The organism is Asanoa sp. NPDC049573 (assembly GCF_040676615.1).
In the GTDB taxonomy this organism is placed as follows: domain Bacteria; phylum Actinomycetota; class Actinomycetes; order Mycobacteriales; family Micromonosporaceae; genus Asanoa.
The window spans coordinates 56156-111189 of the sequence record NZ_JBFAPI010000019.1; the positions used below are offsets into that span (position 1 = coordinate 56156).

A 55034-nucleotide genomic window follows, 5' to 3' on the forward strand; every position below is an offset into this window, starting at 1 on the left:
TCCGGCGACGACGCGGTTGCCGCGCCTTCGCTGGCCCGTTCCGGCGACGACGCGGTTGCCGCGCCTTCGCTGGCCCGTTCCGGCGACGACGCGGTTGCCGCGCCTTCGCTGGCCCGTTCCGGCGACGACGCGGTTGCGGCGGCGCGTTCGATGGACGGTTCCGGCCGCGACGCGGTGGTGGCGGCGGCGCGTGCGCTGGCCGGTAGGTCGGCCGGGATCGTCGTGGTCAAGCGCGGCGCTCTCGGAGCGCTGGCGTGGAGCGCCGACGGCCCGATGGTCGCACCCGGTGTCTCGGCGACGCCGGTCGACACGGTCGGGGCGGGCGACAGCTTCAACGCCGGCTTTCTGGCCGGGCGCCTGGGCGGCGCCGACCTCGAATCCAGCCTGCGGCTCGCGGCGGCCTGCGGCGCCTTGTCGACCCGGGCCGCAGGCGGCACGGATGCACAGCCAACCCTCTCGGAAGCGAGAAGCGCATGGAACTGACGGATTACACCCCGGTCCCGGCCATCCGCCGGCCCCTGACCCACGTGCCCCGCGCGTCGGCGCCGGCCGTCGACGTGCACAACCACCTCGGCCGGTGGCTCGGCGACGGCGACTGGATGGTCGACCACGTCCCCGCGCTCATCGACCTGATGGACGAGGTCAACGTGCGCACCATCGTCAACCTCGACGGCCGTTGGGATGCCGAACTGGACGCCAACATCGCGCGGCTGGACCGGGCGTACCCCGACCGCTTCCTGACCTTCTGCCACCTCGACTGGTCGCTGTTGCGGGGTCCGGACCCGACCGCCGCGCTGATCGCGAGTCTGCGCCGCGCACGCGATGCCGGCGCCCGCGGTGTGAAGGTCTGGAAGGACCTCGGCCTGACGGTGACCGACGCGAACGGCGCTCTCGTCCTACCCGACGACCCGCGCCTGGCCGACGTCTTCGCGGCGGCCGGCGAGTTGGGCCTGCCGGTACTCATCCACACCGCGGACCCGATCGCGTTCTTCGGCCCGCTCGACGCCACGAACGAACGGTTCGAGGAACTGTCCGAGAATCCCGACTGGTGGTTCGGTGCCCCGGGCTATCCCACCTTCGACCGCCTGATGGCGGCGCTGGAGACCGTGGTGGCGGGCGCACCCGGCACCACGTTCGTCGGGGCGCACGTCGGCTGCGCCGCCGAAGACCTGGCCTGGGTCGACGGCATGCTCACCCGCTACCCCAACTTCCACGTCGACCTCGGCGGCCGGTTGGCCGAGTTGGGCCGGCAGCCCCGGGCCACCCGGCGCCTGGTCCTCGCCCACCCGGACCGCGTCCTGTTCGGCACGGACGCCTTCCCACCGACCCGCGAGGCCTACGAGGTGTATTGGCGCTTCCTGGAAACCGAGGACGAGTGTTTCGAGTACGCCCCGGGTTCGCGCGTGCCGCCCCAGGGGCGCTGGGACATCTCCGCGGTCGGCCTGCCGGAGGACGTGCTGACCCAGGTTTACGCGGGCAACGCCGCCCGATTGCTCGGCCTGCCCGGCTAGATGGATCGGTCCGGGCCGGACCCACCCCGGGACGGCGTTAGGCGGTCAGTTGCCGTAGTGCGGTGGCACGGGCGGTCGCGGTGCGGGTCGCGAGGTCACGGGTTTGGGGGTCGGTGCCTGACGTAAGTTCCTGCTCAGCCAGCCGGTGGCTCTGCTCGAGATAGCCCTCGAGCTGCTCGATGACCGCCCGGTCGAAGGACGGACCGGAGAGGCCGGCCACCCGGGTCACCTCCTCGGGGGGCACCAGGCCGGGCATCGGCATGCCCTCGTGGGGGTTCTCCGCCGGCAGCCCGGCCTGGTCGTGCAGGCTGTGCAAAGTGGACAGCTCGGCCGTGGCGGTGGCTTCGACGTCGGCGCTCAGCTTGGTCAGGGCCGCGTCGTCGCCGCGGGTCGACACGAGGGCCAGCAACGGCAGGACCTGATCGTTCATCGCGATGCTGATCTCGATCCAGGCCAGGTCGGTACCGCCGAAGTTGGTGGTGGCAGCGGGAACCACTTCCGGCGCGGGCGACGCCTCGGGCGTGCACCCGGCGATGGTCGGCAGGAGTGCCATGGCGATGAGGAACGCCACGCGCCGCGAAGCCGTCCCCATGTCTGGACCCTTCGACTGGCGGTGAAGACGTGGGAGTCAGTGCTCGTAGCCGTCGTTGTCGCACTGGCGGCGCCGCAGGACACAGTTCTTGGTGCGCTTGTTCATCGCGTCGGCGTCCCACATCAGGAAAGCGTCGCCGTGCATCGAGGACGCGGTGCGGCCGGTCGGGTCGGACGACAGGTAGTAGCCCTGCGTGGTTCCCTTCACGCCGTACTGGATATCGAACGTCAGGGACGGAATGCGCACCGGGTGGTCGGCCGGGCAGCCCTTGTCGGTCCCGTATGCCACGTGCTTTTTGTGGTCCGGGCTGTCCAGGTGCTCGCCGTCCCAGCAGTCCGGGTATTGCAGCATGTAGTGCAGCGTCGCGTAGCTGTCGGGGTCGCAGATCGGCCAGTTGCCGTTGCTGCTGCGGGCCACGCCGTCGAGGTTTCCGGGGCCGTAGAAGGCGCAGTAGAAATGGCCCCGCGCGCCGCGCGGTGTCGGCACCTTCTTCTTCGCGTCTCCGGCGATCATGCGTAGCCCGGTGGGGATCGGCATCATCCCGGTCGAGTTGGTGCGGATCGAGCGGTAGTAGACCCGGAAGCCGGTGGGCTCGACCGGCTTCTTGGTGGCGGCGTCGTAGAGCGTCGGCACCCAGTAGGACGAGTGGTCCAGCACCGGCTTGCAGGTCGTGGCGGTGAACCTGGTCAGGTCGCCGGCCGTGGTGTCGGCGTCGACCGCCTTGTTGCCGAAGAACGAGTGCATGTGCGACGCACCGGCCAGCCCCGGCAGCACGATCGGGTCGTCCGCGAGGCGGTGGCTGTAGGTGCAGTCGGCCCGGAACTCGGCGATGGTGGCCACGCCGGCCGGCACAGGGTCGACCTTGCGGGCCTGGTAGGCCGCCACCTGCGCGTGCCAGGCGGCCTTGTCGACCGGGATCCAGCCCCCTTTCGGGGTGGCCGGGGGCTTCGCCGAGGTCGAGGCGGCGGGCCGGCCACCGGTCGGGGTCGGCGTGGGCGAGGTGCCGGCGGCCCTGCCAGCCGCCGCCGTCAAGGGTGCGGTCAGCGCGTTGGCGGCGTTCTGCGTCGACGCGGGCTCGGCGCCGGTCAGGTGTATCGCCATCGTTGCGACCGCCACCGCCGCGACGGCCAGACTGCCCCAACGGACGGCACCACCCCGCTTTGTCCGCGTTTCGGGCACGGGCATCTCGGTGTACGACACGGACCGCAGCCTAGGCACGTCGTCACGCTTGGTCCTATGGTCTTAAGAATCTCCTAAACGCGCTTTGGCCGTACGGCGGGAATAACAGTTTTTGCTCGCGACTTTCGGCGGACGACGGGTGGTTGAATGGCCGATCCGGGGGAAGGTGGCGCGGTATGGCGAAATTCCTTTTCACCGCCGCGTACACCGCCGATGGCCTTCGTGGGCTCCTCAAAGACGGCGGGAGCGGCCGGGTCGACGCCGCACGGAAGGCGGCGGAAAGCGTCGGCGGGCGGCTGGAGGCGATGTATTACAGCTTCGGCGACCGAGACGCCTACATCATCTGCGAGTTGCCCGACAACAGGGCGGCGGCCGCGCTGTCGCTCGTCGTCGGAGCCAGCGGCGCCGTCGACACCAAGACCGTGGTCCTGCTGACGGCCGAGGAGGTCGACGGGGCGGCTCAGGCCGCGGTCGACTTCCGCGCACCCGGCGCGTGACCGCTGCCTGCGCTATCCCACATCGAAGAGGGTCAACGGCGCTTCGACGGGTACGGGTTCGGGCAGGCTATCCAGCTCCGGCACCCGGCGTCGCACTTCGTCGTGGAACCGGCGCGCCAACGCGGGCGCGTCGGCGTTGTCGGGCGTATGGATGAACACGGTCGGTGAGCGCCCCTCCCGCAGCCAGCCGGCGGTGATCTCGACCCACCGCTGCCAACCCTCGACGGTGGCGGCGGTGTCGTCGCGGCCGAGGTAGCGGACGATCGGCTGGTCGGTGAGCGCCCTCGTACGCAGTGGCATGCGGGGTTTCTTGGTCCAGGCCTCCCGCTCGGCCGCGCTGGTCGGTGGCTTCGCGAAGAACGCGGTGGTGTCGAACGGGATCCACTCGGCGCCGTTGAGGGCGTGTTCGAGTCGCCGCGGGTCGTGGAAGAAGGCCGGGTGGCGGACCTCCACGGCGTACCGGTAGTCGGAGGGAGGTCTGCGCAGGAACCTGGCGAGGGTGCCGACGTCGTCGGGCGTGAAGGAGCCCGGGAGCTGGACCCAGAGGGCGTGGGCGCGCGGCCCGAGCGGCTCGATCGCGTGGAGGAACGCACTGAGCGGTTCGTCGGTGTCGACCAGGCGGCGCTCGTGGGTGATCACCTTGGGCATCTTGAGGACAAATCGAAATCCCGGGCTGGTCTGGCGCGCCCAGCCCGCGACGGTCTCCCGTGCCGGCGTCGCGTAGAACGTGGTGTTCCCCTCGACGGCGTCACACCATCCGGCGTAATGCCGGAGCCGCTCGTCGGTCTGGGCGGGCTGGAACCGCCCGTGCCACGCCTTGAGCGTCCACATCGCGCAACCCACCTGAAGGCGCATCCCCACACGGTAGGCGAGTCCCCGAAACTTGGCCTTGACGGTTGCCACCGTTACAGCAATAGTAGCCATTGTAACCACTGGTTAGTGGAGGATCTGATGGTCACGCGGCGGCCGAGTTACCTGGACATCGTCGACGACATTCGCGGCCGGATCATCAGCGGCGACCTGGCCCCCGGCGCGACGCTGCCAACCTGCCGGGAGATGTGCCAGACCTACCAGGTCAGCCGCCAGACGATCGGCAGCGCCATGATCGTGCTCCGCACACAGGGCCTGGTCGTCGGCCAACAGGGTCGGGCCGTCTACGTGACGGCGGTCCCGGATCGTCGCCTGCCGACCCAGGCCGCGGGCAACGATCAAACCTGACGCGGTCCCGGGCGCGCCCGTTGTCGCGGGTTTCGAAAACTCGTGCCGGCGGGCCGGTGGCGGCCTAGTCTGCGGTCGGGAGCCGTCATCGGCGGTCGAGGGCAACGGCCGTTTCTCGTCACTGCGGGTTGATCGCCCGCGTCAGGATGAGGAGCGAGAGCTCGTGAGGCTTCCCAAAGCACTACATGCAGTGTGGGCGGTGATCGCCGCCGTGGTTGTCGCGGCCACCGTGCTGGTCGCGTCGCCGGCGCAGGCCGCCTCGTTGACCGAGGTCACCAACTTCGGCACCAATCCCGGCAACCTCCGGATGTATCTCTACGTCCCCAACAACGTCGCCGCCCGGCCGGGGTTGCTGGTCGCCGTGCACTACTGCAGCGGCAGCGGGCCCGCCTTCTACAGTGGAACCGAATTCGCCCGGCTGGCCGACCAATACGGTTTCATCGTCGTCTATCCATCGGTGACCGCGAGCGACGGCTGTTTCGACGTCGCCTCCAATGCCACCCTCACCCACAACGGTGGCAGCGACTCGCTGAGCATCGTCTCGATGACGCGCTACGTGCAGCAGAACTTCAACGCCGACCCGAACCGCACGTTCGTCACCGGTGTGTCCTCGGGCGCGATGATGACCAACGTGCTGCTCGGTGCCTACCCGGACGTCTTCCGGGCCGGCTCCGCCTTCGCCGGGGTGCCGTTCGGCTGCTTCGCCGGGCCGGGCAAGTGGAACAGCCAGTGCGCGCAGGGCCAGCTCACCCGCACCGCCCAGCAGTGGGGCGATCTGGTGCGCAACGCCTACCCCGGGTACACCGGCCCGCGACCTAGGGTGCAGCTCTGGCACGGAACCAACGACGAGACGCTGTCGTACGTCAACTTCGGTGAAGCGATCAAACAATGGACCAATGTGCATGGTCTGAGCCAATCCCCGACGTCGACCGACACTCCGCAATCGGGGTGGACCCGCACCCGCTACGCCAACGGTTCCGGTCAGGTCCTGGTCGAAGCGACCAGCATGGCCAACACCTCGCACAACCTGCCGGTGCAGGCGTCCGCCGCGATCGCGTTCTTCGGCCTCAACGGCGGCGGCCCGACGAACCCGCCCCCGACCACGCCGCCGCCCACCACGCCGCCGACGAGCCCGCCGCCCGGGCCGGGTGGGTGCACCGCCGTGTTCCAGGTGACAAGCTCATGGCAGGCGGGGTACGTGGCCGCGGTGCGGGTCACCGCCGGTAGCAACGGCGTCAACGGCTGGCGGGTCGGCCTGCCGATGCCGGCTGGCACCACGATCGTCAACTCCTGGAACGCTCAGCTGAGCGGTTCGGGCGGCGCGACGCAGGCGACCAACCTCAGCTACAACGGGCGCCTCACCACCGGCGGGGCGACCGAGTTCGGGTTCCAGGCCAATGGCGCTGCGCCGAGCCCCGTACCAAATCTGACCTGCACCGCTCTTTAGCCGGATCCGGCACCGAGGAAGCGCAGGCCGGTGGCACGCGAGCAGTGCCCGGTCTGCGCGTTCCTCGGGTTGGCGAGCACCGTCGCGACGGTCGCCGTCGCCCGGGTGGGCGATCCGGGGTCGGTGACGACCGTCAGGCGGTGAGGCCGGCCTTGAGGGCGGCGGCGATGCGGACGACGCGCTCGGCCTGGTGCCGGGCCGCGTTGCGGGTCTCGTCGCCGACCGGGTCGGTGCCGCCGGCGGTGTGGTGCGAGGTGCCGTACGGGTTGCCGTCGACGAACTTGACCGCGTCGGTGTAGCCGGGTGCCACCACGATGCCGCCGAAGTGGTAGATCGTGTTGTAGAGCGCGATCAGCGTCGACTCGTGGCCGCCGTGCCGGGTCGCGGTGGAGGTGAAGCCGCTGTAGACCTTGTCGGACAGCTTGTTCTGCGACCAGAGCGGCGACAGGCTGTCGAGGAACTGCTTGAGCTGGGCCGCGACGTTGCCGAACCGGGTGGGCGAACCGAAGATCACGGCGTCGGCCCAGTCCATGTCGTCGGGCGTCGGCGCCGGGATGCCGGCCGTGGCGGCGTGGTGGGCGGCCCAGACCGGGTTGGAGTCGATCGCCGACTGGGGTGCGAGTTCGGTCGCCTTGCGGATCCGTACTTCGGCGCCGGCCTTCTCGGCCGCGGCGGCGATCTCGTTGGCGATCTCGGTGCCGGTGCCGGTCGACGAGTAGTAGATGATCGCGAGCTTGACAGGGTCAGACATGGCTCTTCTTCCGCGCTGGGGGGCTTCGTGCGAAATGAAGCCTAGCCAGCCGAGGATGACACGTCACCCTTACGAAGTGGGTGATGCATCACCCTCACGATCGGCGATGTTCTCCAGCACGGCGGCCGAGATGGCCGCGAGGGCGTCGACCTGGCGCGGGCTCAGGGCATCGAAGAACAGCCGGCGTACGAACTCCGCGTGTGCGGGAGCGGCCCGCACGATGGCCGCCCGGCCGGCGTCGGTGAGCGCCACCACGGCGCCGCGGGGCTCCTCGGGACAGGCGCGCCGCTCGACCAACCCCCGCTCGACCATCCGGGAAATCTGGTGTGTGACCCGGGTTTTCTCCCAGCGGAGGAGTTCGCGCAGTTCGAAGACGCGCAGGCAGTTCTCCGGTGCGTCGGACAAGGTGGCGAGCACGCCGTAGTCGGCGACCGAGAGGCCGAAGTTGGTCAGCAGGTGCCGGTTCATCTGCCGGCGCACGTCTTCCTGCACGGTGAGGAAGCCGCGCCAGGCGGCCTGCTCCCGGTCGCTCAACCAACGCGGCTCGGTCATGCCGCCAGTCTAGCTGTTACGGGTGATGGATCACCCTCTTTGGCCTACGAGATCGTGGAAGCGGAGCGCCGGCACGGGCGCTCCGCTTCGCGGAGGTGTGTCAGGCCTGCCCGACGTGCTGCCGCTGGCGGCCCAGGCCCTCGATCTCGAGCTCGACCACGTCGCCGGCGGTCAGGTAGGGGAACCGGCCGGAAAGGGCGACGCCCTGGGGCGTGCCGGTGTTGAGCAGGTCGCCCGGCTCCAGCACGGTGAGCTGGCTGAGCTGGTGGATCAGGGTGGCCACGTCGAAGATCATGTCGGCGGTGGACGAGTCCTGGCGCGGCTCGCCGTTGACCCACGACCGCAACCGCAACGCCTGGGGGTCGGCCAGTTCGTCGGCGGTGACCAGCCACGGGCCGAGCGGGTTGAACGTCTCGCAGCTCTTGCCCTTCGACCACTGGCCGCCGCTCTGCTTGATCTGCAGGTCGCGCTCGGAGACGTCGTTGGCGATCGTGTAGCCCGCGACGTAGGAGAGCGCCTCTTCCGGCGAGTCGAGATAGCGGGCCCGGCGGCCGATCACCACGGCGAGCTCCACCTCCCAGTCGGTCTCCTTGGAGCCGCGCGGGATCAGCACCTGGTCGTCGGGCCCGACCACCGTGTTGGGCGCCTTGTAGAACATGACCGGCTGCTCCGGCGGCTGGGCGCCCGACTCGGCGGCGTGGGCCGCGTAGTTCATCCCGATGCAGAGCACGACGCTGGGCCGGGCGATCGGCGCACCGATCCGCTGCCCGGTCGCGTCGAACGCCGGCAGCGAACCCGCCGCGTGCGCCGCGCGCACCCGCTCGATGCCGTCGCTCGCGAAGAACGCCGGGTCGATGTCGGCGGTGATCCCGCCGAGGTCGAAATACTGACCAGACCCGTCGAGTAGAACGGGACGTTCGGCGCCGGCCGGCCCGATCCGCATCAGTCGCATGCCGCTTCTCCTTAGTTCAGGCGGCGACCAGGCCGCCGTCGATGACCAGCTCGGTGCCGGTGACGAACTCGGCCTCGTCGGACGCCAGGTAGAGCGCCGCCGCGGCCACCTCCCCCGGGGTGGCCAGCCGGCCCATCGGCTGCCGGGCGACGAGCTGGGCGCGGGTCGCCTCGGGATCGTCGGTCGCCGCGAGGAGCCGGCCGACCCAGGGCGAGTCGACGGTACCCGGGCACACCGAGTTGGCCCGCACCCCGGTCCCCGCGTACTGCACAGCGACCTGCTTGGTGAACGCGATCACCGCGCCCTTGCTGGCACAGTAGGCCGCCCGGTCCTTGAGCCCGACCAGCCCGGCGGCCGACGCGGTGTTGACGATGACGCCGCGCCGTTGCCGCAACATGTGCGGCAACGCGTATTTGCAGCCGAGGAACACGCCCCGGGTGTTGACCGCGAAGACCGCGTCCCATTCCTCCACGGTGCAGGCGATCGGATCGGTGACCGAGGAAAGCCCGGCGTTGTTGCACAGCACGTCGATCCGCCCGGTCTCGGCGACGGCCTGCTCGACGGCCGCGCTGACGTCGTCGGCTCGGGTCACGTCGACCTTGAGCGCGGTGCTCCCGGTCGGGCATCCTTCCGGGACGAGGTCGGCCGCGTACACGAAGGCGCCCTCGGCGAGGAAGCGCGTGGCCATCTCAAACCCGATCCCGGACCCCGCACCCGTCACCAGGACTGTGCGTCCCTCGAACCTGTTCACCGCATCTCCTTCCAGGGCCCGGCGAACGTGGTGTCCTCCAGCGCCTCGAGTTCCAGCAACCTGTTCCATTTCGCCGTGCGCTCCGACCGGTGGGTCGAACCCACCTTGATCTGCCCGGCCCGCCAGCCGACCGCGAGATCGGCCACCCACGCGTCTTCGGTCTCGCCCGACCGGGCCGACACGATCGTCCGGTAGCCGGCGTCGCGCGCCGCCCCGACCACTGCCGCCGCCCCGCTGACCAGCCCGTTCTGGTTGGGCTTGACCAGCACGGCGTTGGCCACGCCGGTCGCGACACCGCGCGCCAACCGGGCGGGATCGGTCACAAAAAGATCATCACCAACCAGTTGGACGCGTGACAGGCGGGCTGTCGCCGTCGCCCAGCCGGCCCAGTCGTCTTCGGCCAGCGGGTCCTCGACGGAGAGCACGGGATAGTCGGCGCACCAGGCGGCGACCTCGTCGGTCAGCTCGGCCGCCGACAGCTGCCGGCCCTCGCGGCGCAGGTGGTAAACACCGCCGTCGAAGAACTCGGTCGCGGCGAGGTCGAGCGCCAGGCCGACCCGCCCGCTCAGCCCGGCGGCGTCGATGCCGTCGACCACCAGCTCGAGCGCGGCCCGGTTGGTCGGCAACCGCAACCCGAGCCCGCCCTCGTCAGCGACCAGCGCAGCCGCGGCGTGCCCGCGCCGGCCGGCCAGTTCGGCGCTGGCCGTGCGGACGGCGGCGGCCCACTCGATCGCCTCCCTGAAGCTGGTCGCGGCATGCGGGATCACCAACACGTCTTGGATGTCGATGGCGCTGCCCGCGTGCGCCCCGCCCGAGACGACGTTGACCATCGGCATCGGCAGCAGCAGCGGCCCGTCGCCGGCAAGCTGCCGGGCGAGCGACACGCCGGCCGCGGCCGCACCGGCCCGGGCCGCGGCAACCGACAGGGCCAGGACGGCGTTGGCGCCGACGGTGGCGAACGGCGGGGCGTCAACCGAGAGCAAAGCATCGTCCACACCGGACACGTCGACGCCGATCACCGCCGCCGCCAGAACGCCCTCCACACGGGACACCGCGGTGCGCACCCCGCGGCCGCCATAGCGGGTGCCGCCGTCACGCAACTCGACCGCTTCGTGCGACCCGGCCGACGCACCCGACGGCACGGTCGCGATCGCCGCCGCTCCCCCGTCGAGCACCACCCGACAGGCGACGGTCGGCCGCCCACGCGAGTCGAGCGCCTCCCAGGCCCGCACCTCCCGAACCCGCGTCACCCGCCTGCTCCCGCCGACTCAACCACCGCCCGAAAACCGCCCCTCATCCGGCCGCCTCCCCGACGCCGACCGCCGCTACCCGCCCGAACCACGAACCCGCACGTCCCTTGGACGCCGCTCATCCAGCCATCTCCCCCACCCGACCGGCGCAACCCGCCGACAGATCGCCGCGTTCGCGGCCGCGTAGGCCTGGGGCGCGGGTCATTCGAAGGCATTCCACAGCTCCTCGATCGCCGGGCTGACCGGTGCTGCCAGCGCGTCCGCCGCCAAGGAGCGGACCCGGTCGCGTTCGGCCGGGGTCAGGTAGGTGGCCGGCGACTTGCCGTCGACGCGGGCCAGCAACAGGCACGCGGTGTGCCAGCCCAGACGGGGCGAGGTGACCGGGCCGTACCCGGTCAGGAAGGCCGACGCGGCCGCGCGTAGGGAAGCCGCGGCCGCCGGCCGGTGCGCCGCCTTGAGCAGGAGGTGGCACTGGAGGAAAGCCAGGTCGAAGACCGCGGCGCCGACGTGGGCCACCTCGAAGTCCAGGACCCACACAGGACCGTCGGGACCGACCAGGACGTTCTTCGGTGAGAAGTCGCCGTGTACGAGGCACTCGCGCGCGGTGGTCAGGTCGGTGACGCAGGCGTCGATCGCGGTGGCCAGCGCTGGATGCCGGTCGCGCACGACCCGGTGGAACGGGGCCACCCGTAGTTGCTCCAACGCCTCGTAGTCGGCGAAACGCTCCGCGATCTCCGGGACGCCCGAGGTCTGCCGGTGCCAGGCCGACACGATGCGCCCGAGCGAGAGGGCCACGCCCGCGAAGCGGGCGCCGGACGGGGGCTCGTCGAGCAGCACGCTCTTCCAGGGCTGCCAGCCGGCGGGCGCGGCGGTCATCGTGAGGACCAGGTCGACCGGGTCCACGTCGACCGGTGCCGGGGTGTGCGCCGGGGTGATGCCGTGCAGCAGGGCCAGCGCGGCCGCCTCCGTCAGCAGGCGTTCCGGTTTGGCCAGCCACTCCGTCGCCACCGAGAGGCGGTCCAGCGCCTGTTTGACGACCAGGCGGCGGTCTCCCGCGTAGACGAGCACGACTGTGCCGGAGACACCGCCGGTCAACAGGGTGGCGGTCCCGCCGCCGGTGAGGACCCCCCTCCGCCGCAGGTGGTCTACCGCGTTCGCGACGGTGAGCATCAGTCGGTGAAGTAGTCGGGGTGGTCGTGTCGCAACGCCGGGGCCTGGGCCGCCGCCCGGCGGGCGTGCGCGCGGACCAGGTCGGTGCCGCCGGCCACGTCGCCGCGGTCCAGGGCGTCGACGATCGCACGGTGCTCGGCCAGCAGGTCGCGCAGCGTGCGTGGGTCGGGAAGGCTCAGGCGGCGGACGCGGTCGAGTTGGACCTTCATCCGGACCACCGCCTGCCAGGCGCCGGGGTGGCCGCTCAGCACGAAGATCTGCTCGTGCAGCGCCTCGTCAGCCGCGAAGAACTCGTCCAGGTCTTGGGCTCGCACCGCCGCCCGCTGGCGGTCCAGTTGGCCTCGCAGGGCCGAGACGTCGTCGCTGCCGCAGGCGCCGGCGAACGCCGCCGTCTCCAGGTTCTCGCGGACGAAGCGGGCCTCCTCCACGTCGCGCATCCGGATCAGGGCGACCCGGGTGCCGACCTGGGGCACCACCTGGACCAGGCCGGCGTCGGCCAGGCGGGCGATGGCCTCGCGCAGCGGCGTGCGGCTCACCCCCAGCTGCTCGGCCAGGTCGGTCTCCGACAGCGTGGCTCCCGGGGGCAGGCGCAGGTCTCTGATCGCCGCGGCCAGCGCCGCGTAGACCTCGTCGGAAGCCCGGCCGCGGGTGCGCGGTACCGGCATCAGCATTCGCCGACCTTGGCACACTAGTGCACTTGTATGCAAGCTCAAGATCGGTAGAGCGCCCGGCGCAGGGCTTCCGTGCGTTCCGCGACCGAGCGGCGGCTGATCGCGGCCGACGGGAAGAACTCCCAGCCGTGGAAGGCGCCGGGGAAGACATGCAGCTCGGTCGGCACGCCCGCGCGCATCAGTCGCGCGGCGTAGTCGACGCACTCGTCGCGGAACACCTCCAGTTCGCCCACGCAGACATAGGTGGGCGGCAGGCCGGACAGGTCGGTCGCCCGGGCAGGGGCCGCGTAGGGCGACACGTCCGGACCCCCGGCCAGGTCGCCGAGCACGGCCCGCCAGGCGTAGCGGTTCGACGAAGCGGTCCAGCCCATCGCCGGGTCGTCGAACGCGCCGCTGGACTCGGTGACACCTCGGTCGTCGAGCATCGGAGCGACCAGCATCTGGTACGCGAGCGCCGGACCGTCCTCGTCGCGGGCGCGCAAGGCGGTCGCCGCGGCCAGCCCGCCACCCGCGCTGCCGCCGCCGATCGCGATCCGCGCGGGGTCGACGCCGAGCGCGACGGCGTTGCCGGCGAACCAGCGCAACGCGGCAACGCAGTCGTCGACCTGTGCCGGATAGGGGTGCTCCGGCGCGAGTCGGTAGTCCACCGAAACGGTCACGCAGGGCAAGGAAGCGGTGTAGCCGACCGGGGCCGAGTCGCTCCGTGCGCTGCCGACCAGCAACCCTCCCCCGTGGATCCACAACAAACCAGGCAGCGGTCCGGAAAACCCGACCGGCCGGAACACCCGCACCGGCACCGACCCGGCCATGACATCCGAATGCGTCACCCGGGGGTCGCGCATCGCCTCGGGTTCGACCAGCCACGGCTCGCGAGCAGCCGGCAGCTCGGCGTACGACCGGGCGCTCAGCTCCTCGAACGGCGCATCCAGAGCCGAAAGAAACGCAGCAAGCTCAGGGTCCAGATTGGGATGAAATGTCATGCACCTTCCACCTTCAGCGCGGCGCTCACCACCACCCGGACGTCGCGGAGGTGGTCGGTCATCAACCGGCGGGCCTTCTCCGGGCGCCGGCCGGTCACCGCCGCCAGTATCGCGCCGTGCACCTGATGGTCGTGATCGCGGTCGCCGTAGAGGTCGAGGATGTGCCGTTGCTCCTGGTCGTGCAGGTCGATGAGCGACTCCAGCACCTGGGCCAGCGCCCGGTTGCCGGCCAGCCGGCCGATCGTGCGGTGGAACCCCATGTTGGCCTGGTGCAACCGCTGGTCTTCGGCCAGCGCCTCGGTGGTCCGCGAGAACGCGACGGTCAACTCGGCAAGCTGCGCGTCGGTGGCAAGACGGGCGGCGGAAGCGGCCAGGTGCGGCTCGATCAGTTCCCGCGCCTCCAGCAGGTCGACGATCGCACCAGGGTCGAGAGCCAACCGGTTCGGGTTGACCATGATCAGCCGCGACACGTCGGCCTTCACGTAGACCCCGGAACCGTGCCGAAGTTCGACCGCGCCGGTCGCCTCCAACCGGCGCAGCGCCTCGCGCACCGTCGGCACCGCGACCAGGAAACGCGACGCCAGCTCGCGTGACGATGGCAGCCGGTCACCGGGCCGCAACCCCTCGTCACGGATCTGGGTCAGGATCCGCCCGGTCAGCTCGTCGAGCAGCCGCGGACGGGGCACGGGCGAAGCACTCAAGGACACCGGAAACCTCCACGGCCAAGGGTCCACATTGTCACCCACCGCGAGGGCAGGAGAACAGCGCTATCTCGTGAGCAGACCTCTAGACAGCTAGAGAACAAGTCATCTAGTCTCTTGCACACTTAACGCAACGGAAACAAGAAGGAGCACGCGGCGTGACGGTCGAGGGAACGCGGGCAGACGTCGGTCTACGGCCGAGCCTGTCCGACGCGCTCATCGCCCGGATCGTCGAGCTGATCCGCGCCGAAGGCCTCGGGCCGGGCGACCGGCTGCCCGCGGTGCGGGTGCTGGCGGAGCGGTTCGCCGTTGCCACCCCCACCATCCGGGAGGCCCTGCGCCAGTTGCAGGCCACCGGGGCGATCGACATCCGGCACGGCTCGGGCATGTATGTGCGCGCCGCGCTGGACCGGGTGGTCATCGCCAACCCCAACCCGCCGGCGCTCGGTGGCATCCAGGCCGCGCAACTGCTCGACGCGCGGCTGCTGATCGAGCCCTACCTCGCCGGCCTCGCCGCCCGGAACCGCGACGCGGGGTCGACCGCTCGGTTGCACGAGTTGCTCGACCTGGCCGAACAGCACCTCAACGGCGACGACGGCCAGTTGCACCACGCGAACACCATGTTCCACCTTCAGGTCGCCCTGGCCAGCGGCCACGGCATCCTGCACGAAGTGCTCGACTCGTTGCTCTCGGTGCATGCCGCGGAGCAGCGGGCGATCCTGCACATCTTCGACGACCGGGCCCGCGATCACGAGGAGCACCGGAGCGTCCTAGCCGCCATCGACGCGGGCGACGAACCCCTTGCCCAGCGCCTGATGCGGCGACACCTCGAGGACGTGGCCGACGTCGTACACCGCCGGCTGCCCTCCTTCCGCCAGCCGGCGGACCCCCAACACATCGACGAAAGGTTGGAACGTTGAAACGCTTCCGCCTGGCGATCGCGGCACTGGCCGTGGTCACGTTGGGCCTCACCGCGTGCGGTGGAGGCGACGACGACAAATCCGCCTCCAGCGCGACGGAGGTCAAGCTCTACAACGACAAGGGCGCGTGGAAGACCTACTTCGAAGGCGTCGGCAAGCTCTCGAAGGAGCAGATCGGGCTCGGCGTCACGCCGGTCGGCTACACCGACGAGCCCACCTACGAGGCGTTCATCAAGGCCTCGTTCCGCACCAACAACAAGCCGGACCTGTTCACCTGGAGTACGGGCGGCCGGCTCAAGGAGATCGTCGACTCGGGCCAGGTGGCCGACACCAGCCAGCTCTGGAGTGACGCGATCGCCAGCGGCGACGTGTCCAAGGAACTCGAGCCGTACTACACGATCGACGGCAAGCAGTACTGCGTGCCGGCGAACGTCTCGTACTGGGTGATGTTCTACAACAAGAAGGTCTTCACGGACGCCGGCGTGCAGCCGCCGACCAGCTGGGCCGACCTGATGTCGACGGCCGACAAGCTCAAGGCCAAGGGCGTCACGCCGTTCTACCAGACCTCCGTGCTGTTCAGCTTCGTCTGGTTCCAGCAACTGCTGATCGGCTCCGACCCGCAGCTCTACAACGACCTGGCGACGGGGAAGGCGAAGTTCACCGACCCCAAGGTGGTCGCGGTGATGCAGCAGTGGAAGGACATGGAGGACAAGGGCTACTTCAGCGACCCGGGCAGCAAGGACCAGCCCGAGGTGATGCTCAAGTCGGGCAAGGTCGCGATGGGGCTCTTCGGCACCTGGTTCAACACCAACATGACCACCCAGGGCATGAAGCCGGACAGCGACTACGGCACGTTCGTCGTGCCCAACGTGACGCCGAGCCTGCCGAACACCACGGTGGCGTTCGAGAGCGGCCCGCTGTGCTCGCTGACCAAGGCGCCGAACCCGGACGCCAGCAACAAGTTCCTGAAGTGGTGGATGGGCGCCGACGCGCAGGACCAGTGGGCCAACAGCCGCGGCGACGTCTCGGCCAACCCGAAGGTCCAGATCAAGGACCCCGGCCTCAACCAGCTCAACAAGGAGGCCGGTGAGGGCAAGTACACGCTGGCCAACCGCTACTTCGAAGCGGTGCCGCCGGCGGTGCTGACCGCCTCGCTGGACGGCTTCGGCGCCTTCATGGTCGACCCGGGCAGCTACCAGAAGCAGCTCGAGACCATCCAGAAGGCGTCCGACGACTACTGGAAGTCGAACTGATGACGGCGACGACGAGCACCGGCCCCCAACGGAGCCGGAGGATAGGCACCGGCTGGAGTGCGCTCGGGTTCATCTCGCCCGCGGTGCTCGTCGTCGCCGGACTGCTCTACGCGCCGTTCCTCTACACGGTGTTCTACAGCTTCACCGACTACGACGGGCTCACCTCGCCCAAGTGGGTGGCGCTGGACAACTTCAAGAAGTTCCTGGACGACCCGGCGCTGACCACCTCGATCCGCAACACGCTGTTCTGGGTGGTCGGCACCACCATCGTGCCGGTCGCGATCGGCCTGCTGATCGCCCTGCTCAGCTACGGGATCAAGGGCGGCACGGCGCTGCGGTTGCCGTTCATGCTGCCGTACGCCCTCTCCGGTGCCGGCCTGGGTGTGATCTGGGGCTTCATCCTGCAGAGCGACGGCGCGGCCAACGACCTGCTGCACTTCCTGCACCTGCCGGGTGCCGACATCTCGTTCCTGCAGCAGTCGCCCTACAACACGATCGCGATGATCGTCGCGATGACCTGGCAGCAGAGCGGGGTCAACGCGCTGCTGTTCCTGGTCGGCCTGCAGTCGATCCCGACGCAACCGCTGGAGGCGGCCCGGCTCGACGGCGCCGGCGGCTGGAAGATGTTCCGGCACATCACCTGGCCGCTGCTGGCCCCGCTGACCACCGTCGTGGTCGGACTGTCGCTGGTGGCGAGCCTGAAGACCTTCGACATCGTCTGGGTCACCACGCAGGGCGGTCCCGGCCGCTCGTCGGAGACGCTCGCCGTGACCATGTACCGCGACGCCTTCGTCTCCAGCGACTACGGCTACGGATCGGCCGTGGCACTGGTGCTCACCCTGGTCACCGGCGCGGTCACGATCGCCTACCTGCGCTTCCAGATCCGCGGACAGGAGAAGCTGCGATGAAGGAGAGCAAGCTGGGCTGGGTGGCCCGGCGCGGCACGCTGGCCCTGCTCGGGCTGATCTGGCTGATCCCGGTCTACCTGTTGCTGGTCAACGCCTTCAAGTCGACCGACAGCTACGACGCCGACAAGATCTGGGTGCCCGACAAGAGTTTCGGCCTGTTCGCCAACCTGCGCGACGCCTGGGACACCGTGGGGCTCGGCCAGAGCATCGCGAGCACCGCGCTCTACAGCGTCACGGGGCCGGCCCTGGCCGTCGTGATCGGCGCGATGGCCGGGTACGCGATCGTCGTGCTCCGCCTGCGCGCCGGCTTCTGGTGGTTCCTGCTGCTCTTCGGCGGCACCGTGTTCCCGACCCAGATGCTGCTGATCCCGCTGTTCCTCGGCTACAGCTGGGCCGACCTCTACGACCGCCGGGTCGGGCTGGTGCTCATCTACACCGCGGTCAGCATCCCGCTCGCCGCGTTCGTGATGCGCAACTTCTTCACCGGCGTGGCCTACGAGATGTTCGAGGCGGCCCGGGTGGAGGGCGCGTCGACCTGGCACATCTTCCGGAAGATCTATTTCCCGCTGGCCCTGCCGGCGCTCGGCGCGGTCTTCATCCTGGAGTTCGCGTTCATCTGGAACGACCTGCTCTTCGGCCTGACGCTCTCGCAGAGCGATCCGGTGCGGCCGGTGATGACCGCGCTGTCGGCGCTGTCCAGCGCGTACGCCGGAAGCTCGGTGCCCGTGCTGCTCGCCGCCGGGCTGGTCATGTCGTTGCCCACCGTCGCGGTCTTCCTGGCCGCCCAACGGATGTTCGCCCGGGGCCTGGCCCTGGGCCAGTTCTGAGAACCTTAGGAAGGACAGCATGACCAGCCGTTTGCTGCGCGCCCGACTCGGCTCGCCTGGCTATGAGGACATGCGCGCGACCCTGCGGGCCGCGGGCACCGCGACCGTCGCGGAACGCGATGGCGTGACCGTGACGGCGGCCGCCCTGCCGCTGTTCCGCGACGACAACGAAGGCGGCCTGCGCCAGGCGGTGCGGGTCACCGTGCAGGGCGGCGACGGAGGCACCGCGACGCTCGCCGACGGCGACCGGATCTTCGACGCCGGCACGGTCGAGGACGGCCGGATCGACCTCTGGCTGCCCGAGGTGACCGAGCCGCGCGAGGTGACCGTCGAGGCCGCCGGCCTGTCCGGCCGGTTCACCGTCGAGCCGCAGCGCAAGTTCACGGTGCACGTCATGCACCACTCGCACCTCGACATCGGCTACACCGACCGGCAGGGCGTGGTGCTCCGGCACCACCTCGACTACCTTGACTCGGCGGTCGAGCTGTCGACCAGCACCGACGAGTGGCCCGACGACGCCAAGTTCCGCTGGACGGTCGAATCGGCACTGCCGGTCAAGCGCTGGCTGGAATCGCGCGACGACGCCGCCGTGGCCCGCTTCATCGAGCTGGTCAAGCAGGGCCGCATCGAGGTCACCGCGATGCCGTTCCAGCTGCACACCGAAGCCTGCTCGGTGGAGGAGCTGCACCGGATGCTGCGCTTCACCGACGAGCTGCGGGACCGGCACGGGATCCCGGTCACCTCGGCGATGCACACCGACGTACCCGGCGCGGTGGTCGGTTTCGTCGACGCGCTCGCCGCGAGCGGTGTGCGCTACCTGTCGGCGGCGCACAACTGGGCCGGGCGCTCGGTGCCGTTCCTGACCGGCGGCCAGGAGCTGGGCCGGCCGTTCTGGTGGAAGTCGCCGGCCGGCAACCGGGTGCTGGTCTGGTTCACCGACAGCTCGCACGGCATGGCCTACATGGAGGGCAACGTCGTCGGCCTCGCGGAGAGCTTCGCCGCCTCGGTCGACCTGCTGCCCGGCTACCTGCATCAGGTGGCCAACAAGCCCGTCCCCTACGGTTCGGAGGCGTTCGGCTGGAGCGTGCTCGACGTCGAGGGGCTGACCAAGAAGCCCTACCCGCACGACCTGCTGCACCTGCGGGTGCAGGGCGGCAACGCCGACAACGCGGGCCCGTCGATCCTGCCGCCGTCGATCGTGCGGGCCTGGAACTCCTCGTACGCGTACCCGAAGCTGCGGATGGCCACCAACAGCGAGTTCTTCGAGGAGGCGCAGCAGCGCTTCGGCGACAAGATCGAGGAACACGAGGGCGACTGGACCGACTGGTGGGCCGACGGCCTGGGCTCCGGCGCGCGGCCGCTGGGCTACGCGCGCAAGGCCCAGCACGCGGTGCGGCACGCCGAGACGCTGCACCAGCTGGCCGGCGCGGCCGGTGAGGCGGCGCCCGCGGTCGAGGCGATCTACGAGAAGCTCGGCCTGTTCGACGAGCACACCTGGGGCGCCGCCAACCCGTGGCACGACCACGAGGACGGCTTCGACTCGGGCGGCATGCAGTGGGCCCGCAAGTGCGAGATGGCCTACTCGGCCGCCGACGACGCCGAGGACCTGCGGCGGGCCGGCGCGCACCGGCTCGGCGCCCGGTTCGCCGCGCCGAACGGCACGCTGGCCGCCTACCTGGTGACCAACCTGGGCCACACCGACCGCACCGACCTGGCCACCGTCTTCGTGCCGGCCAGCACGGTGCCGTTCGAAGACTCGCTGTCCATCGTGGACTCGCGCAGCGGTGCCGTGGTGCCGCACCACGAGGAGGAGCAGAACCCGATCGACTGGCCGACCCGGCCGGGCGGGCGCTGGGTCAGCTTCGTGGCCACCGACGTGCCGGCCACCGGCCACGTGCGGTTCGACGTCGTCGCCGCGACCGAGAAAGCGCCGAACGCGATCGACCTCGGCCAGACCTGGCAGGTGCAGAACGAGTTCTACCGGGTCGACGTCGACCCCAGGCAGGGCACGATCGCCTCGGTCTTCGACAAGCGGGCCGGGCGTGAACTGGTCAACCAGGACGCCTATGCCGGCCTGAACCAGTATGTCTACGACAAGTACTCGACCGCACCGCACATCAACCACCTGACCGGCCACATCGAAGCGACCGACGAGCACCTCACGCTGCTCGGCGGCCGGTCGATCGGCCGGCGGCCGTCGATCGTGCGGGCACAGCGCACCGCCGTCGGCGAGACGCTGGAGATCGAGCTCGACGCCGAGGGAACCGGCTGGCTGCGCACCACGATCACGGTGACCTACGGTGTGCCGCGGGTCGACATCACCAACCGCATGGAGAAGAACGGCACGCCGGCCAAGGAGAGCGTCTTCTTCGCGTTCCCGTTCGCGCTGCCGGCACCGGTGGCGTGGGAGCTGACCGGCGGCGTCGGCGGCCCCGAGGTGCCGACCGTGCCGGGCGCCGCGCAGCACATGACACCGATCCGGCACTGGGTCGCGTTCGACGACGGCGAGCTGACCGCCGCGTGGGCGACGCTGCAGGCGCCACTGACGATGTTCGGTGACCTGTTCCTGCCGTACGCGCCCTTCCCGCCGACCGTGAAGCCGGAGCCGGCCGAGCCCGGCACCGTCTACTCCTGGGCGCTCAACAACATCTGGGACACGAACTTCCCCGCACAACAGCAGGGCGAGACCACGTTCCAGTACGCCATCGCGTCGCGCTCGGGTGCGGACCCGCGCGAGCTCGGCGCGGCTGCCGCGGCGGGGCTGGCCGACCCGTTCGTGGCCGCACCGGTCACCGGCGGGGCCGAGGCACCCCCGGCCCCGCCGGTGCACCGCTGGGCCACCGTCGACCACCCGCTGGTGAGGGTCGCCGGCTTCGGCCCGTCACGGCGCGGCCACGACCTGGTCGTCTACCTCGCGTCGACAGCCGCCGAGGAGGTGACCGTCACCCTCGGGGTCGAGAACCTGACCGCGGCCGCGGTCGGCACCAGCCTGGAGCGAGACCAGGTGGCGCTGGACGTGACCGACGCGAGCACCAGAGTGCCCGTCCCGGCGGGCGGTTTCGTGGCCGTCTCGATCGACCGGTCGGAGGCCTGACCGGTATGAAGATCGTCGACATCCGGGCCACCACCGTGACCGTGCCGCTCGAGGCGCCCCTGCGGCACGCGAGCGGCGCGCACTGGGGCCGGTTCGTGCGCACGATCGTCGAGGTCGAGGCCGACAACGGCCTGGTCGGCCTCGGCGAGCTGGGTGGCGGCGGCGAGAGCGCGGAGGCCGCCGTGCGCGGCCTCCGCGACTACCTCGTCGGCCACGACCCGGTCAACCTGGAAGCGCTGCGGTTCGCCATCGCCAACCCGACGGCGAGCCTCTACAACAACCGGATCCAGCTGCTGGCCGCGATCGAGTTCGCCTGCCTCGACCTGGTCGGGCAGCACCTCGACGTGCCGGTGCACGACCTGCTCGGCGGGCGGATCCGCGACCGCGTGCCGTTCGCGTCCTACCTGTTCTACCGCACCTCCAACGCGGCCGGCAGCGGCGAGGTGCGCACCGCCGAGCAGCTCGTCGAGCACGCCCTGGCGCTCAAGGCGGAGCACGGGTTCACCGTGCACAAGCTCAAGGGTGGTGTCTTCCCGCCGGAGTTCGAGCTGGCGGGCTACCGGGCGCTGGCCGAGGCGATGCCGGGCGACCGGTTGCGCTACGACCCCAACGGCGCGTTGTCGGTGGCCCAGGCCCGCCGGTTCGGTGCGGCGATCAAAGATCTTCCCAACGACTACTACGAAGACCCGACCTGGGGGCTCAACGGCGTACGCCAGTTGCGCGACCTGGGCATTCCGCTGGCCACCAACACGGTGGTGGTCAACTTCGAGCAGCTGGCCACCAACGTGCGGGACCCTGCCGTCGACGTCGTGCTGCTGGACACCACGTTCTGGGGCGGGATCCGGGCCTGCGTCAAGGCGGCTGCGGTATGCGAGACGTTCCAGCTCGGCGTCGCCGTGCACTCCTCCGGGGAGCTGGGCATCCAGCTCGCCACGATGCTGCACCTCGGCGCCGTGCTGCCCAACCTCTCCTACGCCGCCGACGCGCACTATCACCACCTCACCGACGACATCATCGCCGGCGGCAAGATGTCCTATCAGGACGGTGCGATCGCGGTGCCGTCCGGGTCGGGGCTCGGTGTCCGGCTCGACCGCGACAAGGTGGCGGAATACGCCGAGCTCTACAAGGAGCTGGGCGGCTATCCGTACGACCGCGACCCGGCGCGCCCCGGCTGGTATCCGTTGGTGCCCAACGAGCGTTGGGCCGATCCCGCGATCGCCACGTGAACGCCCGTTGGCGGCCGGCCCGCAACTGGGGCGCCCGGGTGCACGAGGTCACCGCCCACGGCCACCCGGCCGTGGTGCTGGAGAACGAACTGCTCCGGGTGACCGTGCTGCTGACCGGCGGGCACGTGGTGGAGTTCAACCACAAGCCGCGCGACCGCGACCACGTCTGGCTGGCGCCGGACGCGGTCCGGCCGCCGGCCTCCGGCGGCGCGGCCGCCGACGACGTGGCCGCGTTCCTCGACAGCTATCCCGGCGGCTGGCAGGAGGTGCTGCCCAACGGCGGCGCACCGGCCCGCCACCGGGGCGCGGCCCTGGCCCAGCACGCCGAGCTGACCGGATTGCCGTGGGACTGCGAGGTGCTGGTCGACGAGCCCGCCGAGGTCGTGGTGCGGCTGAGCGTGGCCGCCCGGCGCACCCCGCTGCACCTGAGCAAGGTGCTCCGGCTGCGGGCCGGCGACGCGACGCTCTGGGTCGACGAGGAGCTGACCAACGCCGCACCCGTGCCGGTCGAGGCGATGTGGGGACAGCACCTGGCCTACGGCGCGCCGTTTCTGCGACCCGGGCACCAGATCACGCTGCCCGACGGCATCCAGGTGCACCCGCACCCGGAGCCGATCAACCCGCCGGTGCGGTCGGTGCGCGCGGGCGGCCCGTACCCGTGGCCGGTGGTTCCCGGGCCGGACGGCGACGAGACAGACCTCAGCGTGATCCCCGAGCAGGGCGGGCCCAGCGAGATCGTCTACCTCAGCGGCTTCGGCGACACCGGCTGGTACGAACTGCGCGACCCGGCCGACGGCACCGGCATCCGGGTCAGCTGGGACGCGACCGTGCTGCCCTACCTGTGGCTCTGGCACGAACTCGGCGCGACCACCGGCTACCCGTGGTGGGGCCGGGCCTACGTGGTCGGGCTGGAACCGTTCTCCAGCCACCCGACCGAGGGACTCGCGCGCGCCGTCGAGAACGGCACCGCGCTGACCCTCGCTCCACACGCGACACTGCGCCTGCACTGGTCGACGGGAGTGATCTGCGATGGGTGATTTCGACGGCAAGGTGGCCCTGGTCACCGGCGGCACGCTGGGCATCGGCGAGGCGGTCGTGGAGCGGTTGGTGTCCGGCGGCGCGTCGGTCGCCTTCTGCGGTCGCGAGGCGGACGCGGTCGCGGGGCTCGAGGCGCGCTTCGGGGACCGGGTGTCGGGATCCGTCGCCGACGTGGCCGACCCGGCGGCGATGGAGGGGTTCGTCGCCGGGTCGGTCGACCGGTTCGGCGGCCTCGACATCGTGGTGACCAGTGCCGGGATCCAGCGCTACGGCACGGTCGAGGAGACCTCCGACGCGCTCTGGGCGCAGGTCCTAGACGTCAACCTCAAGGGCGTGTTCCTCACCTGCCGGGCGGCCATGCCGCACCTGCGGGCCCGCGGCGGCGGCGCGATCGTCGCCGTCTCGTCGGTGCAGGCCTACGTGTCACAGCACGGCGTCGCCGCGTACGCCGTCAGCAAGGCCGGCATCAACGCGCTGGTGCGGTCGATGGCCCTGGACCACGCCGCCGACCACATCCGGGTCAACGCGGTCTGTCCCGGCTCGGTCGACACGCCCATGCTGCGCTGGGCCGCCGACCTCTACAAGGGCGACTCGACGGTCGAGGAGACGGTGGCCACCTGGGGCCGCACGCATCCGCTCGGCCGGGTCGCCCGCGCTTCCGAGGTGGCCGAAGTGGTCGCCTTCCTCGCCAGCGACCGCGCCTCGTTCGTCACAGGCGCGGAATACCGGGTCGACGGCGGCCTGCTCGCCGTCAACCCGGCCGCACTCCCCCAGTAGTCGCAACTGATGGAGGAAAAAATGAACCGTCGGACCCTGCTCGGAGGCGCCGCCGGTGCCGCCGGGCTGGCTGCCCTCGGCGTGACGGCCACCCCGGCCGCCGCCGCAGGCAAAGCCGCACAGCCGCCCGTGGTGCTCTCGGCCACCCCCAACACCAAGCTCAACAACCTCTTCACGGCGTACGCCAACACCGGTGTCGGTTGGACCGGCGCGGACAGCACGTACTCGGCGAAGCTCTCCGGTGGCCGGGAGATCTGGATCTTCTCGGACACCTTCCTCGGGCCGGTCAACCCCGACGGCGGCCGGCCGCTGACCGCGCCGTTCATCAACAACTCGGTCATCGTTCAGCGCGGCGACGAGCTGTCGACCGTCACCGGCACCGTCGACGGCGAGCCGGCCGCGATCTTCCGGCCCCAGACCGAGGGCAACTGGTACTGGATGGGCCCGAACCTGGTCACCGGCAACGTCTGGCAGCAGGTCGTCAACGAGTACGAGAAGACCGGCCCGGGCGGCTTCGACCTGGCCTATGTGAACACCGCCGTGGCCCGGGTCGACACCGACCGGCTGGACCGCCCGGTGAGCTACCACCCGCTCCCCTCGCTGCCGCCGACCATCAGTTGGGCGGCCTGGCTGCAACGGGTCGGCGCATTCACCTATGTGTACGGTGTCGAGGACCTCGGCGCCGAGAAGCACATGCACGTGGCCCGGGTGCACGGCACCGACCTGCGCGGCGCCTGGCAGTTCTGGACCGGCGACGGTTGGTCGGCCGACCCGACCGCGTCGCGGCGGGTGCTCACCGGCGTGGCCAACGAATACAGCGTGACGCCCTGGCGCGGCCGCTACCTGCTGGTCACGCACGACACCACGGAGCTCTTCAGCGCGAAGATCGTCGCCTACGTGTCGGACCAGCCGACCGGCCCGTTCACCGGCAAGACGGTCATCTACACCACCCCGGAGACGGGGCCGAACGGCAGCTACGGCAACCCGAACATCATCACCTACAACTCGCACATCCACCCCGAGCACAGCACCGACCGGAAGCTGCTGCTCACCTACAACGTCAACACGCTCGCCAACGACGACCACTACAAGGACGCGAGCATCTACCGACCGCGCTTCGTCGACGTGGAGCTGTCGTGAGGCTGCACCCGGACGCGCCGGAGCCCTACACGCTCTTCGACGGCCTGCTCAGCAGGCCCCGGCTCGACCACGCCGAGTGCGTCGTGGTCGCGCCGGACGGCGCGCTGTGGTGCGGCGGTGAGGGCGGGCAGATCTACCGGATCGACGGTGACCGGATCGAGGAGGTGGCCTCGACGGGGGGCTTCCTCCTCGGCCTGGCGCTGGGCCCCGACGCGCTCTACGCGTGCGACCTGGCGCTGCCCGGCCTGTGGCGGCTCGATCTGGCGACCGGCACGCTGGCCCGCTTCGGCGCCGACATCCCGGGTCACCCGCTGGTCAACCCGAACTACCCGGTGCTGATGCCGGACGGCGGCCTGCTGGTCTCGGACAGCGGCCGGGCCGGCGAGCCCCGGGTGGGCCTGCTGCGCTACGACCCGGACGGGCGGGGTGAGGTGTGGCTCGACGAGCCGCTCGACTTCGCCAACGGCCTGGCGTGGAGCCCGGACCACCGGACGCTCTACGTCGCCGAGTCGTGGGGCTACCGGGTCGCGGCGATCGACGTCGACGCGGACGGGCGGCCGGTCGGGTCGGCCCGCACCTACGCGCAGACGCCAGGGTTCATTGTGGACGGTCTGGCCGTCGACGATGACGGCGTGCTCTACGTCGGGGCGTACGAGCCGAGCGCGGTGCTCCGGATCCCGGCACCCGGCCAGGTCGAGGTCTTCGCCCACGACGAGACCGCGCACCTGCTCTGCCACCCGACCAACCTGGCGTTCCGCGGCCGGGAACTGGTCGTGGCCAACTTGGGACGCTGGCACCTGACCGGCTTCAAGCTCGGTTAGGCGTTCGCGGCCTCTTCGCTGCTGAGGATCTCGGCGGCCGCGTCGGCCACGGCCGGCGCGTCGGGCCCGGTGACCGTCACCGCCACCTCGGTGCCGGTCACCGCGCCCATCGCCATCACGGCGAGCACGCTGCGGGCGTTGGCCTTCTTCTCGCCCGCGACCAGCTCGATGGTGTTCTCCTTGTGTTGCCCGGCGAGCTTGGCCAACTGGCCGGCTGGCCGGGCGTGCAGCGGCTTGGGCAGCAGCACCGACCGCTCCGCGACGGCGTCGGCGTCGCCGTCCTCAGAACTTGGCGGCATCGCGGGCCTCCTCGGCGGCCTGCGCGACGGCGTCCAGGTCGGCGCCGCCCCCGGCCGCGACCGCGGCGGCCACCGCACCCTCCACGAACGGCGCGTCGACCAACCGGGCGGTGGCCTCCCCGGCGAGGTCGGCCAGCACCGCCCGGGCGCTCAGCACCGCGCTGCCCAGGTCGGGGATCAGCAGCACGCCGGAGCCCGCGTCGGCGTCTCCGATCGCCGCCTCGATCCGGTCGGTGCTGGTGCCCAGCCCGCCGCCCTCGACGCCGCCGGCCGGCACCACCGTCGCGCCGCCGGCGATCTGCTGCGCCAACTCGGCCGCGCCCTCGGCGAGTGCGGCGCTGTGCGAGACGAGCACGATGCCTACGAGTCCCAAGCCTTCGGTCACGGTACGGCCACCTCGATCCGCTCGTTCACCAGCGCGGCGACCTCCCCGGCATCGGCCAGCCGCAGCGCGTCTTCAAACAGGGTGCGGCACTGGCCGGTGTCGAGCCGGCGCAGCCGCCAGCGGGTCTCGTCGACCCGCGCCACCGCGACGCTGACCGAGCGCACGCCGGCGCCGACCAGCAGCGGCAGCGTGGTCGGGTGCGAGCCGGCGTCGCCGCACACGGTCAGCGACAGGCCGGCCCGGTCGGCGGCGGCGACCACCCGGCCGATCATTTCCAGCACCCGCGGGTGTGCGGCCAACTCGGTGCGCGCCCGCGGGTCGACCCGGCTCAGGTCGAGCACCTCCGCCGTCAGGTCGTTGCTGCCGATCGAGAAGAAGTCGACCGCCTGGCCGAGCGCGTCGAGGATGTCGACCGCGGCGATCGTCTCGACCATCGCGCCGACAGGCGGGACGGGCAGGTCGAGGTCGGCGGCGGCGGCCTGGGCGGCGGCCCGCACCGGCGCCATCTCGCCGACGCTGGTGACCATCGGCACCATGATCCGCAGGTCGACGTCGCGGCCGGTCGCGAGCATCGCCCGGACCTGCGCGGCCAGCGCGTCCGGGTGGTCGAGCAGCACCGGCAGACCGGCGGGGCCACCGGCCAGGAACGGCGGGATCTTGTCGTTGGCGAAGTCGAGCAGCCGGGCGGTCACCTGCTTGCCGCTCGCCTCGGCCAGCAGCGGCGCCAGCGCCCGGCGGTGCTCCGCCTCGTCCGGCCAGCGTTCGGCCGTCATGAACGGGATCTCGGTGCGGACCAGGCCGACCCCGACAGCACCCATGTCGAGGCCGAGGCGAACCTCCACATCGGACGCGACATTGCAGTAGAGACCGAACGCCTGGCCGTCGGCGGTGACGTGGGGCAGGCCGCGTTCCGCGGCGAGCAGCGCGCGGCGCTCGACCGCGCGGGCCGACGCCGCCTCGGTGCGCTCGACCTCGGCCGGCGACGGTTCGGCGACCACCGCGCCGGCGTCGGCGTCGACCAGCAGGTCGGTCGCGTCGGGCAGGTCGAGCACTTCCGGGTCGACGCCCATCACCAGCGGGAGGCCGACCGACCGGGCGACGATCGCCGCGTGCGAGTTGGCACCGCCGCGCACCGCGACTGCGCCGACCAGGCCCGCACCGAGATGCTCGATCAGGTCGGCCGGGCCGAGTTCGCCGGCGACCAGCACGAAGCGGTCGCCGGCCGGTGCTCCGCGGCCACCGCCGGGATAGGCCAGTCTTTCCAGCACGCGGCGACCGACCTGGCGCACGTCGGCGGCGCGCTGGCGGAGCGCGTCATCGGGGAGGGAGTCGAGGATGGTGGCATAGGCCTCGATCGCGTCGCGCACGGCGGGCAGCGGTCGGTCGGTGCCCGCCGCCTGCTTCGCGGAGTCGAGCAGGTCAGGGTCGGCGGCGATCAGCGCGCCGACACCCACGATGTCGGCGGCGGCGGTGCGGCCCTGTGCGCGTACCCGGTCGGCGACCTGGTCGAGATCGGCGGCGACGGCCGCGAACGCCGCTTCCACCTCGGCCTCGCCGATGTCCACGACGCCGGCCGGCAGCGGCCGGTCGGCACGCCAGGAGCCGGCGACGGCGGCTCCCGGTGCGACGCCCTGCCCGGACCACCGGGTCACGAGGCCTCGCCGGCGGCCACGGAGGCCAACGCGCGCAGGATCAGGGCGGTGGACGTGGCGCCCGGGTCTTCGTGACCGATACTCCGCTCGCCGAGGTAGCTCGCGCGGCCCTTGCGGGCCAACATCGGACCGGTCTCGTGCCGGCCGCGGTCCGCCGCCTCCGCGGCGGCGGCGGTGGCCGCGGCCAGGTCCCCGCCCTTCTCGACCGCCACCTGGTAAGCGGTGACGGCCGGGCCGAGGGCGTCGAGAATCGTCTTGTCGCCCTCGTGCGCGGCACCGAGCTGCTGGATCCCGTTGAAGGCGGCCTCCAGGGCGGCGCCGAGCCGGGCGGCGTCGACGTCCGTGACGTCGCCCAGCGACTTGCCGGCCTGGCGGAAGGCGGTGCCGTAGAGCGGCCCGGACGCGCCCCCGGTCTTGCTGATCAGCCCCCGTCCGACGGTGGTCAGCACCGAGCCCGGTGTGTCCGCCTCCGCGTTGTCGAGCATCTCGACCGCCGCCTGAAACCCTCGGCGCAGGTTGATGCCGTGATCGCCGTCGCCGATCGCCGCGTCGAGCTCGGTCAGCTCCCCGGCGTGCTCGGCGATCAGACGGTTGACCTCGCCCACCCAGGCGCGAAAGGCGCTCGTGTCCATCAACGACCCCAACGCAGCGCCGGCGTCTGCACCGGGAAGTCCCACAGCTCGGTGAGGTCCGGCGTCATCCGGGTCACGGTGATCGAGCAGCCGGCCATCTCCAGGCTGGTGATGTAGTTGCCGACCAGGTTGCGGGTGATGGTGGCCCCGTGGCCCTCCAGCCATTCGGCGACGGCGGCGTAGACCACGTATAGCTCGATCAACGGTGTGCCGCCCAGGCCGTTGACCATGACCATGACGTCGCCGGAGAGCGGCATGTCGGCGTGGATCGCGTCCAGCGCGTAGCCGGCGACCTCCCGCGCCGTGGTGACCGGGCCGCGCTGCCGGCCCGGCTCGCCGTGGATGCCGACGCCCAGCTCGATCTCGGTGTCGCCGAGCTCGAAGCCGGGCTTGCCGGTGGCCGGGATGACGTTGGCGGTCAGCGCCACGCCGAACGACCGGGAGCGCTCGTTGACCTCGCGCCCGACCGCCGCGCACGCGCCCAGGTCGGCGCCGCGCTCGGCCGCCGCACCGACGATCTTCTCGACGAAGACCGTGCCGCCGGTGCCCCGCCGGCCCGCGGTGTAGGTGCTGTTCTCGACGGCGACGTCGTCGTTGACCAGGACCGTCTCGACCGGTGTGCCGTCGTCTCCGGCCAGTTCGGCGGCCATCTGGAAGTTGAGCACGTCGCCGGTGTAGTTCTTCACGATGTGCAGCACCCCGTTGCCGCCGTCGACCGCGTTGGTGGCGGCCAGCAACTGGTCGGGCACCGGCGAGGTGAAGACCTCGCCCGGGCAGGCCGCGTCGAGCATGCCGTAGCCGACGAAGCCGCCGTGCAGTGGTTCGTGGCCGGACCCGCCGCCCGAGACGAGCCCGACCTTGCCCGCCGTCGGCCCACGAGAGATGTAGCGGTCCTCGAGGTTGACGGTCAGGTCGGGGTAGGCGGCCCCGAATCCGATGAGCGCGTCGGTGAGCACCGCGTCGGGCGCGTTGATCAGCTTCTTCACGACTCTGACTCCTTTTCCGGCTATCCCGCGAGTGCCCGATGAGCGAGGCGGAAGAACGAGGATCAGGCCCCGCGATCAAGTCGCGCCGGGCACGTGGCCGCGCGGCGCGCGCGAATGCCACCCCTGCCAATAAGAAGCCTAGCCGTCGTTCAGGTGTGCGGGATCCGGCTTCGCGGAATCGCCGGACCGGTGGAGTCCCGGGTTACCAGGGTTGGTGCGATGAGTTGCTTGCGGGGCTCCGTGCCGGGTCCGTCGGCGATCTGCTCCAGCAGCAGGTCGACCGCGGTGCTGCCGACCTCTTGCGCGGGCAGCCGCACCGTCGTCAGCGACGGCAGCAGGAACTCGGAGAACGGGTAGTCGCCGAAGCCGATCACCATCATGTCGCCGGGGACCTTGAGGCCCTGCTCGTGTAGGGCGCGGTAGAGGCCGAGCGCGAAGTAGTCGTTGCCGACCACGACCGCGTCGGGCAAGGTGGCCCGGCGCAGCAGCCGGCGCGCGACCCGGTAGGCCTGCTCGGGCTGCCACGGCAGCGCCGCCTCTTCGTAGCGGCGGGTGGGCACCGAGATCACGCTGCCCCGGGGCACCGGCAGATCGGCTTCGGCCATCGCCCGGCGGAAGCCAGCGACGCGGTCGGCGATCGTGGTGATGGGCAGGTCCTCCTCGAGGACCACGATCGAGCGCGCGCCGCGGGCGATCGCATGCGCGGTGGCCTGGTAGGCGCCGACCTCGTTGTCGGTGCCGACGAAGTGGTAGCCGAGGTCGGGCAGGTCGCGGTTGATCAGCACGGTCGGCACGCCGACCCCGCCCAGCCGGCGCCACGGGTCGACCTTGCCCTGCACCGGCACGACGATCGCGCCGCTGACCGAGGAGCGCAGCAACGACTCGGCCGCGCGCGCCTCGATCTCCTCGGACTCGTCGGTGACCGCGAGCAGCATCGAGTAGCCGTGTGCCCGGGCGCGCACCTCGATGCCGGAGATGAGCTGTGCGTAGAAGGGGTTGGACGGGTTGGTGATGACCAGCCCGAAGGTCATCGCCGAGCCGAGGACGAGCGAGCGGGCCAGCGTGTTGGGCACGTAGCCGACCCGCTCGGCCTCGGCACGCACCAGCGCGCGGGTGCGCGCGCCGATGCCGTCCTTTCCGGACAGTGCGCGGGAGACGGTGTTGACCGACAGGTCGAGCGTCGCCGCGATGTCGCGCAACGTGTGCCTGCGGCCCTCAACCATCCCCGTGCCCTCAGCTCTTGGCGGTCAGATAGATACGCATTGTGGCCGACGGATGGTCGCCAGCCAACGTGCCACGCAACCGCAGCCACTGGCCGAAACCGCTGACCGGCCAGGTGACCAGGCCGGCGGCGGTGACCAGGTGCTCCTCGCCGTCGAGGTCGCACCAGGTCAGGCCGTCCGGCGAGATCTGGGTGGCCAGCCGCACGGCCAGGTCGTCGCCGGCGGTGGCCAGCGTGTGCACGAACCAGCGTGCCTCGCCGGCCCAGGCCGCCTCGTAGGGCTCGGTGACGAAGTCACCGGTGAACGTCGTGTCCCGCTCGAGGACCGCTGTCAGTGCCTGCCGCATGTCACCACTCCGTGGAGATGAGAACGGAATCCAGGAAGAGGAAGTTGCGGACGGTCGAGTGGGTCCGCACGGAGAAGTAGAAGTTGAGCAGGTTCTCCAGGGAGTCGTAGCGCTCCGCATAGGGCGGCACCGGGACATCGGACATGTCCATCAGCCGGTCGTTGACCTGCAACTCGACGCTGCGCCGGGCCTTCGTGTCGATCAGCCAGCGCAGGTAGTGCCAGTTGACCTTGGTGGGCACCTCGTTGTAGCAGAGCTCCTGCGGCTCGCCGAACGGCTTCCAGTCGTCGGGGTTGGGCGCGGTGAAGTCGGCGCCGTAGCCCAGCTTGACCTTGCCCTCCAGGTGCTCGCGGGGCGTCGGCTCGGGCACCACGGGGTAGACCCACTGGCGGGCGAGCTGGTTGTCGAGCGAGGTGTTCAGGTAGCGCGCGACGGTGTGGTAGCGCAGGCCGCCGTCGCCACACAGGTCGGTGGCCACCGTGAAGCAGCCGAACTGCGCCTCCGACGGGTGCAGGTTGCCGTCCCAGGTGACATCGCCGAACCGGTCGCTGCCGGACGGGTCGACGGTCGCCTCGGCCTTGAAGGTGAAGTAGGCCTCGAGTTGCAGGAGCCCCCGGCCGCTCATGGTGAGCCGGCGGATCGCCGTCGCGGTGTGGCCTTCGTAGGGTCGGGTGGCCAGCTTGAGCGCGTAGGTGCCGCTCATCGCGCCGTGCGTGCCGATGTCGAAGAACGTGCACGACGACAGTTGCGGTGGCCGGAAGTCGCGCATGTGGTCGTCGACCGTGGAAAGGTCGCCGCGACCGTTGTAGTTGCCCAACAACTCGGTCCAGCCGTGCGTTCCGGAATTGAAGTCGTCGTGGGCGAGAATCCGCCGCAACGGCGAGAACTTCGACAACCGGGGGTCGGCCGACCTGATCGCGTCACGAAGTTCGGCGGCCGTGTCGGGCCGCTCCGATGTGGTCATCCAGCGCTCCTGGAAAAGGTTGGTGTCGCGGACGGACATTAACGTTAATGCGAGAAGGGCGTCAAGGGTCGGCGCCAGCCACGGCAGCGAGATCGAGAGACGTTCGCCCAGGTCATGCCCACGTTCCATACCGGAGAGTTCCTCACGATGCTTGACGGGGGTGGACCGGACACCTAGCATCGGCCAGCAGCTCCATTAACGTTAACGTAGCAATAGGACCGACCATGACGGCGTATCTGATCCGGCGCATCGTCTTCGCGCTGTTCGTCCTCTGGGGCGCGGTGACGATTGTGTTCCTGGTGCTGCGACTCGTTCCTGGAGACCCGGCGCAGCTCATTCTGGGCTCCGACGCGACCGCGGAAGAGATCGCGGCATTGCGCACGCAGATGGGGCTCGACCGGTCACTGCCCGTGCAATACGGGCACTATCTGAGCGACGTCGCGAGATTCGATTTCGGCGATTCCTACCGCTACCACCGGGACGCGATGGGCCTGGTTCTGGACCGGCTGCCCGCGACGCTGCAACTCGCGGTCACCGCGATGGTGATCGCGCTGGTCCTGGGCATCGGCCTCGGCGTCCTGGCTGCGCTGCGGGTCAACCGGTTCACCGACCGGGTGGTCTCGGTGTTCGCCCTGCTCTCCCAGTCGATGCCGTCGTTCTGGATCGGCATCGTGTTCATCCTGGTCTTCGCACGGCAGCTCAACTGGCTGGCCAGCGGCGGCCGTGGCGGGCTCGACCGGCTGATCCTGCCGGGCCTGACGCTCGCCCTGCCGGTCATCGCGATCCTGATCCGGCTCACCCGCAGCGGGCTGCTCGACGTCGTGCACGAGAACTACATCCAGACCGCCCGGGCCAAAGGGCTGGGCGAACGGGTGGTGATCTTTCCGCACGCCATCCGCAACGCGCTGATCCCGATCGTCACGGTGGCCGGCATCGAGTTCGGCAAGCTGCTCGGCACCGCGGTCGTCGTCGAGACGGTCTTCTCCTGGCCGGGCTCCGGGCGCCTGCTGATCGACTCCATCTCGGCCCGCGACTACAACGTCGTCCAGGCCGCCATCCTGCTGATCGCCGCCGGGTTCGTCGTCATCAACCTGATCGTCGACGTCCTCTACGGCTACCTCGACCCGCGCATCCGACTGGGACGGTGAGCATGGACCGCACCGCTGTCGCGGCGCCGGCGACGGACCTGCCGCCGCCCGTCGACATGGCACCGAGAACAAGCAAGCCGCTCGGCCGGGCCCGGATCATCGGCTCGCTGGTCGTGATCGGGCTCTACGTGCTCGCCGCGATCTTCGGACCGATCCTGCTGAAGTACGACTCCGTCGCCACCGACCTCGGCGCCCGGCTCAAGCCGCCCGGCACCACGCTCCCCGACGGCAGCTTCGCCCTCTTCGGCACCGACCAGGTCGGCCAGGACGTGCTCGCGCAGATGATGCAGGGCGCCCGGGTCTCGATCACCGTCGGCGTCGCGACCCTGCTGCTCGCCGGGATCATCGGGGTCGCGGCCGGGCTGGCCGCGGGCTATCTCGGCGGCTGGCTCGACGCGGTGCTGATGCGCCTCGCCGACGTGCAGCTCACCTTCCCGTCGATCCTGCTGGCCGTCTTCATCGCGTCGGTCCTCGGGCCGAGCGTCGTCAACATCGTGATCGTGCTGTCGATCTCCAACTGGGTGACGTTCGCGCGGGTCACCCGCAGCCAGGTGCTGAGCATCAAGGAGCGCGACTTCGTCGACGCGGCGCGGACCCTCGGCGCCCGTTCGTGGCACCTGGTCACCCGCACGATCCTGCCCTCGGCCGTCGCCCCGATCCTGGTCGTGGCGACAGTCGAGCTGGGGCACGTGATCCTGGCGGAGGCGTCGCTGAGCTTCCTCGGTCTCGGCACCCCGGCCGGCACCCCGAGTTGGGGCGTCACCATCGCCAACGGCCGCGACTACCTGTCCAACGCGTGGTGGATCTCCACCATCCCCGGCATTTTCCTGGCCATCCTGGTGATCAGCTTCGGCGTGCTCGGCGACGCCCTGCGCGACCGGTTCGACCCCCGGCTGAGGAGCATGTGATGGCGTTGTTGTCGGTGCGCGACCTCACCGTGCGCTTCCGCACCCGGGCCGGCACCATCACCCCGGTCGACGGGGTCAGCTTCGACCTGGCCGAGGGCGAGACGCTCGCGGTGCTCGGCGAGACCGGCAGCGGCAAGAGCGTCACCGCGCAGGCGCTGATGGGCCTGGTGCCGCGTCCGGCCGGCCGGATCACCGGCGGCGAGATCCGCTACGGAGGCACCGACCTGCTCGCCCGGCCCGCCGCCGAACGCCGCCGGCTCAACGGCACCGACCTGGCGATGGTCTTCCAGGACCCGCTGAGCTCGCTCAACCCGGTGTTCCGGGTCGGCACCCAGATCGGCGAGCCGTTCCGGCGCCGGCGCGGCGCGTCCCGGGCGGAGGCCCGGCGCAAGGCGATCGAGCTGATGGAACGGGTCGGCATCCCGGCCGCCGCGCGCCGGGTCGACGACTTCCCGCACCAGTTCTCCGGCGGCATGCGGCAGCGCGTGATGATCGCGATGGCGCTCGCGCTGCAACCCAAGGTGCTGATCGCCGACGAGCCCACGACCGCGCTCGACGTGACCGTGCAGGCGCAGATCATGGCACTGTTGGCAGAGCTCAAGGCCGAGCACCGGATGTCGATGATCATGATTACGCATGACCTCGGCGTGGTCGCCGGCGTCGCCGACCGAGTCATGATCATGTATGCCGGCCGGGTCGCCGAGACCGGACCGCTGCGCGAGGTGTACGAAGCAGCGGGGCACCCGTACACCCGTGGTCTGATGGCCTCGATCCCCGAGGTGTCGGACCGGCGCGACCGGTTGACCCCCATTCCCGGAGCGCCGCCCGACCTGACCCGGCTGCCCGGCGGTTGCCCGTTCCGGCCCCGCTGTGCCTTCGCCACCGAGGTCTGCGCCGCCGAGCGACCACCGTTGCTGCCCGTGCCGACCCGGCCCGCGACCCACCTGGCCGCCTGCCACCACGCCGAGGAGGTGGTCACCGATGGCGTCGCCCGCTGAACCGCTGCTGTCGGTGCGCGACCTGCACACCAGCTTCCCGATCCGGTCCGCGCTGCTGCAGCGCAAGGTCGGCGCCGTGCAGGCCGTCGCCGGGGTCTCCTTCGACCTGGCCGCCGGCCGCACGCTGGGCCTGGTCGGCGAGTCGGGCTCGGGCAAGACCACGCTGGCCCGCACGGTCATCGGCCTGGAGAAGCCAGAGTCCGGCACGGTCCGATTCGAGGGGCGCGACCTGCTGGCACTGTCCGGAGCCGAGTTGCGGCAGAGCCGACGGCAGATCCAGATGGTCTTCCAGGACCCGTACGCGTCGCTGAACCCGCGGCTCACGGTGGAGCAGATCATCAGCGAGGCGTGGCGGGTGCACCCCGGCGTCGTGCCCCGCGACCGGTGGCCGGGCGAGGTGAAGGACCTGCTGGCCCGGGTCGGGCTCAACCCGGACCACGCCGACCGCTACCCGCACCAGTTCTCCGGCGGGCAGCGCCAGCGGGTCGGCATCGCCCGGGCCCTGGCGCTGCGGCCCCGCCTGGTGATCTGCGACGAGGCGGTGTCGGCGCTCGACGTGTCGGTGCGGGCCCAGGTGCTCAACCTGCTCGCCGACCTGCGGGCCGACCTCGGGCTGTCCTACCTGTTCATCGCGCACGACCTGTCGGTGGTCCGCCACCTGTGTGACGACGTCGCGGTGATGTATCTCGGCAAGGTGGTCGAGCGCGGCAGCCGGGAGCAGGTCTTCACGGCTCCGGTGCACCCATACACGCAGGCGCTGCTCTCCGCGGTGCCGGTGACACGGCCGTGGGCGGCGCCGCCACGGCAGGAGATCATCCTGTCCGGCGACATCCCGTCGCCGGTGTCGCCGCCGAGCGGCTGCCGGTTCCGCACCCGGTGCTGGAAGGCGCAGCCGCGGTGCGCGAGCGAGGAGCCGGCGCTGGTCGACCGGCTCGACGAACATCCCGCGGCCTGTCATTTTCCCGAACTACCCAGCGAGGTGGCGGCGTGAGCGTGCGGTTGGTCCTGGTCCGGCACGGCGAGTCGCTCTGGAACACCGAGAAGCGCTACCAGGGTCAGGCGGACTCGGGGCTGACCGAGCGCGGCCTTGCTCAGGCCGAGGTGGCCGCCGCGATCGTCGAGGCCGGGTTCGGCACCGCCGACCTGGTGCTCACCAGCGACCTGCCGCGGGCCCGCGACACCGCCGCCGCTTACGAGAGCAGGTTCGGCGGCGTCCCGGTGCGGGTCGACGCCCGGCTGCGCGAGATCGACGTGGGCGACTGGACCGGGCGGACGTTCGCCGAGGTCGCCGCCGCGCATCCCGAGCGACTCGCCGAGTTCGAGCGGGGTGTGGACGTGCGCCGTGGCGGCGGCGAGACGTTCGCCGAACTGCGCGAGCGGGTCTGGGCGGCCCTGACCGAAGCCGCGGCCGAGGTCGGCGCCGGCACGGTGGTGGCGTTCGCACACGGCGGCTCGATCCGGGTGGCCGCGGCCGCCGCGCTGCGGGTGCCGCCGCCCGGCCACCGCCAGTTCTCGCCGCCGGTCAACTGCTCGCTCACCGTCATCGACTACGGCGGCCCGGACGCCACCCACGCGCTGGTCGCCTACAACCAGCCGACCGCGGCCGGGGCCACCGGCGGGGCCGACTAACCGGCACCGCGGGTGCCGGCCAAGCCGACTAACCGGCACCGCAGGTGCCGGCCAAGCCGACTGACCGCTCAGGAAGGGAAGCCATGCTCACCGGTTCGTTCACCTTCGTCGCCATGACCTACAACCTGTGGGGCGACGCCCACCTGGAGCGGCGCGAGCCGGCGATCCGCGACCTGCTGGAGACCCGCCCGCCGGACCTGCTGGCGACGCAGGAACTGCGCCCCGGGTCCCGCGCCGTCGTCGACGCGGCACTGCCCGGCCACGAGCGGGTGCACGACGACTTTCCCGGCTGGGCGGTGCAGAGCAACCTGTGGTGGCGCAGCGAGGTGTTCGGCCACCTCGAGCACGGCGCACGCGACGTCGGCATCCTCGACGAGCACGCCCGGCTCTTCTGGGTGCGGCTGCGGGCCGCCGGCACCGACCTGGTCTTCGCGACCGCGCACCTGACCTGGCCGGGCCACCGCGAGGAGCGGGCCGACCGGGCCAACCGGCGCACCGGCCAGGCCGAGGCGGTGGTCGCGGCGCTCGACGAGATCGCCGGCACCGCACCCTGCCTGTTCACAGTGGACATCAACGATATCGGCGAACCGTTGTGGGTGCTCGGCAACGGCGGCTTCCTCGACTCCTTCACCGCGCTGGGCCGGACGTCGCCGGTCACCCACCCGGTCGCGCCGTTACCCTTCGCCACCGGCCGGGGCACCCGGCTCTCCCCGCTGGGCTCTCCGGCCAAGGCCATCGACTGGATCTTCGCACGCGGGCCGATCACCACCCGGTCGAGCGAGGTCGTCGAGTTCTTCTCAGACGGCATCGCGCCCTCGGACCACAAGCCCGTCGCGGCCACCTACACCCTGCCACCCGGTTGACCGACCAAGGAGAGGCAATGACCGCAAACTCTCGTGCCGCGCGCGTCCTCGTCGCGGCCACGCTGGTGCTCGGCCTCGCGGCCTGCAGCAGCGGCGACGATTCCGGTGACACCGCAGACCAGGTGCTGCGGTACGCGCCGCAGCTGTTCCCGGTCTCGCTCGACGTACAGCAGTACCCCGCCGAGGAGCCCGTGCAGACCACGGTGCAACAGGCGCTGGAGACCCTCACCGTCATCGACAACGGCCAGCCGGCACCCAAGCTGGCCACCTCGTGGGACACCCCGGACCCGAAGACCTGGGTCTTCCACCTGCGCGAGGGAGTGAAGTTCAGCGACGGCACGCCGTTCACCGCCGCCGACGTGAAGGGGTCGATCGAACGGTTGATCTCACTCAAGGGCTCGCTGGCTCCGCTGCTCTCGACGGTCACCGCGATCGAGGCCACCGACGACAAGACGCTGACCGTACGCACCTCGGCGCCCCTGGGCACGCTGCCGAGCAGCCTGTCGCTGATCTTCATCGGCCAGGGTGCCAAGGTCGGAGACGACGCCTACTGGCAGAAGCCGGTCGGCACCGGACCATTCAAGATCGACTCGTTCAGCCCCGACGACAAGGTGGTGCTGACCCGCAACGAGGGCTACTGGGGCGAGAAGGCCAAGGTGGGTCGGCTGGAGATCCTCGACATGCCCGAGGTCGCCGCCCGGGTGACCGCGCTGTCCAACAACGAGGTCGACGTCCTCGCGTCGATCCCGCCGGACCAGGTCGCCGAGGTGTCCGATGTGGATGGCGTGAAATACGGCACCGGTGACAGCTACAACTACTACTTCGTCTGGTTCAACCAGAACCGCAAGCCGTTCGACGATGTCCGGGTCCGCCAGGCCCTGCTGCACGCGCTCGACCTGCAGGGCACCATCAGCGGCCTGTTCGGCGACCTCGGCACGGTCGGCCGGTCGCCGGTCACCCAGGCGGTCTTCGGCGCGACCCAGCTCGAGCCGCCGTCGCACGACACCGAGTTGGCCAAGCAGTTGCTGGCCCAGGCCGGCTATCCCAACGGCATCGAGATCTCGATGCAGTGGCCGCTGGAGGGTGGACCCAACATCAAGGCGATGGCACAGGCGTTCATCTCGGACTGGGCCAAGGCCGGCATCAAGGTGCAGCCGCAGGAGAAGGAGCGGGCCACCTGGCTCAAGGACTTCGGCGCGCTCAACTGGGACATGAACCTGCAGACCAACACCACCGGCACGGGCGACGCCGACTTCACCCTGAACCGGCTCTACACCTGCGCCGCCAAGCGGCTGGGCTACTGCAACAAGGACCTGGACGCGATCCTGGCCCAGGCCCGCGCGTCGCTCGACCCCAACGAGCGCAAGACGCTCTACGCCCAGGCTGACAAGATGCTCTGGGACGACGCGGTCGCCGTCTTCCCGGTCGACCTGAAGAACAACTACGCCGTCCGCGACAACGTCCAGGGGTTCGAGATGCCGGTCAACGGTCGCCCGGACTTCGCCAAGGTGTCGATCGGATAAGTGATGACCGACCTGTGGGCAGGCGTCGACGTCGGCACGCAGAGCCTGCGCGTGCTGCTCGCCGCGGCCGACGGCACGGTGGTGGCGCGCGCAGGCGTGCCACTGACCGGCCGCCGGCACGGCGAGCGGCACGAGCAGGACCCGGCGGCCTGGTGGGCGGCGCTCGGCGACGCGTTCCGGGCGGCGCTGCGCGAGGTCGACCCGGCCCGGGTCGGCGGCCTCGCCATCTGCGCGACCTCGGGCACCTTCCTGCTCGCCGACCGCGATGGACGACCACACACCCCGGCCCTGATGTACGACGACGCCCGCGCCACCGACGAGCCCGGCGCGCAGCGCACCTGGGCCCTGCCCAAGCTGCGCTGGCTGCTCGAGCACGGCCCGGCCGGCGTGCGGGCCGGGCTGGAGGGCGGCGGCCTGGCCCTGCGGCACTGCGGCGACCACCTGGCCGAGCGGTTGACCGGCGGCCGGGTCGCCACCGACTGGACCAGCGCCCTCAAGACCGGCTACGACCAGGGCTGGCACGCGCCCGGCATCCCGCCGACCGCGCTGCCGGCCGTGGTGCGGCCCGGCACGACGATCGGCACCGTCGGCCCGGCCGGCGCGGCACACACGGGGCTGCCGGTCGGCGTCCCGGTCCGCGCCGGGCTGACCGACGGCTGCGCCGCGCAGGTCGCGGCCGGCGCGCTGGCGCCGGGAAGCTGGAACTCGGTGCTCGGCACCACCCTGGTGCTCAAGGGTGTCACCGCCGACCGGCTGACCGACCCGTCCGGCGCGGTCTACTCGCACCGGCACCCGGACGGCGGCTGGCTGCCCGGTGGTGCGTCCAATGTGGGCGCCGCAGCGGTCGACGACCGGTTCCCCGGCGCCGACCGCGAAGCGCTCGACCGGGCCGCGGCGGCCCACGAGCCGGCCGGCGCGGTCGTCTACCCGCTGCGCGGGCGGGGCGAGCGCTTCCCGTTCGTGCGACCCGACGCGACCGCGTTCACGCTGGGCCAGCCGGCCGGCGACGCCGACCGTTATGCCGCGGTGTTGCAGGGTGTCGCCTTCGTCGAGCGGCTCAGCTACGCCCACCTGCGCCGGCTCGGCGCCGACACGAGCGGGCCACTCTCGTTGACAGGCGGGGCGACCCGCAGCCGCTACTGGTCGCAGCTACGGGCCGATGTGCTCGGCCGCGCGGTGACGCTGCCGGCGACGGCCGAGCCGGCCCTCGGCATGGCGGTGGTCGCGGCGGCCGGCGACGGCGACCTGACCGCGGCCGCCGCGCGCATGGTCCGGATCGCCGGCACGCTGGAGCCGCGGGCCGGCGATCGATTCGCCGAGCCGTTCGCCCGCCTCGTCGACGCCCTCGCCGAGCGCGGCTACGTCGACCCCGCACTCGCCGCCGCAGCCAAGGAGCCGTCTTGACGCACACGACCGTGGTGCTGGCCCGGCACGGGCGCACCGCCTGGCACCACCCGAACCGCTACACGGGCCGCAGCGACGTGCCGCTCGACGAGGTCGGTGTGGCCCAGGCGGCCCGCCTCGGCGCCTGGGCGGCCGGCGCCGGCTTCGCGGCGCTGGCCTGCTCGCCACTCCAGCGGGCCCGGCAGACCGCCGCGGCGGTGACCGGGCTGGTGCCAAGGGTCGACCCGCGGCTGCGCGAACTCGACTTCGGCGTGGCCGAGGGGCACACGCTCGACGAGATGCGGGCCGCCGACCCGGCGGCAGTGGCCCGGTTCGAGGCCGACCCGGTGGCCGGGCACTTCCCGGGCGGCGAACCGCCCGGCGCGGCGGTCGACCGGGCGCTGGCCGCGTTGACCGAACTGGCCGCGGCGTACGCCGGGCAACAGGTCCTGGTCGTCGCGCACAGCACGCTGATCCGGCTGGTCACCTGCGCCGTGCTCGGCGTGCCGCTGTCCGACTACCGCCGCCGGTTCCCCGCCCTCGAACCGACCTCGACCACCACGCTGCGCTTCCCCGAGCCGGTCGGCGTCCTCTCCTACAACGCGCCGCGATGAACGAGATCGTCATCGGCGTCGACGCCGGCACCACCGTCACCAAGGCCGTCGCGTTCGATCCGGCCGGGGTGGCGCTGGCCCGCGCGGCCCGGCCGACCGTGCTGCACCGGGCCGGCGACGGGCGCTACGAGCAGGACGCCGGCGCGGTCTACGGGTCGGTCGTCGAGGTGTTGCGCGAGTTGCGGCAACGGCTGCCCAACCCGGTCGCCGCCGTCGGGATCACCGCGCAGGGCGACGGCCTGTGGCTGCTCGACCGCGACGGCGAGCCGGTCCGTCCGGCGATCTCCTGGCTGGACGCCCGGGCCACGCCGATCCTCGATCGCTGGACGGCGGACGGTCTGGCCGAGCGGGCCTACCGGCGGACCGGCAACTACCCGTTCCCGGGCAGCGCCGGGCCGTTGCTGGCCTGGCTCGACGCGCACGAGCCGGCCGCCCTCGACCGGGCCGCGACCGCCGGTTACTGCAAGGACATGGTCGTGCAGCGGCTCACCGGGCTGCGGGCGACCGACCCGTCGGACGCGTCGGCGCCGTTCCTCGATCCGCACACCCGCGGCTATGCCGATGACCTGATCGCCGCCTGCGGGCTCGAACACCGCCGGAAGCTGCTGGCCCCGGTCCTCGACGCACCGCACGCCCCGCTGTCGGCGGCCGCCGCCGCGCACACCGGTCTGCCGGCCGGCCTGCCGGTGGTCGGCGCGCCTTACGACCTACCCGCCTCGGCCTGGGGTGCCGGGGTCCGCTCGCCCGGAGACGGCCTACTCACCGTCGGCACCACACTGGCCTGCCAGGTGCTCCGGGACGCGGTCGACACCGGCGGCGAGCCGGCCGGGCTGACGCTGAGCACCTGGCAACCCGGCCGGTGGTTGCGGGCGCTGCCGGCGATGGTCGGCACCGCGGCCCTCGACTGGGTGCTGAGGCTCGTCGGGGCCACCGTGGCCGACCTGCCGGCGCTGCTCGACGCGGGCCGGTCCGGCGAGCTGACCGTGCTGCCCTTCTTCGCCGAGGCCGGCGAGCGCGCACCGTTCGTCGCGCCCCGGGCCCGCGGCCGGATCGACGGGCTGCACCTCGGGCATGCGCCGGCCGACGTGGTGCGGGCGACCTGCGAGGCGATCGCCTACAGCGCCCGGCACTGCCTGACGGCGGCGGAGCTGACCGGCGCGCTGACCGCGTGCGGCGGCGGCGTCGCCGCACAGGGCTGGGCCCAGATCTTCGCCGACGTGCTCGACCGCCCGGTGCGGGTGCTCGCCGGCGAGGAGATCGGCGCCCGCGGCGCGGCGCTGGCCGCACTGTCCACAGTGGCGGCCGAGCCGGCCGGCTGGACGCTCGCCGGCAGAATCTTCGAGCCCGTCGCGCCGGACCGTTACGCCGCCGGCTACGACCGATACCTGGCGCAGATCGCGCAGGCCCGACCGAACTGGAGCTGACCACCATGCGCGTTCTCGTCGCCGGCGACCACTTCGTCACCAACGACCTGATCGTCGCCGCCCTGGGCGACGTCGCCGGGCTCGACATCCGGACCCTCACCCTGCCCTGGCCGCTCGTCCCGTTCGGCAAGGTGGCCGAGGTCGACGAGGCCTCCGGCGACGAGCACGCGCTGATCGCGGCACTGTCCGGTGTGGAGGTGGCCATCACCCAGATGGCGCCGTTCACCGCCCGGGTGCTCGCCGCCGCCGACACGCTGCGGTTGCTGGTGGTCTGCCGGGGCGGGCCGGTCAACGTCAACCTCGACGCCGCGGCGGCGGCCGGCGTGACGGTGCGCTCGACACCCGGGCGCAACGCCGTGGCCGCGGCCGAGCACACGATCGCGCTGATGCTCGCCGCCCTGCGCCAGATACCCGACCGCGATTCCGGCGTACGGGCGGGCGAGTGGCGCAGCGACCTCTACGCGCTCGACCAGGTCGGCGGCGAACTGGCGGGCAGCACCGTCGGGCTGGTCGGCTACGGGGCGATCGGGCGCCGCGTCGGCCGGATCCTGACCGCGTTCGACGCCCGGGTGCTGGTGCACGACCCCTACGCCGACCCGGCCACCCTCGACGCCGCCACCGCCGTCGACCTCCCGGAACTGCTCGACCGCTCGGCGGTACTGAGCCTGCACGCCCGGCTGACCCCGGAGACCGCCGGCATGATCGGCGCGGCCGAACTGGCGCGGCTGCCCCGCGGCGCCGTGCTGGTGAACACGGCCCGGGGCGGGTTGCTCGACTATGCCGCCGTGGTCGACGCGCTCGACCGCGGGCACCTCGGCGGCGCGGCGTTCGACGTGTTCGACGCCGAACCGCTGCCGGCCGGCTCGCGCCTGCGCGACGCACCCCGTGTCGTGCTGACCCCGCACCTGGCCGGCGCGACCCGGGAGACCGCGGCCCGCGCCGCGCGCCTGGCCGCGGCCGAGGTCGCCGCCTACGCCCGCTAGGACCCGCAGTTCCGGCTGGTGCGCTCGACCGTGTATTCGTGATCGTCGGTGGTGATTCCCGAGCGCTCCCCGCCGAAGGAGGCCTCGGTCTTCTCTCTGGCCCGGCGCTGCTCGTAGTGCAGGTGTGGTGCCCCGGAGTCGCCGGTGCTGCCGACCTTGCCGATCTGCTGGCCGGCCGCGACGTCGTCGCCCACCCCGACGAGTGGCGGTTCCAGCATGTGCAGATACTGCGTCTCCCAGCGGTCGCCGTGGTCGATCTTCACCCAGTAGCCACCGCCGCGGCCCTTGGGTCCTTGCGGGTGTGCCGGATTCCGCCCGCCCAGCGCGCCGTTGATCCCCGATTCGACGACCGTGCCGCCGGCCGCGGCCAGCACCGGCCGGCCCCACGCCTCGCCCTCGGTCGGGAACAGGTCGACGTCGAAGTCGTCGTGGCCGGGGTAGGTCGACAGCCGCCAGGTCTCACCGCAGGCCACCGGGAGTTGGAAGAGCGGGCGCGGCCCGGGCCGGCGGAGCCGGTCGACCACCAGCAGGCCCAGCACGGTCACCACGACGATGGCGACGCCAGCGGCCGTGCCGCGCCGTTGCGCGGCGGTCACCGGGCGGCCAGGAATGTCTCGACAGCGGTGGCGAACGCGTCGGGCTCGGTGGGGTGCACCAAGTGGCCGACCGGGATCGTGACCAGCTCACCGGCCGGGATGCGGGCCGCCATCCGGGCCATCGGGTCCTGCGGCAGAAAACTCCGCGGCCCGCCGGCGACGACCAGCACGGGCACCGGGATGCCGGCCAGCTCGTCCCACCACTGTGGATCAGGCGCGTTCAGCGCGGCCAGCACCGACGGGCGGACCTCGCGGTCGTAGTAGGGCGCCGTCTCCGGCAGCCCGGTCGGGACGGGGATGCCCAGCGGCACCGGCGGGGGGCACTCCTCCAGCACCAGCGCCTCCATCCGCTTCGGCGCGGCCAGGGTGGCCAGCAGGCCGACCAGGCCGCCGAGCGAGTGGCCGACCAGCACCACCCGGTCGAGGGCCAGCGCGTCGAGCAGGGCCAGCAGGTCGTCGCGGAAACCGGTCACCGAGTAGGGGCCCGTGCGCTCGCTGTCGCCCATCCCGCGCAGGTCGGGCACGTAGACGGGGCGGTGCCGGGCGAACCGCGGTGCGAGCGTGTCCCAGGTGCTGCCGTCGCCCCCACCGCCGTGCAGCAGCACCATCGGCACGGCGCCGGACGGGCCGGCCAGCCTGCGATAGGCCAGCCGGACCCGCCCGGCGTACGCGTACTCGGTCATGCTCCGGACCCTATGCCGGTCAGCCTTCGGTCGTCACCTGGTAGGCGGCCTCGTTGTCGGCGTTGTCGACGTCACCGGCGATGTCCATCCGGACGGTGCCGGAAACGGGGTCGCTGTCACCGCCGAAGAACAGTTGGATGGTCACGGTGCGGGACTGGCCCGGCGCCAGGTCCGGCAGCGTGATCTGGTCGATGCGGCTGGCGCCGTCCTGCACCACGTGCACCTCGCTGCCGCGGCGGGCGCCGATGACCGAGTGCACGCCGCCGTTGGTCGACCGGACGTTGAGCAACGGGTACCTCACCGGGTGGGCACCCTCGTTCCGCACCGTGACCACGAGGTTGCCTTTCCAGGCGCCGAACTCGTCGCGGCTCGCCCGCACCGGACCGGCCACCGAAACGGCGACGTCGGGGCCGAACCGGGTCGGTCCGGCGACCTGGCGGAAGCCGTTGCCGGTCCAGCCGTAGAAGCGGAACTGGATGGCCCCACCGGCCCCGGCGTCCTTCCAGAGCAGCTGCACGCGGCCCCGATCGAGCGCGCCGATGTCGTGGATCCGGCCGAGCGCGCTTGGTTGCGGCACCTCGGTGGCGACCTGGCCGAGCAGGCGGACGCCGTTGGTGCCGGCCCGCGTGACGACGACCACCTGGCGCAGGTCGAACTCGCCGGGCCGGCAGCGCAGCAGGACGATGGCGTCCTGGTCGCCGTCGTGGTCGGCATCGGCGATCACCACGTCGGGGCCGAACGCGATGTTGTCGCGCGGGCCACCGAACACGTGCCGGCCGTCGGTGAACCGGACCGGGCCCGAGGGGCAGTCCGATCCCGTCCACCGCGGAACGGTGAAGGTGGCGTCGCGCACCTCGTCGGCGGTGAGCGGCTTGGGCTTGCCGTGGGACAGCGTGACCGGCTCGGCCGCGAGCGGCGTGGCCTGCGGTGCCTCGGCGCCGACGGTGGGGACGATCTCGGGCAGGCTGCTGGCGACCGGCGTGGCGCTGGCGGAGCAGGCGACGGCACTGCCGGCGACGGCGACGAGGGCTAGGCCGAGGGCGGTGCGGGCGGCGGTGCGGGTCGGGAACGCGAACATGGCTGGAGTCCTTCCATCGAGGTGTGTGCCACCCAAGACGGGAAGACCTCGCTGGAGGGTTGCCGATTGTGGACGGTCAGCTAACCGACACTGCTCGACCGCCCCAACTCCAGCGCGACCACTCCCGCGATGATCAGGACGAGGCCGCCGACCTGGATCGGCGACAACGACTCGCGCAGGAACACCACGCCGATCGTGGCGATCAGGGCGACACCGATCGCGGACCACACGGCGTAGGCCACGCCGATGTTCATGCCCAGCTTGAGCGCCTGCGAGAGGGCGAAGAAGGAGAACGCGTAACCGACCACCAGGATCACCGTCGGTACGATCCGGGTGAACCCGGCCGACGCGCGCAGCGACAGCGTGGCCGCCACTTCGGAGAGGATGGCGCCACCCAGCCAGAACCACATCACCTCGGGGACAGCTCGATTCTCGTGTCGTGGAAGGTCGGTGCGCCGCCGAGATCGGCGTCGCGCACCGCCGTCACCGCGTTGACCGTGTTGCCGCCGGTGCTGCGCCGGGCCCAGTAGGCCTTGAAGGTGAAGGCGACACCGGGGCGGGCCGCATCGTCGACCGCGACCGCCGCGTCGAAGGCGCCGTTGGCGTTGTGCACGCTCACCGCCGCGCCGTCGGCGAGCCCCCGCGCGGCCGCGTCGTCGGGATGAAGATGGATCCGGGGCGGACCCATCTTCTTTTCGTGCCACGGCAGCGAGCCGAACGTCGAGTTGAGGAAGAACCGCCCGGCCGCCGCGATCAGCACCAGCCCGTCGCCGTGCCGCTGCGCCGGCGGCGTGTAGCCGACCAGGGGGTCGACGCCCTGCCTGGCCAGCGCCGGCTGGTGCAGCCGGGCCCGGCCGGTCGGCGTCGGAAAGCCGCCCTTGGCGAACGGCGCGCTGCCCACCGCGACCCCGGTGGTGCGGGCATAGGTGCGCTCGGCCAACTCTTCGAACGTGACCGGCCCACCGGCCAGCACCTGGCGGACGATGTCTTCGTCGCTGTCGCGCAGCCGTGGGTGGTCGAGCCCGAGGGCGGCCGCGATCCGCCGGAAGATCTCGGTGTTGGGCAGCGCCTCCCCCGGCGGAGTCGTGGCCGGCAGGTTGAGCGTCGTGTAGTGGTGCCCGTAGGAGCTGATCAGGTCGAGATGCTCCGGCTGCATGGTGGCCGGCAGCACCACGTCGGCGTAGTCGCAGGTGTCGGTCCAGCGCTGCTCCAGCACCACGGTGAACAGGTCGGCACGGTTCAGGCCGGTGCGCAGCCGGGTCTGGTCGGGCGAGGTCGAGGCCGGGTTGGCGTCGAAGACCACCAGCGACGTGACCGGCGGGTCGGCCTCGCCGGTCAGCACCGCGGCGAGCCGGCTCATGTTGACCTCACGGGCCGACGGCTGCGGCAGGTCGGCCGGGCGCATGACCGGGGCCGCCGGGGCGGGGAAATGCCCGGACGTCATGCACAGGGCGCCACCGCCGGGATAGCGGAAGTCGCCGGTCACCAGGGGCAGCGCGCAGATCGCCCGGACCGCCTGGCCGGCGCCGGCGTGCCGCTGCAGGCCGAGGCCGACCTTGATGGCGGTCGGCCGGGTGGTCGCTATGCGATCACCGAGATCACGCAGCACGGCCGGGTCGAGCCCGCACTCGGCGGCGGCCCGCTCGACCGGCCAGTCGGCCAGCCTCCGCTCCAACTCCGGCCAGCCGTCGACGTACGCGTCGAGCCACTCGCGGTCGGCCGCGCCGGCGTCGACGACGTGCCGCATCAAACCGAGGGCGAGCGCGCCGTCGGTGCCGGGCAGCGGAGCGATGTGGGTGTCGCTGCGGCCAGCGGTATCGGTGCGCAGCGGGTCGATCGCGACCACGTGTGCGCCGCGGCGGCGGGCCTCCTGCACGAACGGCCACAGGTGCAGATGCGTGGAGAGCAGGTTGGCGCCCCACAGCACGATCAGCCGGGCCTCGACGATCGACTCGGGCTCGAACCCGACCATTCCGCCGTATAGCGACTCCAGCGCCGCGTTGGCCGCCGCCGTGCAGATCGTGGTGCGCAGCCGGCTGGCGCCGAGGTGGGCGAAGAGCCGCTGGCCCATCGAGTAGCCCTGCACGTCGCCCATCGTGCCGGCGAAGTAGAACGGCAGGATCGACTCCGGGCCGTGCCGCTCGATGCTCGCTGTGAGGCCGGCCGCGACCCGGCCGACCGCCTCCTCCCAACTGGCCGGCCGGAAGGCGATCGGGCCGGCGCCCTTGGGGCCGACCCGCACCATCGGCCGGGTCAGCCGGTCGGGGCCGTTGACCGCGTCGAGATAGCGGTTGACCTTGCCGCAGAGCGCGCCCCGGGTGAACGGGTGGTCCGCGTCACCCCGGATCTCGACTGCCCGGCCGTCTTCGACGGTGAGCTGCCAGGTGCAGGTGTCCGGACAGTCGAGCGGGCAGGCGCCGCGGTGGGTGCTCCGAGCCATGCCCCGGATGCTACGTCAGCCCCAGCGACACCATCTCTCGCATTTCCCGCAGGTCAGCGGCGGGGTCGGTTTGCACGGGACGGCCCGGGGAAGACGGCCGGCATGGGATTTATGGATCGTCTGAAGAGCATGGCCGGCAAGCACGACGACAAGGTCGACCAGGGCATGCAGAAGGCCGGCGACAAGATCGACGAGCGGAGCGGCGGTAAGTACGGCGACAAGATCGACAGGGGTGTCGACGAGGGCCAGAAGCGCACCGGCGAGGGCGACACGATGCCATAACCGTCTCGGGTTGCCGTAGCTTGCTACGCATGGCAACCCTGGACGACGTGTCCCGGTTGGCGGCGCGCCTGCCGGAGACCACGGAGGTGCGGCGGCACGGCAACCGCGCCTGGTCGGTGGCGGACAAGGTCTTCGCCTGGGAGCGGCCGTTCAGCAAGGCCGACATCAAGCGATACGGCCCCGAGCCGGTGCCAGCGGGCGTGATTGTCGCCACCGCGGTGGGTGACCTCGCCGAGAAGGAGGCGGTCCTCGCCGCGGGCACGCCCGGCGTCTTCACCATCCCGCATTTCAACGGGTACGCCGCCGTGCTGATCGCGCTCGACGAGGTCGCCGAACCCGCGCTCCAGGCGGCGCTCGTCGACGGCTGGCTGGCCAAGGCGCCGAGCCGGCTGTCCGCGGCCTACCTGGCCGCCGAGCCGTAGAGCGCACCCAGTGCGTGGTAGGCCAGCTTGGGCTCCCACCCGCCGCCGCGCTTGACCGCGACCACGCCGTAGGAGGCCAGGTCCAGGTCGTGCCGCGGGTCGTCGGGTAGATGCGGCAACTCGAAGCCGGCGAAGGTGAACCAGAACGCGCCCGCCACCCCGACGGCGTCGAAGACGGCGTCCAACTCGTGCAGGTAGCGCACCTGCTCGGCCTCGTCGCGCACGTACTCGGCGGGGATCGACCGGTCGTCCTGGACGATCGTCCAACCCAGACCGCCGCGGTCGGCCGCACCCCGGTAGGTGCAGCAGCCGAACTCGGTGACCACGACCGGCTTGCCGAACCGCTGGTAGGCCCGCAGTTCCTCGGTGTAGGTGCCGGCGTTGTCGGCGTCGCGATAACCGTCGACCGAGACCACGTCGAACTGGTCCCACTCGACCTGCTCCCAGATCCCCGACGCGTAGGTCAGCCGCCCACCGAACACCTCACGGGCCCGCGCCACCGTGTCCCGCTGCACCACCCGGGCCCGTTCGAAGCCTTCCAACACGGGTGTACGGCCTTCCCGGGTCGCCCAGGTCGCCGGGCTCATCATCGTCTCGGCCCGCTCGGACAGCCCCGCACCCGGCACGAAGCCCTTGCTGAACAGCGTCATCTCGCACCCGAGCACGAGCACGACCTCGCGCTCCACGGCCGTCCGCAGCTGCTCGGCCTTCTCGGCGGCGCGACGCAGGTGCTCGACCAGCTCGTCGGGGGCGAGGTTATAGGGAAACGGCGAGAACCACACGTCGAGCCCCGCGGCGGCCGCGTGCCGGCCGGCGGCCAGGATCCGGTCGGGATCGTCGCCGGAGATCCGCACCGCGGTCGCGTGCAGGTCACCGGCGATGACCGCCATATCGCGCCGCACCGCGTCGTCGTCGAAGCTGGACCGCGTGTGGAAGTCGTCGAGCGTCTGGCCGGTGTCGTAGTTCAGCCCGCGGATCTCCATGATCCCGACGCTACGCCGTCCTAGGTCTCGACGAGGTTGTCCAGCGCGCCGGCGAGCAGGCCGCGGGTGCGCTGCAGCGCGGCGATCGAGCCGTCGAGCTCGCGGATCTGGCCGCGCAGCCGCTCACGGGCGGTCGGGCAGGCGGTCAGCACCCCGTCGCGATCGAAGCAGGGCAGCACCTGCGCCACCGCCTGCAGGCCGAGACCGATGTCGAGCAGCAGCCGGATCCGGCGCACCTCCTCGACCGCGCACTCGTCGAAGTCGCGGTAGCCATTGCCGAGCCGCCGCGACGACAGCAGGCCCAGCTGGTCGTAGTGGCGTAGCGCGCGGGTGCTGACACCGGTGCGGTGAGCCAACTGATTGATGAGCATCATCGCCTCTTGACCTTCACACGGGTGTCAAACCTTACCGTCCAGCCATGCCGATCGAACTCTATCCAGCGGACCCCCGACAGCGGTTGATGGCGTTGTCGACCCTGATCAACACCGTCGGAATGGGACTGTTCCTGTCCGCGGGCACCATCTTCCTCATCCGGTCGGCCGGCCTGAGCCCGGCCGCCGCCGGCATCGGCCTGACCGTCGGCTCGCTGATCGGCTTCGGCGCGGGGGTCTTCGTCGGCGACCAGGCCGACCGGCGCGGTGCCCGCTCGGTGGTCATCGCTTCCATGCTGGTCGAGGCCGTCGCCAGCGTCAGCCTGCTGCTCGTGCACGACGTCGCGACGCTGATCCTGGTGGCGACCGTCGCGGCGGTCGGCCGGGCCGGTTCGGGAAGCGCCCGCGGCGCGTTGATCGGCGTGCTGGCCGAGCCGGGCAAGGGCGCCGCGCTGCGGACCTACCTGCGCGCGGTCACCAACGTCGGACTGGCCGTGGGCATGCTCGGGTCCGCGGTGGTGCTGGCCATCGACAGCCGACCGGCGTACGTGATGCTGGTGCTCACCGACGCCGTCACTTTCCTGCTCGCCGCGGCCGTGCTGGCCCGGCTGCCACACCTGCCACCGACCCGGACCGCCGCGGCCGGGCCGGACGAGGCGCGCTGGCTGGCCCTGCGCGACCGCCGCTACCTCAGTTTCACCGCCGCGTCGTCGGTCGCGAGCCTGCAGTACTGGGTGCTGGTCCAGGCGCTGCCGGTGTGGATCGTCCTGCGGACCGCCGCGCCCCGATCGATGGCCGCCCTGGTGCTGTTCGTGGCCGCGGTCACGGTGGCCATCGCCCAGATCCCCGCGACGCGGTCGATCGACGGCCCACGTACGGCGGCCCGGTTGTTGGCCCGGTCCGGCCCGCTGTTCCTGGTGGCCTGGGTTCTGATGGCCCTGGCGTCCGGCCCGTCGGCGTGGATCGCGGTCGCCCTGCTGCTGGTCGCGGTGCTGGTGCACTCGCTGGCCGAGGTGTGGCAGGCGGCCGGCACGTTCGAACTGTCCTTCGCGCTGGCCCGGCCGGAAGCGCAGGGCCAGTACCAGGGCGTCATCGGGCTCGGCCACGGCTTCGTCGAGGCGGTGGCACCGGTCATCGTCATCACGCTGTGCATCGACGGCGGCCGGGCCGGTTGGGTGGCCCTGGCGCTGATCGTCACGGTGGCCGGCTTCGGCTGCGCGCTCATCGAGCGGCACTGGGCCCGCGCCGCGGTCGCCTAGGCTTCCAACCGGATCGCTACCCTGCGCGTGTTACCGGCGTGAATGGCTTCGACGGCTTCCGTGAGTTCGTGCAGGCGCATACCGGCGCGTGGTCGCGGCTGGCCTACGTGCTCGCCGGCAGCCACGCGGGAGCCGAAGACCTGGTGCAGACCGCGCTGCTGAAGACCGCCCGGGTCTGGCACCGGGTCCGCCGCTACGAGCAGCCCGAGGCCTACGTGCGCCGCGCGATGTATCACGCCGCCGTTTCGCAGTGGCGGCGGCGGGGCGAGTGGCCGGTCGCCGACGTGCCGGACCGGGCCGCACCGGACGACCCGATCGACGGCATACCGCGCCGGATGGCCATCGACGCCGCGCTCGCCCAACTCACCCCGCGGCAGCGGGCCGTGCTGGTGCTGCGCTTCTACGAAGACCGGTCGGTGGCGGAGGCCGCCGACATCCTCGGCGTCACCGTCGGCACGGTGAAGAGCCAGACGGCGTACGCGCTGGAACGGTTGCGGGTCGTCGCACCCCACCTCGTCGAACTGACCATTGAGGAGGCCGGCCGATGACCGGGCTGCGCGAACACTTCGCCGAGACGGCCGCCTCGGCCAAGCACTACGACGTGACCGAGGTCGTGCTGCGCCGCACCCGGCGACGGCGTCAACTGACTCGGGCGGCCGCGGCCGCCGCGGCCATCGTGGTCGCGACGTCGGCGGCGGCCGTGCTGACCAGGAGCCCCGCGCTGGCGCCGGCGGTCACCGAGATCGACGCGACCGGCACCGCGACGCCGGGGCGCCTCGGCTGGTTGCCGCAGACCTTCGGCCTGCCCGGCATGGGTGACCTCCCGGTGCTACCCGCCCTGCCGGCCGATCGGGGTGTCGGCGAGGGTGCGCTGGTCTACCGGCGCGGCGGGAAGGAGGCGCTGCTCACCAGCGACGGCACGAGCTACTCGGTGCCCGGCGACGTGCGCGGGCTCTCGCCCGACGGCCGCTGGTTGGCCTACGGTGCCGGCGGCGAACTCGTCTTCCGCTGCCTGCTCGACACCCGGACCCGGCGGGCGGCCGACAGCGACGTCGCGGGCTGGTCGGCCGACGGCACGCGGGCCGTGCTGGCGCCGCGGATGCCGGGTGGGCTGCCCACGCCGGTCGCGGCGGTCCTCGACCCGGCCGACGGCACCAACCAGACCCTGCCGATCCCGGACCCAGAATGGTGGGGGCCGCGCGGCCTGTCGCCGAGCGGCGAACTGCTGCTGACGCCCCGCCACGAGTTCCCCTCGACGAGTGCCGGGCCGCCGGCACCGTTGTCGACCACGGCGCAACCGGACGTGTCGACCACCGGGCTGCCCGAGGCCGCCTCGACCACGGAACCGGTGGCCACGCCCGGGAAGCTGCCCGGGGTGCCGGACGATCTGGGGTACGCGGTCGGTTTCGTCGAGCCGGTGACGCACAAGAGCCGGTCGGTCGCGATCCTGAGCGCGCGCATCGGGTTCGGCGAGCAGAGCTACTGGAGCCCCGAACGCCTCGCCGTGACCTGGATGCCTGACCGCCTGCTGTTCCAGGCGCTCACCACGCTCGACTCCGCCCAGTCGTTGCCGGCCGACGTGTTCGAGATCGATCCGGCGACCGGCGGCGCGCTGCGCCGGTGGCGACTGCCGCCGGTGACCACGCTCTCCGACCCGTTCCGCAAGCTGATCACCGCGTTGCCGGACGGCATCCTGCTCGGTGTCAACGACGGCGCCGAGCCGTGGCTCAGCAAAGCGCTCGAGGTGCTCGACCCGGTGACCGGTGCCCGGCGCACCGTGCTCACCATGCCCCCGGGCGCCGAGTTCGTGCTGACCCGCGGTGGCGCCCGCCCCTATTAGCGCACCGCCTGGAGGGTCCAGCCGCCCTGGGCCTCGACCTCGATGACCTTCAGGTCGGGCGGCAGGTCGGCGGTGCCCCGGTAGCGGCCGATCTCGTTGACGAACAGGCCTATCCGGTCGTCGTCGCCGTAGCCGCGGACGACGAAGTTGGCGCGGCCCGTGTGCGTGGCGGTGATCTGGGTGCCGAGCCGCTCGGCGTCGGGCACGAGGAACACGGCCGGCTCGCGGCCGGACGCCTTGCCGGTGAACGTCGGCGCCTTGGTCAGGTCGCGGAGCACGATCTTCCAGGCGCCGTCGGCGCGGACCCGGAAAGCGGCCGGCGCTTCGCGCTCCATCAGGCCGACCGTGCGGTCGCCGGCGTAGGCGCCGATCGCGTTGACCACCAGGCCGATCGGCTGGCCCGAGTGGTCAAGGGCCTCGACCATGAAGTTGGAGTCACCGTCGTGGGTGATCGTCGCGACGTAGCCAGCGTCGGGTTCGAGCGCCACCTTCGTCGTCTTGTCGCCGCGGCCGCTGATGGTGACGGTCGGTGCGACCACCCGGGGTGGCTCGGGCTCGGCCGACGGTGTCGCCGGCGCCCGCTCGGGCGGCGCCCAGGGCAGGGCCGGCTGCGGTGCCGCGGGCACCGCCCGCTGGCCGGCCTCGTGGAGTGCGAGCACGAGGCCAGTGCCGCCGAGGGCCACGACGAACGCGAACACCACGGCGCCGCCGACCAGCCAGGGCCAGATCGGCCTGCTGGGCCGGGGCGGGATGGGTGGCGGTATCGGCTGGCCGTAGCCGAACGGCTGGCCGTAGCCGGGCGGCGCGGGCGGCCCCGGCGGAGGGGTCGGCTGGGTCACCGCCGCACCGTATGACACCTCGTCGATCGTCGCCGCCCCGCGGCGATCACCGGTG

Annotated in this window: 59 protein-coding genes; 31 read left to right on the forward strand and 28 right to left on the reverse strand. The window is 71.8% G+C overall.

Annotation, left to right across the window (positions count from 1 at the left end; genetic code table 11):
• Both AB0J74_RS31770 and AB0J74_RS31775 read left to right on the forward strand, forming a co-directional pair.
• A partial coding sequence (locus AB0J74_RS31770) for a PfkB family carbohydrate kinase (RefSeq protein ID WP_363454533.1) occupies positions 1-483 on the forward strand: 483 nt, incomplete at its 5' end.
• Positions 474-1511 carry an amidohydrolase family protein gene (locus AB0J74_RS31775; protein ID WP_363454535.1) on the forward strand — a complete coding sequence of 346 codons (1038 nt, stop codon included), beginning with the start codon at positions 474-476 and terminating at the stop codon, positions 1509-1511. The genes AB0J74_RS31770 and AB0J74_RS31775, both read left to right, overlap by 10 nt.
• Positions 1512-1548: 37 nt before the next feature.
• Here AB0J74_RS31775 and AB0J74_RS31780 read toward each other — a convergent pair whose 3' ends face one another.
• Both AB0J74_RS31780 and AB0J74_RS31785 read right to left on the reverse strand, forming a co-directional pair.
• Positions 1549-2103, reverse strand: a complete 555-nt coding sequence (locus tag AB0J74_RS31780; protein ID WP_363454537.1) for a DUF305 domain-containing protein — start codon at positions 2101-2103, stop codon at positions 1549-1551.
• Positions 2104-2139: 36 nt separating this feature from the next.
• Positions 2140-3303, reverse strand: coding sequence for a DUF1996 domain-containing protein (locus tag AB0J74_RS31785; protein ID WP_363454539.1), 1164 nt, complete (start codon positions 3301-3303; stop codon positions 2140-2142).
• 155 nt (positions 3304-3458) lie between these two features.
• Between AB0J74_RS31785 and AB0J74_RS31790 the strand changes: the two genes are divergently transcribed.
• Complete coding sequence (locus AB0J74_RS31790) at positions 3459-3779, forward strand: GYD domain-containing protein (RefSeq protein ID WP_363454541.1); 321 nt, start codon at positions 3459-3461, stop codon at positions 3777-3779.
• Positions 3780-3791: 12 nt separating this feature from the next.
• Here the strand turns inward: AB0J74_RS31790 and AB0J74_RS31795 are convergent, their stop codons facing one another.
• Positions 3792-4610: a DUF72 domain-containing protein gene (locus tag AB0J74_RS31795; RefSeq protein ID WP_363454682.1), complete on the reverse strand. Its 819-nt coding sequence runs from the start codon at positions 4608-4610 to the stop codon at positions 3792-3794.
• A gap of 120 nt (positions 4611-4730) precedes the next feature.
• Between AB0J74_RS31795 and AB0J74_RS31800 the strand changes: the two genes are divergently transcribed.
• Both AB0J74_RS31800 and AB0J74_RS31805 read left to right on the forward strand, forming a co-directional pair.
• Complete coding sequence (locus AB0J74_RS31800) at positions 4731-4997, forward strand: winged helix-turn-helix domain-containing protein (protein WP_363454543.1); 267 nt, start codon at positions 4731-4733, stop codon at positions 4995-4997.
• A 199-nt stretch (positions 4998-5196) separates the two neighbouring features.
• Positions 5197-6444 (forward strand): PHB depolymerase family esterase, encoded by a 1248-nt coding sequence (locus AB0J74_RS31805; protein ID WP_363454545.1) that lies wholly within the window; start codon positions 5197-5199, stop codon positions 6442-6444.
• 133 nt (positions 6445-6577) lie between these two features.
• Here the strand turns inward: AB0J74_RS31805 and wrbA are convergent, their stop codons facing one another.
• From wrbA to AB0J74_RS31850, 9 genes are all read right to left on the reverse strand, one after another.
• Entirely contained in the window at positions 6578-7195 is a 618-nt protein-coding gene (gene wrbA, locus AB0J74_RS31810; RefSeq protein WP_363454547.1) for an NAD(P)H:quinone oxidoreductase, read from the reverse strand.
• Between the two features lie 69 nt (positions 7196-7264).
• Complete coding sequence (locus AB0J74_RS31815) at positions 7265-7747, reverse strand: MarR family winged helix-turn-helix transcriptional regulator (RefSeq protein ID WP_363454549.1); 483 nt, start codon at positions 7745-7747, stop codon at positions 7265-7267.
• A gap of 100 nt (positions 7748-7847) precedes the next feature.
• Positions 7848-8699 carry a fumarylacetoacetate hydrolase family protein gene (locus AB0J74_RS31820; RefSeq protein WP_363454551.1) on the reverse strand — a complete coding sequence of 284 codons (852 nt, stop codon included), beginning with the start codon at positions 8697-8699 and terminating at the stop codon, positions 7848-7850.
• A gap of 16 nt (positions 8700-8715) precedes the next feature.
• Positions 8716-9450, reverse strand: coding sequence for a glucose 1-dehydrogenase (locus AB0J74_RS31825; RefSeq protein ID WP_363454553.1), 735 nt, complete (start codon positions 9448-9450; stop codon positions 8716-8718).
• Positions 9447-10700, reverse strand: coding sequence for a phosphopyruvate hydratase (gene eno / locus AB0J74_RS31830; protein WP_363454555.1), 1254 nt, complete (start codon positions 10698-10700; stop codon positions 9447-9449). Before eno ends, AB0J74_RS31825 begins: the two co-directional genes overlap by 4 nt.
• 201 nt (positions 10701-10901) lie before the next feature.
• The gene (locus AB0J74_RS31835) at positions 10902-11870 is read right to left on the reverse strand and encodes an aminoglycoside phosphotransferase family protein (RefSeq protein ID WP_363454557.1); all 969 of its coding nucleotides are present in this window, start codon (positions 11868-11870) and stop codon (positions 10902-10904) included.
• Entirely contained in the window at positions 11870-12541 is a 672-nt protein-coding gene (locus AB0J74_RS31840) for a GntR family transcriptional regulator (protein ID WP_363454559.1), read from the reverse strand. The genes AB0J74_RS31835 and AB0J74_RS31840 overlap by 1 nt, the downstream gene beginning before the upstream one ends.
• Positions 12542-12579: 38 nt before the next feature.
• Positions 12580-13521, reverse strand: a complete 942-nt coding sequence (locus tag AB0J74_RS31845) for an alpha/beta hydrolase (RefSeq protein ID WP_363454561.1) — start codon at positions 13519-13521, stop codon at positions 12580-12582.
• A complete protein-coding gene (locus AB0J74_RS31850) occupies positions 13518-14207 on the reverse strand; it encodes an FCD domain-containing protein (RefSeq protein WP_363454563.1) in 690 nt (229 codons plus the stop codon). Before AB0J74_RS31850 ends, AB0J74_RS31845 begins: the two co-directional genes overlap by 4 nt.
• Before the next feature lie 173 nt (positions 14208-14380).
• Here AB0J74_RS31850 and AB0J74_RS31855 point away from each other — a divergent pair, with 173 nt between their 5' ends.
• Genes AB0J74_RS31855 through AB0J74_RS31900 form a run of 10 tightly spaced genes read left to right on the forward strand, consistent with a single transcriptional unit; the run spans position 14381 to position 26226 of the window.
• Positions 14381-15142, forward strand: a complete 762-nt coding sequence (locus tag AB0J74_RS31855; protein ID WP_363454565.1) for an FCD domain-containing protein — start codon at positions 14381-14383, stop codon at positions 15140-15142.
• Entirely contained in the window at positions 15139-16395 is a 1257-nt protein-coding gene (locus tag AB0J74_RS31860) for an extracellular solute-binding protein (RefSeq protein WP_363454567.1), read from the forward strand. Before AB0J74_RS31855 ends, AB0J74_RS31860 begins: the two co-directional genes overlap by 4 nt.
• Positions 16395-17303 (forward strand): sugar ABC transporter permease, encoded by a 909-nt coding sequence (locus tag AB0J74_RS31865; protein WP_363454569.1) that lies wholly within the window; start codon positions 16395-16397, stop codon positions 17301-17303. Before AB0J74_RS31860 ends, AB0J74_RS31865 begins: the two co-directional genes overlap by 1 nt.
• On the forward strand, positions 17300-18130 hold the full coding sequence (locus tag AB0J74_RS31870) for a carbohydrate ABC transporter permease (protein WP_363454571.1): 831 nt from the start codon (positions 17300-17302) through the stop codon (positions 18128-18130). The genes AB0J74_RS31865 and AB0J74_RS31870 overlap by 4 nt, the downstream gene beginning before the upstream one ends.
• A 19-nt stretch (positions 18131-18149) precedes the next feature.
• Complete coding sequence (locus AB0J74_RS31875; protein ID WP_363454573.1) at positions 18150-21224, forward strand: glycoside hydrolase family 38 C-terminal domain-containing protein; 3075 nt, start codon at positions 18150-18152, stop codon at positions 21222-21224.
• A 5-nt stretch (positions 21225-21229) separates the two neighbouring features.
• On the forward strand, positions 21230-22450 hold the full coding sequence (locus tag AB0J74_RS31880; RefSeq protein WP_363454575.1) for an enolase C-terminal domain-like protein: 1221 nt from the start codon (positions 21230-21232) through the stop codon (positions 22448-22450).
• A complete protein-coding gene (locus AB0J74_RS31885; protein WP_363454577.1) occupies positions 22447-23487 on the forward strand; it encodes a hypothetical protein in 1041 nt (346 codons plus the stop codon). Before AB0J74_RS31880 ends, AB0J74_RS31885 begins: the two co-directional genes overlap by 4 nt.
• On the forward strand, positions 23480-24265 hold the full coding sequence (locus AB0J74_RS31890; RefSeq protein ID WP_363454579.1) for an SDR family oxidoreductase: 786 nt from the start codon (positions 23480-23482) through the stop codon (positions 24263-24265). Before AB0J74_RS31885 ends, AB0J74_RS31890 begins: the two co-directional genes overlap by 8 nt.
• A 21-nt stretch (positions 24266-24286) precedes the next feature.
• On the forward strand, positions 24287-25405 hold the full coding sequence (locus tag AB0J74_RS31895; protein ID WP_363454581.1) for a DUF4185 domain-containing protein: 1119 nt from the start codon (positions 24287-24289) through the stop codon (positions 25403-25405).
• Positions 25402-26226, forward strand: a complete 825-nt coding sequence (locus tag AB0J74_RS31900; protein ID WP_363454583.1) for an SMP-30/gluconolactonase/LRE family protein — start codon at positions 25402-25404, stop codon at positions 26224-26226. The genes AB0J74_RS31895 and AB0J74_RS31900 overlap by 4 nt, the downstream gene beginning before the upstream one ends.
• Here AB0J74_RS31900 and AB0J74_RS31905 read toward each other — a convergent pair.
• From AB0J74_RS31905 to AB0J74_RS31940, 8 genes are all read right to left on the reverse strand, one after another.
• Positions 26223-26525 carry an HPr family phosphocarrier protein gene (locus AB0J74_RS31905; protein WP_363454585.1) on the reverse strand — a complete coding sequence of 101 codons (303 nt, stop codon included), beginning with the start codon at positions 26523-26525 and terminating at the stop codon, positions 26223-26225. The genes AB0J74_RS31900 and AB0J74_RS31905 overlap by 4 nt on opposite strands.
• The gene (gene dhaM, locus AB0J74_RS31910) at positions 26509-26910 is read right to left on the reverse strand and encodes a dihydroxyacetone kinase phosphoryl donor subunit DhaM (RefSeq protein ID WP_363454587.1); all 402 of its coding nucleotides are present in this window, start codon (positions 26908-26910) and stop codon (positions 26509-26511) included. Before dhaM ends, AB0J74_RS31905 begins: the two co-directional genes overlap by 17 nt.
• The gene (locus AB0J74_RS31915; RefSeq protein ID WP_363454589.1) at positions 26907-28562 is read right to left on the reverse strand and encodes a putative PEP-binding protein; all 1656 of its coding nucleotides are present in this window, start codon (positions 28560-28562) and stop codon (positions 26907-26909) included. The genes dhaM and AB0J74_RS31915 overlap by 4 nt, the downstream gene beginning before the upstream one ends.
• Complete coding sequence (gene dhaL / locus AB0J74_RS31920) at positions 28559-29194, reverse strand: dihydroxyacetone kinase subunit DhaL (RefSeq protein WP_363454591.1); 636 nt, start codon at positions 29192-29194, stop codon at positions 28559-28561. The genes AB0J74_RS31915 and dhaL overlap by 4 nt, the downstream gene beginning before the upstream one ends.
• The gene (dhaK, locus tag AB0J74_RS31925) at positions 29194-30180 is read right to left on the reverse strand and encodes a dihydroxyacetone kinase subunit DhaK (protein ID WP_363454593.1); all 987 of its coding nucleotides are present in this window, start codon (positions 30178-30180) and stop codon (positions 29194-29196) included. Before dhaK ends, dhaL begins: the two co-directional genes overlap by 1 nt.
• Before the next feature lie 149 nt (positions 30181-30329).
• On the reverse strand, positions 30330-31403 hold the full coding sequence (locus tag AB0J74_RS31930) for a LacI family DNA-binding transcriptional regulator (RefSeq protein ID WP_363454595.1): 1074 nt from the start codon (positions 31401-31403) through the stop codon (positions 30330-30332).
• Positions 31404-31413: 10 nt separating this feature from the next.
• Entirely contained in the window at positions 31414-31749 is a 336-nt protein-coding gene (locus AB0J74_RS31935; protein WP_363454597.1) for a hypothetical protein, read from the reverse strand.
• 1 nt (position 31750) lies between these two features.
• A complete protein-coding gene (locus AB0J74_RS31940) occupies positions 31751-32713 on the reverse strand; it encodes a DUF6772 family protein (RefSeq protein ID WP_363454598.1) in 963 nt (320 codons plus the stop codon).
• 224 nt (positions 32714-32937) lie between these two features.
• On the opposite strand from AB0J74_RS31940, the gene nikB reads away from it, so the two are divergent.
• The 11 genes from nikB to AB0J74_RS31995 all read left to right on the forward strand — a co-directional run bounded on the left by nikB (position 32938) and on the right by AB0J74_RS31995 (position 44186).
• On the forward strand, positions 32938-33861 hold the full coding sequence (gene nikB / locus AB0J74_RS31945) for a nickel ABC transporter permease (protein ID WP_363454600.1): 924 nt from the start codon (positions 32938-32940) through the stop codon (positions 33859-33861).
• A gap of 2 nt (positions 33862-33863) precedes the next feature.
• Positions 33864-34769: an ABC transporter permease gene (locus tag AB0J74_RS31950; RefSeq protein ID WP_363454602.1), complete on the forward strand. Its 906-nt coding sequence runs from the start codon at positions 33864-33866 to the stop codon at positions 34767-34769.
• On the forward strand, positions 34769-35767 hold the full coding sequence (locus tag AB0J74_RS31955) for an ABC transporter ATP-binding protein (protein WP_363454604.1): 999 nt from the start codon (positions 34769-34771) through the stop codon (positions 35765-35767). Before AB0J74_RS31950 ends, AB0J74_RS31955 begins: the two co-directional genes overlap by 1 nt.
• Positions 35751-36758, forward strand: coding sequence for an oligopeptide/dipeptide ABC transporter ATP-binding protein (locus tag AB0J74_RS31960; RefSeq protein ID WP_363454606.1), 1008 nt, complete (start codon positions 35751-35753; stop codon positions 36756-36758). The genes AB0J74_RS31955 and AB0J74_RS31960 overlap by 17 nt, the downstream gene beginning before the upstream one ends.
• Positions 36755-37396, forward strand: coding sequence for a histidine phosphatase family protein (locus tag AB0J74_RS31965; RefSeq protein ID WP_363454608.1), 642 nt, complete (start codon positions 36755-36757; stop codon positions 37394-37396). The genes AB0J74_RS31960 and AB0J74_RS31965 overlap by 4 nt, the downstream gene beginning before the upstream one ends.
• An 83-nt stretch (positions 37397-37479) precedes the next feature.
• The gene (locus AB0J74_RS31970; RefSeq protein ID WP_363454610.1) at positions 37480-38259 is read left to right on the forward strand and encodes an endonuclease/exonuclease/phosphatase family protein; all 780 of its coding nucleotides are present in this window, start codon (positions 37480-37482) and stop codon (positions 38257-38259) included.
• A gap of 17 nt (positions 38260-38276) precedes the next feature.
• Positions 38277-39782, forward strand: a complete 1506-nt coding sequence (locus AB0J74_RS31975) for an ABC transporter substrate-binding protein (RefSeq protein WP_363454612.1) — start codon at positions 38277-38279, stop codon at positions 39780-39782.
• Positions 39783-39785: 3 nt separating this feature from the next.
• Complete coding sequence (locus AB0J74_RS31980; RefSeq protein WP_363454614.1) at positions 39786-41186, forward strand: FGGY family carbohydrate kinase; 1401 nt, start codon at positions 39786-39788, stop codon at positions 41184-41186.
• Positions 41183-41779 carry a histidine phosphatase family protein gene (locus AB0J74_RS31985; RefSeq protein ID WP_363454616.1) on the forward strand — a complete coding sequence of 199 codons (597 nt, stop codon included), beginning with the start codon at positions 41183-41185 and terminating at the stop codon, positions 41777-41779. Before AB0J74_RS31980 ends, AB0J74_RS31985 begins: the two co-directional genes overlap by 4 nt.
• On the forward strand, positions 41776-43203 hold the full coding sequence (locus AB0J74_RS31990) for an FGGY-family carbohydrate kinase (RefSeq protein ID WP_363454618.1): 1428 nt from the start codon (positions 41776-41778) through the stop codon (positions 43201-43203). Before AB0J74_RS31985 ends, AB0J74_RS31990 begins: the two co-directional genes overlap by 4 nt.
• Before the next feature lie 5 nt (positions 43204-43208).
• Complete coding sequence (locus tag AB0J74_RS31995) at positions 43209-44186, forward strand: 2-hydroxyacid dehydrogenase (RefSeq protein WP_363454620.1); 978 nt, start codon at positions 43209-43211, stop codon at positions 44184-44186.
• Here the strand turns inward: AB0J74_RS31995 and AB0J74_RS32000 are convergent.
• The 5 genes from AB0J74_RS32000 to AB0J74_RS32020 form a co-directional block, all read right to left on the reverse strand.
• A complete protein-coding gene (locus tag AB0J74_RS32000; protein ID WP_363454684.1) occupies positions 44183-44740 on the reverse strand; it encodes a M23 family metallopeptidase in 558 nt (185 codons plus the stop codon). The genes AB0J74_RS31995 and AB0J74_RS32000 overlap by 4 nt on opposite strands.
• A 38-nt stretch (positions 44741-44778) precedes the next feature.
• Positions 44779-45465, reverse strand: coding sequence for an alpha/beta hydrolase (locus tag AB0J74_RS32005; RefSeq protein ID WP_363454622.1), 687 nt, complete (start codon positions 45463-45465; stop codon positions 44779-44781).
• A gap of 19 nt (positions 45466-45484) precedes the next feature.
• Complete coding sequence (locus AB0J74_RS32010) at positions 45485-46543, reverse strand: hypothetical protein (RefSeq protein ID WP_363454624.1); 1059 nt, start codon at positions 46541-46543, stop codon at positions 45485-45487.
• Between the two features lie 80 nt (positions 46544-46623).
• Positions 46624-46953, reverse strand: coding sequence for a multidrug efflux SMR transporter (locus tag AB0J74_RS32015; RefSeq protein WP_363454626.1), 330 nt, complete (start codon positions 46951-46953; stop codon positions 46624-46626).
• Complete coding sequence (locus tag AB0J74_RS32020; RefSeq protein ID WP_363454628.1) at positions 46953-48983, reverse strand: molybdopterin-dependent oxidoreductase; 2031 nt, start codon at positions 48981-48983, stop codon at positions 46953-46955. The genes AB0J74_RS32015 and AB0J74_RS32020 overlap by 1 nt, the downstream gene beginning before the upstream one ends.
• Positions 48984-49085: 102 nt before the next feature.
• On the opposite strand from AB0J74_RS32020, the gene AB0J74_RS32025 reads away from it, so the two are divergent.
• On the forward strand, positions 49086-49265 hold the full coding sequence (locus tag AB0J74_RS32025; RefSeq protein WP_363454630.1) for an antitoxin: 180 nt from the start codon (positions 49086-49088) through the stop codon (positions 49263-49265).
• A 29-nt stretch (positions 49266-49294) separates the two neighbouring features.
• Positions 49295-49687, forward strand: a complete 393-nt coding sequence (locus AB0J74_RS32030) for an MmcQ/YjbR family DNA-binding protein (RefSeq protein ID WP_363454632.1) — start codon at positions 49295-49297, stop codon at positions 49685-49687.
• On the opposite strand, the gene AB0J74_RS32035 is transcribed toward AB0J74_RS32030, so the two are convergent.
• Complete coding sequence (locus AB0J74_RS32035) at positions 49666-50670, reverse strand: hypothetical protein (protein ID WP_363454634.1); 1005 nt, start codon at positions 50668-50670, stop codon at positions 49666-49668. The genes AB0J74_RS32030 and AB0J74_RS32035 overlap by 22 nt on opposite strands.
• A gap of 20 nt (positions 50671-50690) precedes the next feature.
• A complete protein-coding gene (locus AB0J74_RS32040) occupies positions 50691-51044 on the reverse strand; it encodes a MerR family transcriptional regulator (protein ID WP_363454636.1) in 354 nt (117 codons plus the stop codon).
• A 44-nt stretch (positions 51045-51088) separates the two neighbouring features.
• Here AB0J74_RS32040 and AB0J74_RS32045 point away from each other — a divergent pair, with 44 nt between their 5' ends.
• Genes AB0J74_RS32045 through AB0J74_RS32055 form a run of 3 tightly spaced genes read left to right on the forward strand, consistent with a single transcriptional unit; the run spans position 51089 to position 54140 of the window.
• Complete coding sequence (locus AB0J74_RS32045; protein WP_363454638.1) at positions 51089-52300, forward strand: MFS transporter; 1212 nt, start codon at positions 51089-51091, stop codon at positions 52298-52300.
• A 38-nt stretch (positions 52301-52338) separates the two neighbouring features.
• Positions 52339-52848 (forward strand): SigE family RNA polymerase sigma factor, encoded by a 510-nt coding sequence (locus AB0J74_RS32050; RefSeq protein ID WP_363454640.1) that lies wholly within the window; start codon positions 52339-52341, stop codon positions 52846-52848.
• Positions 52845-54140 (forward strand): hypothetical protein, encoded by a 1296-nt coding sequence (locus tag AB0J74_RS32055; protein WP_363454642.1) that lies wholly within the window; start codon positions 52845-52847, stop codon positions 54138-54140. Before AB0J74_RS32050 ends, AB0J74_RS32055 begins: the two co-directional genes overlap by 4 nt.
• Here the strand turns inward: AB0J74_RS32055 and AB0J74_RS32060 are convergent.
• Positions 54137-54979 carry a hypothetical protein gene (locus AB0J74_RS32060; protein WP_363454644.1) on the reverse strand — a complete coding sequence of 281 codons (843 nt, stop codon included), beginning with the start codon at positions 54977-54979 and terminating at the stop codon, positions 54137-54139. The genes AB0J74_RS32055 and AB0J74_RS32060 overlap by 4 nt on opposite strands.
• Positions 54980-55034 lie beyond the last annotated feature (55 nt).

What these genes read in the sequence shown, in the direction of transcription:
- AB0J74_RS31775 (WP_363454535.1), top strand. Translation starts at nt 474, where the DNA reads ATGGAACTGACGGATTACACCCCGGTCCCGGCCATCCGCCGGCCCCTG.
- AB0J74_RS31780 (WP_363454537.1), bottom strand. Translation starts at nt 2,103, where the DNA reads ATGGGGACGGCTTCGCGGCGCGTGGCGTTCCTCATCGCCATGGCACTC.
- AB0J74_RS31790 (WP_363454541.1), top strand. Translation starts at nt 3,459, where the DNA reads ATGGCGAAATTCCTTTTCACCGCCGCGTACACCGCCGATGGCCTTCGT.
- AB0J74_RS31795 (WP_363454682.1), bottom strand. Translation starts at nt 4,610, where the DNA reads ATGTGGACGCTCAAGGCGTGGCACGGGCGGTTCCAGCCCGCCCAGACC.
- AB0J74_RS31800 (WP_363454543.1), top strand. Translation starts at nt 4,731, where the DNA reads ATGGTCACGCGGCGGCCGAGTTACCTGGACATCGTCGACGACATTCGC.
- wrbA (WP_363454547.1), bottom strand. Translation starts at nt 7,195, where the DNA reads ATGTCTGACCCTGTCAAGCTCGCGATCATCTACTACTCGTCGACCGGC.
- AB0J74_RS31815 (WP_363454549.1), bottom strand. Translation starts at nt 7,747, where the DNA reads ATGACCGAGCCGCGTTGGTTGAGCGACCGGGAGCAGGCCGCCTGGCGC.
- AB0J74_RS31820 (WP_363454551.1), bottom strand. Translation starts at nt 8,699, where the DNA reads ATGCGACTGATGCGGATCGGGCCGGCCGGCGCCGAACGTCCCGTTCTA.
- AB0J74_RS31835 (WP_363454557.1), bottom strand. Translation starts at nt 11,870, where the DNA reads ATGCTCACCGTCGCGAACGCGGTAGACCACCTGCGGCGGAGGGGGGTC.
- AB0J74_RS31840 (WP_363454559.1), bottom strand. Translation starts at nt 12,541, where the DNA reads ATGCTGATGCCGGTACCGCGCACCCGCGGCCGGGCTTCCGACGAGGTC.
- AB0J74_RS31845 (WP_363454561.1), bottom strand. Translation starts at nt 13,521, where the DNA reads ATGACATTTCATCCCAATCTGGACCCTGAGCTTGCTGCGTTTCTTTCG.
- AB0J74_RS31865 (WP_363454569.1), top strand. Translation starts at nt 16,395, where the DNA reads ATGACGGCGACGACGAGCACCGGCCCCCAACGGAGCCGGAGGATAGGC.
- AB0J74_RS31870 (WP_363454571.1), top strand. Translation starts at nt 17,300, where the DNA reads ATGAAGGAGAGCAAGCTGGGCTGGGTGGCCCGGCGCGGCACGCTGGCC.
- AB0J74_RS31875 (WP_363454573.1), top strand. Translation starts at nt 18,150, where the DNA reads ATGACCAGCCGTTTGCTGCGCGCCCGACTCGGCTCGCCTGGCTATGAG.
- AB0J74_RS31880 (WP_363454575.1), top strand. Translation starts at nt 21,230, where the DNA reads ATGAAGATCGTCGACATCCGGGCCACCACCGTGACCGTGCCGCTCGAG.
- AB0J74_RS31890 (WP_363454579.1), top strand. Translation starts at nt 23,480, where the DNA reads ATGGGTGATTTCGACGGCAAGGTGGCCCTGGTCACCGGCGGCACGCTG.
- AB0J74_RS31895 (WP_363454581.1), top strand. Translation starts at nt 24,287, where the DNA reads ATGAACCGTCGGACCCTGCTCGGAGGCGCCGCCGGTGCCGCCGGGCTG.
- AB0J74_RS31905 (WP_363454585.1), bottom strand. Translation starts at nt 26,525, where the DNA reads ATGCCGCCAAGTTCTGAGGACGGCGACGCCGACGCCGTCGCGGAGCGG.
- dhaL (WP_363454591.1), bottom strand. Translation starts at nt 29,194, where the DNA reads ATGGACACGAGCGCCTTTCGCGCCTGGGTGGGCGAGGTCAACCGTCTG.
- AB0J74_RS31930 (WP_363454595.1), bottom strand. Translation starts at nt 31,403, where the DNA reads ATGGTTGAGGGCCGCAGGCACACGTTGCGCGACATCGCGGCGACGCTC.
- AB0J74_RS31935 (WP_363454597.1), bottom strand. Translation starts at nt 31,749, where the DNA reads ATGCGGCAGGCACTGACAGCGGTCCTCGAGCGGGACACGACGTTCACC.
- AB0J74_RS31940 (WP_363454598.1), bottom strand. Translation starts at nt 32,713, where the DNA reads ATGACCACATCGGAGCGGCCCGACACGGCCGCCGAACTTCGTGACGCG.
- nikB (WP_363454600.1), top strand. Translation starts at nt 32,938, where the DNA reads ATGACGGCGTATCTGATCCGGCGCATCGTCTTCGCGCTGTTCGTCCTC.
- AB0J74_RS31950 (WP_363454602.1), top strand. Translation starts at nt 33,864, where the DNA reads ATGGACCGCACCGCTGTCGCGGCGCCGGCGACGGACCTGCCGCCGCCC.
- AB0J74_RS31955 (WP_363454604.1), top strand. Translation starts at nt 34,769, where the DNA reads ATGGCGTTGTTGTCGGTGCGCGACCTCACCGTGCGCTTCCGCACCCGG.
- AB0J74_RS31960 (WP_363454606.1), top strand. Translation starts at nt 35,751, where the DNA reads ATGGCGTCGCCCGCTGAACCGCTGCTGTCGGTGCGCGACCTGCACACC.
- AB0J74_RS31970 (WP_363454610.1), top strand. Translation starts at nt 37,480, where the DNA reads ATGCTCACCGGTTCGTTCACCTTCGTCGCCATGACCTACAACCTGTGG.
- AB0J74_RS31975 (WP_363454612.1), top strand. Translation starts at nt 38,277, where the DNA reads ATGACCGCAAACTCTCGTGCCGCGCGCGTCCTCGTCGCGGCCACGCTG.
- AB0J74_RS31980 (WP_363454614.1), top strand. Translation starts at nt 39,786, where the DNA reads ATGACCGACCTGTGGGCAGGCGTCGACGTCGGCACGCAGAGCCTGCGC.
- AB0J74_RS31990 (WP_363454618.1), top strand. Translation starts at nt 41,776, where the DNA reads ATGAACGAGATCGTCATCGGCGTCGACGCCGGCACCACCGTCACCAAG.
- AB0J74_RS31995 (WP_363454620.1), top strand. Translation starts at nt 43,209, where the DNA reads ATGCGCGTTCTCGTCGCCGGCGACCACTTCGTCACCAACGACCTGATC.
- AB0J74_RS32005 (WP_363454622.1), bottom strand. Translation starts at nt 45,465, where the DNA reads ATGACCGAGTACGCGTACGCCGGGCGGGTCCGGCTGGCCTATCGCAGG.
- AB0J74_RS32010 (WP_363454624.1), bottom strand. Translation starts at nt 46,543, where the DNA reads ATGTTCGCGTTCCCGACCCGCACCGCCGCCCGCACCGCCCTCGGCCTA.
- AB0J74_RS32015 (WP_363454626.1), bottom strand. Translation starts at nt 46,953, where the DNA reads ATGTGGTTCTGGCTGGGTGGCGCCATCCTCTCCGAAGTGGCGGCCACG.
- AB0J74_RS32020 (WP_363454628.1), bottom strand. Translation starts at nt 48,983, where the DNA reads ATGGCTCGGAGCACCCACCGCGGCGCCTGCCCGCTCGACTGTCCGGAC.
- AB0J74_RS32025 (WP_363454630.1), top strand. Translation starts at nt 49,086, where the DNA reads ATGGGATTTATGGATCGTCTGAAGAGCATGGCCGGCAAGCACGACGAC.
- AB0J74_RS32030 (WP_363454632.1), top strand. Translation starts at nt 49,295, where the DNA reads ATGGCAACCCTGGACGACGTGTCCCGGTTGGCGGCGCGCCTGCCGGAG.
- AB0J74_RS32035 (WP_363454634.1), bottom strand. Translation starts at nt 50,670, where the DNA reads ATGGAGATCCGCGGGCTGAACTACGACACCGGCCAGACGCTCGACGAC.
- AB0J74_RS32040 (WP_363454636.1), bottom strand. Translation starts at nt 51,044, where the DNA reads ATGATGCTCATCAATCAGTTGGCTCACCGCACCGGTGTCAGCACCCGC.
- AB0J74_RS32045 (WP_363454638.1), top strand. Translation starts at nt 51,089, where the DNA reads ATGCCGATCGAACTCTATCCAGCGGACCCCCGACAGCGGTTGATGGCG.
- AB0J74_RS32055 (WP_363454642.1), top strand. Translation starts at nt 52,845, where the DNA reads ATGACCGGGCTGCGCGAACACTTCGCCGAGACGGCCGCCTCGGCCAAG.